Source organism: Johnsonella ignava ATCC 51276 (genome assembly GCF_000235445.1).
GTDB lineage: Bacteria > Bacillota > Clostridia > Lachnospirales > Lachnospiraceae > Johnsonella > Johnsonella ignava.
The window spans coordinates 57,672-115,342 of sequence record NZ_JH378831.1; the positions used below are offsets into that span (position 1 = coordinate 57,672).

Genomic DNA, 57,671 nt, shown 5'->3' on the forward strand with positions numbered 1-57,671 from the left:
TCACTCTTGGATTTTCTTTAAATACCGCCATAGCGGAGCTTACAGCACCCAGTACCACTATTTTTATAGGATTTGAATGTTCTATTCTGCCAAGTATCTCGGTAAGACTTCCCTGTGCTGCGAGCATTCCGTTTTCAATAACTGCTATATCGGTGCATATCTCTGAAAGTTCTGACAGCAGATGTGAGCTTATAAGAACTGTCTTCCCACTTTTTTTAAGTTCCTTTACAAGCCTTTTAAATTCAAAGCTGTTTCGTGGATCCAATCCGCTTGTAGGTTCGTCCATTATAAGAAATTCAGGATCATGTATAAGTGCTCTTGCCAGTGAAAGCCTCTGCTGCATACCTCTTGAGAGAGTATCTGCAATAAATTCTACCTTATCTTCAAGACCTACCTGTTCAAGAAGCTTTAAATTTCTATTTTCCGCTTTTATACCGCTTATACCGAAACCTGCAGCAAAAAATTCCATATATTCATTTACACTCATATTAAAATATGAACCGCAATTATCAGGTACATAACCTATCATTTCCTTGACTTTAAGCGGTTTTTTTCTGGCATCAGTACCGTTTATTATAATCTGACCGTCATCCATATGACTTAAACCCATTATAAGCCTTATAGCGGTAGTTTTTCCGGCTCCATTCGGTCCTACAAGCCCATATACCTGCCCCTTTTTTATATTCATATCAAGACCTGCAAGTGCGGTATGTTTTCCGTATTTTTTCTTTAAACCTATTACTTTAAGCATAATTTACCTCTTTAAATAATACCTGTTTAGGTATAAAGCCTGCATGGCATAAAGCAGCATAGCTCATATTTTTATTTTTCACCTTCATTTTCTTTATCACTTCCTATAACTGAAATCATAGGAAGTGATATGTTTGAATCGGAATTTTTATCTCTATATACATACCTTATCCTCATAGCTTTTGGAGGAGAGAGATAGTCATTAAGTTCATCAATACTATATGTTCTCATCTCCTTCTTATCATAGCTTGCTTTTAAATAATTATAAAAGTAGATATCACCCTCAAATACCTCTATATTGTTGTCAAGTTTTAAAAATTCAGGTGATATATTCTCAAAATTAATTTCTTTTATATCAAGGTCATCGCCAAGCTGATATTCAAGTACCAAGGGTTCCAGAGGATAAAAAGCGTTTGTATTTGCGAAAAATATACCTCCAAGAACCGTAGGAGTCTTTATAAGCACCTGCCTGTATACCAGATTATCCTTTTTATTGTCTGTTGTAAGTCTGCTTACAAGGAGTGATATACCGAGATTTTCCACCTCCTTACCTATGATTATATCATTATCGGGCTTATTTCTGCTAAAACCTATAACTTTCGCATCAGGTGAATATCCTGATTGATGAAAGTACATATAAAATTCAATAAGTCCTGCTTTTCCGATTGCATCCATATAAAAACGATCTGTTTTTTTATATTCAGAAGTATCTTTTTCTACGCTATCGTCTTTTGCGGGTGTGCTTTCTTTATATGAGGCAATACTTTGGGTACTACTTTGGATTTCAGGAAAATTCTCAGCTCCGGTTATAAGCCTTGATACGGTTTTTAAATTTGTAAGCGGTATATTATAAACCTTAAGGTCATCAAGAGCTATGGTTTGCCCCGGTTCCATATCGCCAAGAAGTACAAGTTTTCCATAAAGTATGACTGCAGCACTATATATTTTTTCATTATAATTATTTGTAACATAACCATACAGTTCATCTTTGAAAAGATTTATCTCACCTGAAAATCCTATTAAATCATCATTTAAATAAGTCCTTTCAAGCTTAAAAAACTGTGAATAAAACGCACCCGGAGAATATACATCTATCCTTGTCTTATCATCATAAAATCCAAGCCCTACATCAACGCTGTCATTTTCACTAAACGGTTTACTACTCTTAAAATTAAAGTCTTCTCCTGAAATCGTACGCACTGAATACTGCTTTGATATATCAACAGTATAGTCTTTATTGTACGGATTCCTGAAATTGACATAAGTCTGCTCCGAAACGCTGTCTTCATCAACATCAAGTATACTTGCATAATTATAAAATACTCCCCTGAACCTTGTCCTTATACTGCACATATAGATGATAATCGCAAAGCATACTGATATTATGCCTACAACTCTTATATAAAGTGTCTGAAGATTTCTTTTCTTTAAAAATAAAAATATTCCGGGACCTATGATTATTATGTACAGTATTATAAGGAACATAAACAGGTAAATATTGGGTATCTTGTCTGCTCTTTCGTTATTTATTATTGACTGTATGTCCGAATATAATCCATAATCCTGAAGATAAACTCCTCCTTCAAGTGCCTCCATCCTTGCATTGCCCAATATCTTTGACAACAGTCCGCTTATATATGAAGTATGTTTATTAGCATAATCCGATACCGCTTCATCTGCAAAATCATAGGAAGCTACAGCTATTACACCATTTTCTTTATTTACAGCACTTAATAAAGGACCTTCATCTCCAGGTATAAGCTCACTGCCTCCATGCAGCTGAAATGATACACATTCTGTTTCTATGCTGCCTCCTCCAGGCTCATCAATACCGAGCCCTTCACCTAAATCGACTTCAGTAAGCCTTGAAGCTTCATACATATCATCAAGAAGCTCAGGTGCATATCTTCCAAGTGTATCATTTGCCCGACTGCCGGTCCCAAGCAGCATAATGCCGCCTTTTTTTATCCAGTCCATAAGTGCCATTGACTGCATATTATTTAAATCTCTTATTCTGAAATCACTTATCACTATCATGTCAAGCTGTGAAAGTCCTGCCGAATCCTCAGGAAAATCATATTGATCAAGTACTACCGATTTTGTAGATATTACACCGTAATTTATAAATACACTGTCAAAATAACTCAGTTTTTCAGGATTATCGCTTAAAATTCCTATTAAAAGATTATCGGAGCCTGATGAAGTATCAAGTTCGATCTCCTTTTTTATTATAACCTGTTCACCGTCATCATAAAGGCTTACAAATATGCGATCAATATCATATCCTATTGGGACATAATAGGTTTTTTCATACTCATTTTCAAATTCAAGCGGATAATTATATTCATATACATCTCCATTAGGAGCTTTTGTCTTAATTGATACTCTACCCTTAAAATGATCGCTTTTAACTCTGTAATTAATATGAACCGGCAGATATCTGCCGGTTCTTGCACTATTTCCATATCCATAGCTTATCTCTATGTCGGCATCTTTATCAGACTCTGGAACATTTTCAAAATTATCTCTTATCACAGAAGGCAAAACAGTTTTTATACCTGTGTTTTCGCCTGCAAATGAAGCATAACCGGTTTTTATTATCAATACTGTTGCTAATACAAGTGAGGCTGCAAAAGAAGCAGCGACTATTTTTTTAATTTCAGACATTTGTAAAATTTTCCTTATTAATATCTAATTCCGTTTTAAGTTTAACTATAAATGCAGTACCGTTTAAATCACTTTTTACTTCAATAAAGGTTCCATGCATCTGTGCAATATTTTGTGCAATTGCAAGGCCAAGCCCAGTGCCGCCTGTTTCAGATGATCTTGAATGTTCAAGTCTGTAAAATTTTTCAAATATAAGAGCAAGTTCTTTTTTAGGTATCACTTTGCCATAATTTATAACTGAGACTGATGCATAATCATGATATACTTCTATCTTTACATCTATTTTTTTGCCGTCAACACCATATTTTATAGCATTGCCTATAAGATTTTCAAAAAGTCTTGCAAGCAGATTTGCATCAGCATCTATGAACTTACTGCTTTTATTTGTTGTAAGAGAAAACGCAAGCCCCTTTTCCATAAAATTAGGGTAAAACTCCTCCATAAGCTGACTTATCAGCTTTACAAGATCTATTTTTTCAACCTTCATAGCAATTTTTCCATAATTAAGTTTTGTAAATCCGAAAAGATCTTCTATAAGCTTTTCAAGTTTTTTTGACTTTGTATATGCTATCTTAGTATAATTTATTCTGGTTTCATCATCAATTTTATTATTTTTTGACAGGAGTTCAAGATAGCCTATTATTGAAGTAAGCGGTGTCCTTAAGTCATGGGCTACATTTGTAATAAGCTCATTTTTAGTCTTTTCAGACTCTCTTTCCCTCTCCATCAGGTTTTTTATATCACTTACCATTGTATTCAAAGTTTGAGCCATATCCGAAAATTCATCATCTCCTTCGACCTCAAGACTTGTATTTAAATCACCGGAGGCTACACTTTTCATGGCACGGGATATGTCTTCTATATATCCAAATGATTTTCTTTGCAACATCCAGAATACAAATGTAAACATACCTATACCGAAAAGTACAAATAAAAGAACTGTTATAGTCTCAAATCTTAAAAACGAAACCACAATCTCATTTTCAGAATTATAAAATTTCGGAAGTTCAAGCAGAGTAAATACATTATTTACAATAAAATATTCTAAAAGGCAGCTTATTATAAGTGCATAAATAACATTTATGAGTACACGTGTATGAAATTTTTTATAATTGGTGCTTTTTATACCGTCATTCATGACCTTCACCACTTTTTTTATTCAGGTTGTTACTTTTCAATCTTATATCCTACTCCCCATACTGTAGTTATAATTTTATCTGTTCGCTCATCTTCCTTCATCTTACCTCTAAGCCTTCTTATATGAACCATTACTGTATTATTGGCTTCATAAACTTTCTCATTCCATACCTGTTCAAATATATCATCTGTTGAGTATACCTTACCTGCATTGCTTGCAAGAAGGTAGAGTATCTCAAACTCTATCGGAGTAAGTTTTATCTCCTCATCATATATAGTTACTTTATGATTATCTTTATTTATAACAAGACCTCTTATACTTATCTCATTCTGCTGTTTTACTGCCGTGCTGTTTGGATTAAACTGAGTGTAACGCCTAAGCTGTGATTTGACTCTTGCAGTAAGTTCAAGCGGGTTAAACGGCTTTGTTACATAATCATCAGCTCCGGTACCAAGTCCCATTATTTTATCAAGATCCGAGCTTTTTGCGGAAAGCATTATGATAGGTATATTTTTTGTCTCCCTTATCTTTTTGCACATATCAAGCCCGTTCATACCCGGCATCATTATATCCAAAAGTGCGAGATGTATATCCTCTTTCTCCATTATATCAAGTCCGTCATTTGCATTTGACGCCTTAAATACACGATAACCGTCGCTTACAAGATGTATCTCAACAAGATCGGCTATTTCCTTTTCATCATCTACTACAAGTACATTAGTCTGTGGCATAAAAACTCCTCTCAATTACAAAGGGACATAAAAGCCCCTGCTTTTATATTATAATCTCTGATATTTATAACATATTTTCTGTCAATTTAATTTAATATTATCTTACATTAAAGATATTAAACCTTAAATCTATAGCCAACACCCCATATTGTTTCAATATACTGGGGTTTTGATGAATCAAATTCTATCTTTTCTCTTATTTTTTTTATATGTACCGTTACAGTTGCTATATCACCTACTGAATCAAGGTCCCATATATGTTTAAATATATCCTCTTTTGTAAAAACATGGTTAGGGTTTGAAGCAAGAAAAAGAAGTATGTCAAATTCCTTGGCGGTAAATGCTGTTTCTTTTTTATTAACCCAGACTTTTCTGCTGCTTTTATCTATCTTAAGTCCCCGTATCTCTATTATATCATTTGTATGCAGTGCATTTCCGAGTATCCTCTGATACCTGGACATATGAGCCTTAACCCTTGCTACAAGCTCACTTGGCGAAAAGGGTTTTGTTATATAATCATCTGCACCAAGTCCAAGCCCCCTGATCTTATCTATATCTTCCTTCCTTGCACTTACTAAAATCACAGGTGTATCTTTAACCTTTCGGATTTTTCTGCATATTTCAAATCCGTCGCTTCCAGGAAGCATTATATCAAGTATTATAAGATCATAATTATTTTCTACCGCAAGCCTTTCTCCGGCATCACCATTATTGCAAAGCTCAACCTCAAATCCCGATATCTCAAGATAATCTCTTTCAAGCTCCGCTATACTCTCTTCATCTTCAACTATAAGTATTTTTTTCAATGATATCCACCTCATCTAAATCTGTAATGCAATAATATGGTCTGTAAAGATAATCAGTCTTACAGCATTCCCTGATTTTTCTTTTTTGATTCATGGTATTTCCTAAGAAGAATTATAATATCAGTCCCTCTGCCTACACTGCTTTCCGCTCTTATAAAACCGCCATGTGCCTCTACTATTTTTTTTACTATTGACAACCCTATGCCGCTTCCTCCAGTTGAGGAATTTCTTGAATAGTCGCCTCTGTAAAACCTGTCAAATATATACGGAAGATCACTTTGAGCTATACCTCTGCCGTTATCAGTTATGTCAATCTTTACAAAATCCCCGTCATCAGCAAGCTTTATACTTATCATTCCATTACTTTTATCTAAATATTTCACTGAATTTCCTATTATATTATTGACTACCCTTTTCATCTGTTCTACATCTGCTACTACAACTGTGTCCTTTTTTATACCGCTTTCAAAAACAAATCCTATACCGGCAGCCTCCATATCAAGCCCTACCTGTGAAGCACAGTCCTGAAAAAAGTCCATTATATTTACCTCCTGGTAATTATAAGGAATTTTATTTGTATCTATCTTTGTATAAAATGTAAGCTCATCTATGAGTCTGTCCATATCATTTGCTTTATTATAAATTGTTCTTATATATTTATCAAGTTTTTCCGGAGATGAAGCAACTCCGTCCATAATTCCTTCAACATATCCCTTGATTGCCGTAATAGGGGTTTTTAAATCATGTGATATATTACTTATAAGCTCTTTATTATCCTTATCCGTCTGCAACTTTTCTTCTTCATTTTCTTTAAGGCGTATTCGCATCTCCTCAAAATCCATACATAACTGACCTATCTCATCATGCTCTTCAAAATCAAGGGTAAAATCAAGATTTCCTTCTTTTATCTTCCTTGTTGCTTCCTGAAGTTTTTCAAGCGGCTTCAGTATAGAACTGTACACCCATATTATCATCAAAAAAGCGACACATATAAGTATAGCAACTGCTGTTATCAAAATATCAAGCATCTTCTGACTATTATTCTTAAATATGCTTGCAAACAGCAAAATTGCCGCTATAAGGCTTATTCCTGTAAATATAGATATAAGAGCGGTTTTTAATTTCATATATAATCCTTTCTGCTATATTTTATATGTGGTTTGAGAAAGATGGCAACTCTTTAAGTAAAATAAATTAAATTAATAAATATAGCTGCCGCAAAACAAATGTAGCATACATTTGTTTTAACGACAGCCATGATTGATAGTCAGACTATATTTTTTATAAATTAAATATTTCGCCATCTAACATTACTGCTATCTAAATGTTTCAGTCCTTACAAATCATCAGATGCTGTCAAAATATAATTGCTAAGAAAGCAATTGTGCAGCTCTTTTAATCTCTTCAACTTTATCAAGCTCTTCCCATGGAAGCTTTATATCCGTCCTTCCAAAATGTCCGTATGCCGCTGTTTGTTTATATATAGGTCTTCTAAGGTCAAGCATTTTTATAATTCCTGCAGGTCTTAAGTCAAAGTGCTCTCTTACAATCCTGCATAATTCATCATCTCTTATTTTACCTGTACCAAATGTATTTACAGAAATTGAAGTCGGATGTGCAACTCCTATTGCGTATGAAAGCTGTATTTCACATTTTGAAGCAAGCCCTGACGCCACTATATTTTTTGCTGCATACCTTGCAGCATAGGCAGCGGAGCGATCGACTTTCGTACAGTCCTTGCCCGAAAATGCCCCGCCGCCATGACGTGCAAAACCGCCGTAGGTATCAACTATTATTTTCCTGCCTGTGAGCCCTGAATCACCGTGAGGACCTCCTATTACAAACCTTCCGGTAGGATTTACATAAAACCGGGTGTTGTCATCTACCATATGTTTAGGCAGAACCTTATCAAATATAAATTTTTTAATATCTCTCTCAAGCTCTTCATGTGTTACATTTTCATCATGCTGTGCAGACAAAACTACTGTATCAATCCTTACAGGTTTGTTATCTTCATCATACTCAACAGTAACCTGAACCTTACCGTCAGGTCTTAAATACTTAAGAGTTCCATCCTTTCTTATATCACTGAGCCTTTTTGCAAGTTTATGTGAAAGTGATATCGGGTAGGGCATATATTCCTCAGTCTCATCAGTAGCATAGCCAAACATCATACCCTGATCGCCCGCCCCTATATTCAGATCATCTTTTTCTGTACCCAGCTTAGCCTCAAGTGATTTATCCACACCCATAGCTATATCAGGCGACTGCTCATCAAGAGAAACTATAACTCCGCAGGTATCGGCATCAAATCCATATTTTGCCCTGTTATATCCTATCTCCCTCACAGTATCCCTTACTATTTTTTGTATATCAACATAGGCTTTTGTAGTTACTTCGCCCATGACCATTACAAATCCTGTAGTCGCACAAGTCTCACATGCAACCCTGCTTAGAGGGTCAAGCTCAAGAAGTGCATCAAGTACGGCATCTGATATCTGGTCGCACATCTTGTCAGGATGTCCTTCAGTAACAGACTCAGATGTAAATAATCTTTTTTCAGACATATATTCCTCCATATCATATACAGGTCTAAAACCTGAAATATATATTATTTTATAAAAGTCTTTATAAGACCGAGTTAGATTATACCATACTATAATATATTAATAAATACTATATATGCCGGAATAAGATTGGGATATTTTCACTTTAAACATCAAAAATGCAGTTATTCTCTCATAAATCTGCTTAAAAACTCCTTTGTTACAAAACTTTTAGGATTGTAAAATATTTCTGAAACACTGCCCTCCTCCTCTATAACACCATCTGCCATAAATACAACATGGCTTGAAACATCTCTTGCAAAAGCCATCTCATGAGTAACTATAATCATTGTAAGCCCTTCTTTTGCAAGTCTTTTCATAACATCAAGCACTTCACCGACCATCTGCGGATCAAGTGCGGAAGTCGGCTCATCAAAAAGTAAAAGTACAGGCTCCATGGAAAGGGCTCTCGCTATTGCAACCCTCTGCTTTTGTCCTCCTGAAAGTTGTCTTGGTTTTGCATTTATATAAGGCAGCATACCGACTTTTTCAAGGTAATATAAAGCTTTCTTGCGAGCTTCCTCGGCAGACTTTTTAAGAACCTTTGTCTGACCGACGGTACAGTTTTCAATTACATTCATATTGTTAAAAAGATTAAAATTTTGAAACACCATACCGACCTGCGCCCTATATGCGGCAGGATCTCCGTTTTTATCCATTATATCCCTGTCTTTAAACAGTATACTCCCGGTAGTAGGTGTCTCAAGCAGATTTATACACCTTAAAAGTGTGGACTTGCCTGAACCGGATGCTCCTATAATACAGGTAACATCGCCTTTTTTTACGGTAAAATCAATATCCTTAAGTACCGCATTTTTTCCGAAAGTCTTACTTAGATGGCTTATTTTAAGAAGTACATCTCTGTTTTCCATTATTTATCCTCCTTATTATTCTTAGGATCCGGAAATCGCACCATACCGCTTGTATAAGCAAGAGTATCGGTTGTAGCAAGATCGTAGCTGTCAGGTCCATCCATCCTGTTTTCAAAGACTCTTAAAATTCTTGAACATGTAAAAGTAAGTATAAAATAAATAACCATGGTGATTGTAAAAGCTTCAAAATAAGTATAGTAAGTACCTGCAACTCCCTTGCTTGCAAAAAACAGCTCTACTATGCCTATAATTGAAAGCACGCAGGTATCCTTTATATTAATTATAAGGTTATTGCCTATCTGCGGCATTATATTTCTAAGCGCCTGTGGGAGTATAACATAAATCATAGTCTGTACATGTGTCATGCCTATGGCTTTTGCACCTTCCTCCTGTCCCGGATCTATCGACAAAACACCTCCTCTTACAGTTTCTGCCATATAAGCACCTGTATTAATAGAAACTATAAAGTATGCTGCAAACATCATTGACATATTTATATTAAAAAGTGCAGATGAACCATAATATATAAACATTGCCTGAACCATCATAGGAGTTCCACGAAAAATCTCAACATATGCATTTAATAAAAAGCTTACTATTGAATAAAGAATCCTTTTTACAAGACTGTCATTTTTAGAAACCGGTATGGTTTGTACCACGCCTACAGCAAAGCCTATAATACATCCAAATATAGTGCCTACTAAAGCTATATTCATAGTCTGCAGGGCACCGTTAAAAAAACTCATCCCATATCTCGACAACAGGTAAATAATCCGTCCAAAAAAATCCTGGGGCATATGTTCACAATCCCTTCTTGTAATATTATTAATAATGGTGCATAGCATCAACCATGCACCAATTTAAATTTTAAATACTTATATTTATTGATTTAAACACCAAGAGGCTGTACCTTTATTGCCTCATCCATCATCTTTTCAAATTCAGTTTTATCCATCTTGTCAAGTACTGAATTAATTGAATCTTTAAGCTCAGTATTTCCCTTTTTAAGTGAAATTCCTATATTCACCTCTTCTTCAGAAACCTTATAGTCATTCTCAGCATCTCCTTCAAAATCAAGCAGTTTGAAATCAGGATGAGCTACAAGTGCAGCCTTCGCAGTAGGCATATCTGTAATCACCGCATCACATTTTCCGCTATCAAGTGCTACAAGTGCGGCAGGTGATGAATCCTGTGCCGTAAGTATATTAGCATCAGGGATCTGTTTTGCACATATATCATACCATATAGTATTTTGTTGTGCTGTTACTGAAGCACCCTTAAGATCTGCAAGACTTTTTGCATCTGCAAATTTACCGTCTTTTTTTACAAGTGTAACAACTGAAGCATAATAATAAGGACTTGTAAAATCTACACTCTTTAATCTCTCTGAAGTAATTGACTGACCTGCTATAACGCAATCAACCTGACCTGACTGTACCGCCGGTACAAGTGCATCCCAATCCAGCCTTGTTATCTCAATCTCGTATCCAAGCTCTTTACCTATATGCTTAGCCATCATTACATCATATCCGTAAGCATATTCATTCTGTCCGTTTGATATTTTAATAGCACCGTTTGAATTATCCGGCTGACTCCAGTTATAAGGTGCATAACTGCATTCCATTGCAACTTTAAGCACTTTAGTACCTGAAGCCTGTGATGATTCCCCGGTACTTTCTTTTCCGGTCTGTCCACACGCTCCTATCATTAACATAATTCCCGCAATCCCTGCTACCGCAACTAGGTTTAAAATTTTTTTCATCTTTAATCTCCTCTTTTTATAAATATTGATGTAGGTGTCAAAAGTATTTGACACCTATTTATAAAGAAAAAACAGCCTTGAATAAAAGCCGTTTTTCCATAATACTCATTATACAATTAATTTTATAAAGCAGCAATGCCTTTTACACAAAGAAATTCTATTTATACTGTAAATATCACAGAAACAATATAACTAGCTTCCATATTTAAATCCGAATTTCAACTCTGCTCTGTGTTCTGCCTCCCGACTTCCTATAAAAGCCATTTCAATTCTTGCGCCAAGACTTCTCAATTTTTCATCAAATCTTTCATACCCTCTCTGTATAAAGTGGATATCCCAAATTGTACTGTAACCTTTCGCCTTAAGTGCCGCAAGCACAAGTGCCGCACCTGCTCTAAGATCAGGTGCAAAAAGCCCTGCTCCCGTAATCGAATCAACACCTGATATAAAAGCCGCATCACCCCTTACTTTTATATCAACGCCCATTTTCATAAGCTCGTCAATATACAAAAATCTGTTTTCAAAAATCTTTTCTTCAACCACACTTGCTCCTGAAGCAACCGAAAGAAGTGTAGTAAACTGTGGCTGCATATCAGTAGGAAATCCCGGATATGGCATAGTTGTGATGTCAGATGCCAAAAGTTTCTTTCCTGCTCTAACCCTTATATAGTCATCTCTTGTAATAATATCACAGCCCATCTCAATAAGCTTTTGAGAAACCGGTTCCATGTGCTTCGGTATAACATTTGTAACTGTTATATCTCCGCCCGTTATAGCAGAAGCACACATAAATGTACCTGTTTCTATCTGATCAGGGATCACTGTATATTCACTGCCATGAAGCTTTTCAACACCGTTGATTCTTATCTCATCGGTTCCGGCACCTCTTACATCCGCTCCCATTGAATTCAGAAAATTAGCTATATCAACCACATGCGGCTCTTTTGCAACATTTCTGAGCACAGTCCTTCCTTCAGCCAATACAGCGGCAAGCATAGTATTTATCGTAGCACCTACTGATACTGTATCAAATGATATAGTATTTCCTATCAGAGCTATAGCATGAGCCTTAAGTATGCCGTTTGAAATCTCAGTTTTTGCCTGAAGCCCTTTAAAGCCTTTCAGATGCTGGTCTATTGGACGTGTACCTATACAGCATCCACCCGGTAATCTGACCTCTGCACTTTGAAATCTGCCTAAAAGAGCACCTATAAGATAATAAGAGGCTCTCATCTTTGACAGACTCGCATCATTTGCAACTACTGAATATATGTCTTTAGCATTTATCCTTACACTGTGTCTGCTAACTCTATGAACTCCAACCCCTAAGGAAGCAATCTCCTCAAGCATAATGTTTATATCCGAAACATCCGGAATATTATCAATAAAAACCGATTCTTCTGTCATAATGGCGGCAGCCAAAATGCCAAGTGCGGCATTTTTAGAGCCACTGACTGCAACTGTTCCACTTAAGGGATATCCCCCTTTAATTGAATAGCAATGCATATTCAAAATCTCCTTCTGGATTTTTTTTGGGTTTATTAAGAGTGATTATAACATAATATTAATAAAACGTAAAGAATTATGTAAAACTTTTCTAATATTTTTTTATCAAATAGCCGCAGATTACAAATACAGCTCTCTAAAAGCCTGATATACAGGATATCTAATGCCTCCATTATATCATAATATTTTTAGCATATCAAATTTATACCGCTATTTATATACAAATAAGCTTAAGCTATGGACAAGAAACATTACCAATACTATAATAACACACAGAACAGGCAGGAATCCTGCTGTAATAATTGTGTTTATTATTGAAAGGATTAATAATGGATTTTATTAAAAACAATTTTAAAGGAATATTTCTATGTCTTGCCATAGCCGCTCCATCATGGCTTATAGGCAAAAGTTATCCTGTAGTTGGAGGTGCTGTAACGGCAATGGCGGCAGGCATGATAATATCCGCATTTAATGCAGTAGACCCACAGACAGGTAATGGTGTAAAATTCGTATCAAAAAAAGTTCTGCAATGGGCTGTTATATTACTCGGCTTCGGTCTTAATCTAAATGTAATTTTTAAAACAGGAATGCAATCTCTGCCTATAATAGTATGCACTATAGGTATATCACTTATAACTGCATTTCTGCTGCATAAATTTCTAAAAATTGAAGCAAATACCGCAACTCTTATAGGCGTAGGTTCTTCAATATGCGGCGGTTCCGCCATAGCGGCAGCTGCACCTGTAATCGATGCCGATGACCGTGAGGTTGCACAGGCAATATCAGTTATATTCTTTTTTAATGTAATAGCAGCCGTACTCTTTCCTATTCTCGGCAAAAGTATAGGTCTTAATCATACAAATGGCGAAGCATTCGGTATATTCGCAGGCACCGCAGTAAATGATACATCATCAGTTACTGCAGCCGCTTCAACATGGGACAGTATGTGGTCGCTGGGTACTGCTACTCTTGACAAGGCTGTAATAGTAAAGCTTACAAGAACTCTTGCGATTATACCTATAGTAATTGCCCTTACTTATATAAGGCTTAAGAAAATCACTAAAGCACGGGAAGAAGAGACAAAAGAACATGCAGATATAGACCTTAAAAAGATATTTCCAGTTTTTATACTTTATTTTATGGCTGCCTCGCTAATCACCACCCTTGCCCCATGGATTGGTATCCCGAAAGAATTTTTTACTCCTTTTAAAGAGCTGAGCAAGTTCCTTATAGTTATGGCAATGGCTGCAATAGGGCTGAATTCCGATATAGTAAAGCTCATTAAAACAGGAGGAAAGTCAATTATACTTGGTATGGGCTGCTGGAGTGCCATAACGGCTGTAAGCCTTATAATGCAAAAAATAATGGGGCTGTGGTAATAAAAAGCCCCATTATTTTTATGTTTTTATTCCCAGAAGCATGAAAAATCATTATAGCTGCCGTTAAACATAATCTCAGCCTGATTTAAAGGAATTTTTTTAGTATCACCGGCATTTATATCATATACATATACACTGTTTCTGTCATATCCGTAAATTAAAAGCGGTGCACCGCCATCTGAATATCCAAGTACATAAAGGTTTTTGTTTAAAAAATAAAAACTCTGTCTTAAACTTATACCCATAAGCGAAGTAAGCGTATCGTCCATACGTGCCTGCATAAAATCCTCAGCCCTGGTAGCCGGAACCTTAAGCATCTTGTAACCCAATACAGCCGCTCTTGCATAAAATATATTTCCTCGAATATTTACCCTGCCCATGCCCGCATATGCCACCTGTATAGCCCGGTCGGGATTTTCATGGCTTGACACCATATCTCCATGAACATAGGCATTATATCTGTATTCCTGTTCATTCTGGTCTATATCAATATTTTTTGTGGTTTCATAACTTATATTCTCCGGAACCTCAAGTTTTTTTATCTTTTCTCCATTTACAAAATCCGATTCAGTAAAAAACACCCTGCCCTTATCTTCAGAACTGTAATAACCTATGCCTTTTATATCATCTGAAACAATATCGGTATTGCTTACTATCGTATCATCTGCTATAAAATTAAAACTCGTATCCCCGTTTTTATTTAAAAGCTTAAGATGTACCCTTCCGCCTTCAACTCTTACATCACTTATAAAATTTCCTACTCTCTCATAATGTTCCTGGACTTCAAGTAAATCATTTATTATCTCAATCGCATTATAGGGAGTAACTGTCTTTTTATCATTTATAATCCATGAAATATTTTCATCAGATATAGCCAGTACAAGGTCTGAATCTATAAAGCCCTTTGTACTTAAAAGTTTGCCCTGTTCGGCTTTTATCTCCTGTTTAGTACCTGTATCAAAATTCATAAAATTAATTATGCCTGAACCGTCCCTATCCTGTTTTACCTGCCACGCAAACCTGCTTTCAAGCGGACTTATACTGTAACAACCGTCCCTCAGTCCTTCAGCAACAACAATTGAACTGCCTCCCTCAGGATCTATCGAATATACTACAGATCCTATCTTCATATAAAGATTATTATTTCCTCCAAGATATGCAAGTGTAAGCACATCTTCTCTTATCTCTCCATATGTTTTATTAACCGGGATAAAGAAATTTTCAACTATTATATTTTTCTGAGGGTCATATCTGTTATAAATTATGCCTGTTTCACCCTCATGTTTTCCCCTGTTTATATAGCCATAAACCAGAAAGTCAACACTGCCGTTATCTCCGGTTTTTAATATTTTAATGTCATTTCTGTCATAGGCGCTCCTAAGACCTGAGTCTACACCGCTCCTAAATGAATAAAGCTTAACAGCAGACGGATTAATTACAGTTTTTGTGCCGCTTTCATCAGCAGTCCCTCTGTCTATAAGTATAAGATCACGGTTTGATACAAATGCTCTGAATCTTTCATCAGGACTTGAAAGCCCTGAGATTTTACCTGCTCCATTTATACCAAGCTCTATCTTTTCTGCATTAAATAGCTGTGTATCACCTAAAAACACCTCACTCATAGTTCTGGTATAGTCCATCATATAAAGACGTTCAGGACCTACACGCATTATAAAGCTTTCACTTATTTCATAAAGCTCTGCCTGCTTATTGTCATTTTTACTCCCTGCACTAAATGTAATCTTAAGTTCTCCCATATATCCGTCATAAGAACACAGCCGTATGTCTTTAACCCCTATAGGCCTTAGATTAAGCTTTCTGTAAGTCAACTGTTCATAGCTGCTTTTTAAATTCACAAGGCCCAGATTTGTATTATCACCGGTATCATCCGACTCAAGATAAGTAGCATTTTCCCTTGCAGCATCGTAATCAAAATTTCTATCGGAAAATGATGCGGCAAGTTCCACCATTTTTATAAGCTCCTCCTGCTGACATTTCATAATTGCAGTATAGTAATGTACATCACCTTTATTTTCAGTTACAAGAGTAAGATCAAGCCGGTACTGCCTCCATTCACTTAAATAATTTCCTATAGGCAGTTCAAAATCAATTCCGTTTTCATTTTCAGAATTTTCAAAATCATTTATACTTCCTCTGTCAATAAGCTCCGAAAGATCTGCACTCCTAATCTCATATTTTATACCTGTTATTGTTATAGAACCATCTCTTATAAAGAGTTTAAGCCTGCTGTCTTCAGGTACGCTTGTAAGCGTATCATAAGCAACATCCGGTCCCGGATCATTTAAAAAGCCCCTCATACAGTTCATATGCCTTTGAGCCATCTCAACCCATACTACCGGCAAAGACGGTTCTTCTATACTTGTATATACAGGTCCCCCTTTAGTGCCTTTTTGCACAAGCATTATAAAATAGCTTACTAAAGCCACAATAAATACTATACCCAGTATAACAAATTTATTTTTTAATAAGTTTAAAAACTTCATAAAAGCTCCTTAAATGCCTGAATACTGATATATAATTTATTTCTATACTATATATATAAAGCTCCTATACCATCAGAGTATAGGAGTTTTATATATAAAAACCGTAAAAATAAATTTAGGTTCTGCTATTTTTCAGGCTTTTCAACCTCAACTACGGCATCCTTTCTCATGGGTATGCGGCAGTTTTTATTGTTTCCAAATTCGACTATAATCATATCTTCGGTTATATCAATTATAATACCGTAAAAGCCTGCTGTAGTACATACTGAATCTCCTATCTCAAGACTTGAAAGCAATTCTTTTTTTCTTTCCTGTTCTTTTTTCTGAGGTCTATAAGACATAAAGTACATTAATGCTCCGAAGCCTACAATATAAACTATAAGTATACCTATATTGACTCCACCGTTAGCAGCTGCAGTTAACAGCATATTAAAATCCTCCTGAAATATTTATTTATCATTCTATGACAGTTTTGTAAATTTATATTTTATCCTGTCTGTCATACATGCTTTTAAGCTTAACCCTCTTATACTCCTTAAAATCTCCATATCTTATCGCATCCCTAATCTCAGACATCATTTTATTATAAAAATACAGATTATGCAATACACAAAGGCGCATACCAAGCATCTCACCTGCTTTAAGCAGATGTCTTATATACGCTCTTGAATGTGCACGGCATGCCATGCAGCCACAACCGTCTTCTATAGGAGCTTCATCAAGCTCATATTTTTTATTAAATAAATTAAGCTTGCCTGAATCAGTATAAACATGTCCATGTCTGCCATTTCTGCTTGGATAAACACAGTCAAAAAAATCAATTCCTCGCTCTACTGCCTCAAGTATATTTGCAGGCGTACCGACTCCCATAAGATATGTGGGCTTATCATAGGGCAGATACGGAACCACCGCATCAAGTATATTATACATCTCTTCATGGCTTTCACCGACTGCAAGTCCTCCTATCGCATAGCCATCAAGATTCATCTGAGATATCTCTTTTGCATGCCTTATCCTTATATCTTCAAATATACCGCCTTGATTTATACCAAAAAGCAATTGATTTTTATTAATTGTATTTTCCAGTTTATTAAGGCAGTCTATCTTATCTTTACAGCGTACAAGCCATCTGCTTGTACGCTGTACCGACTGCTCTATATATTCCCTTTCTGAAAGAGCTCCCGGACATTCATCAAATGCCATGGCTATGGTTGAAGCAAGATTTGACTGTATCTGCATACTTTCTTCAGGACCCATAAATATCTTCCTGCCGTCAATATGTGAGTTAAAATATACTCCCTCTTCCTTAATCTTTCTTAGTCCTGCAAGTGAAAATACCTGAAAACCTCCCGAATCGGTAAGTATAGGTCTGTCCCAATTCATAAACCTGTGGAGACCGCCAAGTTTTTTTACTATTTCATCACCCGGACGTACATGGAGATGATAGGTGTTTGAAAGCTGAACCTGAGTTTTTATATCTCTTAAATCTTCTGTAGAAACAGCACCTTTTATAGCAGCAACAGTACCTACATTCATAAATACAGGAGTTTCCACCTCTCCATGTACAGTTTTCATATGTGCCGACTTTGCATTTCCCTGCTTTGCAATCACTTTATAAATCATATATTATTGTTTATACTAGTCCTTTATTAAAATCTATACTATATTTATTAAAAACCATAGCATTTTTTAAAATCAGAATTTAGATTATACTTCTTACTTCTTCTTTTTCTTCTTTTTGCCTTTATTAAAATTCCCTGAAGCCTTTTGGGCAGTTTTCTTTTGTTCAGAATCTTCTTTAACTGAAGTTTCTTTAACTAAGGTTTTCTCAAGAGAGTCTTCATTGGCAGTGCCGTTTTCGTCATTCGCCATATCGGTATCATCATTATATGAAATATCAGTATCTTTGTTGCTGGTTGACGAATCCTTCGCATTTACAACTTTATCAAGATATAACTTATCTATATCAGGTTTATTGCCTGTGCCATCCGAAATATCGTTATCTATATCTCTATTATCAGCTTTAGCCTTGGATTTTTTGCCTGATTTTGATTTTCCGCTACTGCTATTGCTGCTCAAACTCTGATTTTCAGAAACTGATTTTACAGATGTGCCAGCCCCTGTTTTATTTGTATATTCAATCATTATATACCAGAATGCACCTGCCAGACAGACTGATGAGTATGTTCCGCAGACTATACCTACCATAATCGGTAGTGCAAACTCTCTTATTGAGGATACACCCAAAAGATAAAGTATAAATATAGTAATAAAAGTTGTCAGTGAAGAATTTATACTTCTTGAAAGAGTCTGTGTAACACTTAAATTTACTATTTCTTTTCTATCAAGCTTTCTTGAGAAACTTTTAAGATTTTCCCTTATTCTGTCAAAAATAACTATAGTAGCATTAATAGAATAACCCACTATGGTCAATATACAGGCTATAAAGGTTGAACCCAGACTCCATTTTGCCACTGCATAAAATGTGATTACAACAAGCACATCATGCATAAGAGCGGCAACGGAACTTAATGCAAACCTTATGTCGCTGAATCTGAACCATATATATATAAGCATAAGCAGTGTTGCTACAAGAGTTGCTACTATTGCATCCTTTTTCATTTCATTACTTACGGTGGCAGAAATACTCTCGGCGGTTATTTTATCAGTATCTACATTAAAATTAGACTTAAGTGCTTCATTAAGCTGCTCTCTCTCTTCAACATTAAGCGTCCTTGTCTTAATTATAACCTCAGTTGAATCTTTCACTTTCTGAGTCTGTATATCCGCATCATTTGTTACGGAACTTACTACCGGAACTACTTTGCTTGATATGTCTTCAAGCGACATATCTTCATTAAAAGTAACATTTGTTGATGTGCCGCCTTTAAAATCTATACTATAATTAAACTTCTTTCCGGTAGCGGCATCATTCATAAACATAGCAATAAAACCTACTGCTATAACAAATGCCGAAACTGCTATAAATATATATTTTTTTGAAAGAAAATCAATTATCTTTGCATCTTTTTTGCTTCCGTAATATTTTGCATTAGATGCACCGATATTATAAAAGCCATCCATTACACTTCTGGTTACAAATATAGCAGTAAACATTGAGAGTATAATTCCAAGTCCAAGTGTTGAGGCAAAGCCCTTCACAGTTCCTGTTCCCATAACAAAAAGAACTGCTGCTGCTATAAGTGTTGTTATATTGCCGTCTATTATAGCTGAAAGAGCCTTATTATAGCCGGATTTAATAGAAGCATCAACTGCCTTCCCGCTTCCTATCTCCTCTTTTATCCTTGCAAATATAACCACATTGGCATCAACTGCCATGCCTATAGACAGTATAATACCTGCAATTCCGGGTAATGTAAGAGTTATCTCAAAAGCCGCAAGAAGGCATATAATAACTTCAACATAAATTGCAAGTGCTATAACTGCGGCACATCCCGGCAAAAGATATCCTGCAATCATAAAAAGTGCTACTGCTGCAAATCCTATTGCCGCAGCTTTTAAGCTTGTTGCTATCGCATCCTGTCCAAGCTTTGCACCTACCACATTACTTCTAAGTTCCTCAAGTTCAAGTGAAAGTGAACCTATACGTATAGTTGAAGCAAGATTTTCAGCCTCTTCATGATTTTCCATACCGTCTATGGTACATTTACCATCTGTTATTGCAGCCCTTACAACAGGAGATGAGACCACGCTGCCGTCATATACTATACTTATCCTCTGGTTTAAAAACTTCGCAGTTGCATCTGCAAATGCCTTTTTCCCTTCATCTTTAAAAGATAATTCAACCAGATATTTTCTCTGCCCCGTATTCTGGTCAACAGTTGATGCCGCCTGTGCGGCTTCAACCATATCTCCGGTTAAAATCACAGTATTGTCAGGACCTACAAAGCTTAAAGAGCCGGGTTTTCCCAATTGCTCAAGTATAGCATTTGCATTTGACACCCCCGGTATATCTATATTAATCCTGTTTTTTCCTTCCCTGTACACCTCGGCTTCAGTTGATACCGTCTGCACTCTCTTTTGCAGTTTGTATATAGTATCATTCATATCGCCATCACTGGGATTTTCCTCAACTGCCTGATAAGTTATACTTACACCGCCCGCAAGATCAAGTCCAAGCTTAATCTGTCCCATGCTCATATATGACAGATAAGCAAATGCCGCAAGTGCTGCAAATACAACTAACAACTTTAAAAAGCCTTTTCTTTTATTGCTTCTCATATAATATATTTCTCCTTTTTAATCGGCTAAAGCCGCTTTTATCATAATAGCACATTCAATACGTTTTTTCTGAAGTTCACACCCAAGATCGTAGGTATCAGTCAGTGAACCGTGGAAACTATATGAATTTGCAGCACAGCCTCCGCTGCAGTAAAACCTTGCGAAGCACTCCCTGCATTTAGGTTTTGCATATACATTACACATTTTAAACTCATCGCTTATATCCTGCCTTATAAGCCCCCTGTCAACATCTCCCAGCAAAAATTCTTCTCTCCCTACAAACTGGTGGCATGGATAGAAGTCTCCCCACGGGGTAACTGCAAGATATTCAGTACCTGCCCCGCAACCTGAAAGCTTTTTAGCTACACAGGGACCATGTGTCAAATCTATATTAAAATGAAAGAAATTAAATCCCTTCCCCTCTTTTTTTCTCTTTAAATATTCCTTAGCCAGATTGTCATATTCTTCCATAATCCTGGGTAAATCATCAGGCTTTATAGTATAGCTCTCATTTTCATCTCCTACAACAGGCTCCATGCTTGTCTGTTTAAATCCAAGTTCTGCAAAATGCAGGACATCATTTGAAAAATCAAGATTATTTCTTGTATAGGTTCCCCTTATAAAATAATCCTTTGTACCTCTGCTTTTTACAAATTTCTTGTACTTAGGCACTATTATATCATAGCTTCCGCTTCTAACCCCCGCCCTTTGGCCTCTTGCCGGGCGCATAGCATCATTAATTTCCTTTCGTCCGTCAAGACTTAATACCACATTACTCATCTCACGGTTGCAAAAATCTATAACCTCATCATTTATAAGCACTCCATTTGTAGTAAGCGTAAACCTGAATTTTTTATCATTATCTTCTTCAAGCGAACGTCCATATGCCACAAGTTTCTTTACAACATGCCAGTTCATAAGCGGTTCTCCGCCAAAAAAATCCACTTCAAGATTGCGTCTTTTGCCTGAATTTGCCACAAGAAAATCAAGAGCCTTTTTACCAACTTCATAGCTCATCAGAGCTCTTCTCCCGTGATATTCTCCTTCATCTGCAAAGCAATACCTGCATGCCAGATTGCAGTCATGTGCCACATGCAGGCACAATGCTTTTACAACCGTCTTTCTTGCTTTAAAATCTTTTATATACAACTCATAAATATCCTTTGTAAAAAGTTCCTCCATATTTATAAGTTCCTGTATATCGCTTAATGCCTCATATATATCCTCAGCATCGTATCCCATTGCTTTAAGTCCTGCACCTATTTCAGTCCTTATATTATCACTTATTTCAACAGGCTTTTCTATCTCTCCTATAAGGGGCTCAGCTAAAGCAACAGCATCATACATAAGTTTATCTGTTACATGCACTGAACCTGAATTTACATCAAGTATTATATAATATCCGTTATTTATATACTGGTGAATCAATTTCTACCTCTCCATTACAACACAACAACCCCTACAATCATCAAATATGACCGTAGGGGATATGCTTGTTAAAACACCTTACTTATCTATTTGCATTCTCACAGGTCTGATTTCCTACAGTACAGGAAGTCTTGCAGGCAGACTGACATGAGGTCTGGCATTCTCCACAGCCGCCCCTTTTCATACTTTCCTTAAGCGGCTTGTCATTTAATGTTTTTACATGTTTCATTATCTATTACCTCCCTTCCCCAGAGTGTATTTTTCGTTGGGATTGTAGCATATTTCATATGTTTTTACAAGCTGATTTATAAAATCCGTCCAATTAAGATAATAATTAATTACAAATTTAAATCCTGCTTATTTAAATCTCTATACTTCTCTTATGTCAAATATCTGTCAAAACGCTTTACATTTAAAGTTTTTTTTGATACAATATCTTTAATTCCTATCAATATGGTATAGATTAAAGAATGGAGAACTGTTTTATGAAAATTTCGACCAAAGGACGTTACGCCTTACGGATGATGATAGAATTTGGGCTTAACTCCACAAATACTACAAAAATAAACCAGGTTGCAAAGAATCAGCAAATTTCAGAAAAATATCTTGAACAAATAGCCTCAACCCTTATAAAAGGAAAATTTATAAAAAGCATAAGAGGAGCACAGGGAGGATATATACTTGCAAAAGATCCGAAAGAATATACTGTAGGTGATATACTTCGCCTCACTGAAGGCAGCCTGGCACCTGTGTATTGCCTTGAATCAAATTCTGAACCATGTTGGCAAAATAATGCCTGTGTTTCAAAGAAAGTATTTAAATCAATTGAAGATGCCATAAATAACGTAGTTGACAATATAACACTTTATGACCTGATTGAAGAAGAAAAACTTATACGCAGTACAAATTTAAAAGATAGTAATCCTAATAATCTCGATATTCCCAAAAATCCAATTTCAGATCATAATACAATTTCAGAAGATATAAATAAATCTGACAGTGCTATGACTAAAATATAAAAAACATAAAAATGCCCTCCTTACCGGTTTCTCCGGTAAGGAGGGTAAATATAGTTTTAAAACTTGCTTTTTTTATGTTTTTTATTAATCAGCTGCAAACACTGCTGCAAAACCTTTTTTATCTTGCAATCCTCAAAACCGCATTCAATATTAAATAGCTTAAGGTACTGTAGACATTTAATTTTACACTTTTATTGATTTTATAAAAGCCGCTACTGTGATGAATCATCTCCATCAATTGAAACATTGCCTGCCACCGCATCATCATATTCAAATATCGCAAGACTTAAATCAAGCTCTGCCGACTTAAGTTCCGCCTTTTTCTGAGTAAAAGTAAGTCCTTCACCTATATACTGCACCTGTGATATAGTACCTACTTTAAGCTTTGTATCAGCAGCATTCCTATTTAACTGTGCTCCCTCATATGCAACCTTAGCAGCTTCATAAGCTGTTTTTGCCGAAAGCACCTTGTTATAAAGTTCATGAAGTTTTACTTTAAGCTTATCCTCCTGCTCCTGTACTGTAAGCACTTTTGCATTATAGCTTCCAAGCGATTTTTTGCTTTTTGTATTTCTTCCTTCTATAAGTATATAATTATTGCCTATCGCCTTCACTATGTCAGTATCAGGATTCATCTGGTCAATATGTGAAATATCCGGCTGTGGTATATCTCCTATCACAGGCATGGCATCAGGCTGCCATCCACAAAACATTATAAGGTTTCGCCTAAGCTGCTCCTTAGTTGCAGAAAGCTTAGTAAGCTGTGCCTGTGCGGACTCAACCTCAGACTGGGCTTTTTTATAATCTGCATTTATAGAAATACCTGCCTTAAACATGGCCTCACTGGCTGCCATAAGACTTTTATTAAGCTTTACAAGTTCATTTAATGTTTCTTCCTGAGTTTCTATATTTTTATAAGAAATCATAACATTTTTTACTGCACTTGACATCTGATGCCTTGCTTTATTAATCGATTTATTGCCTTCGCTTATAGGTTTTGCAAGACTTTCTCTGCTTTTATTCATATTTTTTATCATAGCATTAAAAGCTGAGATCTGAGCTTTATACATATAATAACTTTCCAAATCATTGCTTTCCTTAGCCAGGTCGGCAAGTTCATCCATAGTCATCCTTGCAGCCCTTAGCTCATTTATATTTGTAAGTATATCATATGAAGCTTTATTATAATTATCAACTGCAAAGGAAACACTCGGATTAAAATTTTTAACAAGTTCATCTATTTCATCATAGTTTAAATTATTATCCATGAGAGCCGCCCATGCTTCTTCACTATAACCGTTTAATTGTGCCTGTGTCTTTTGTGTTTCAGCCGGTTCCCTTGCACTTTCTATGTAAGCATAGACTCTCTGCGGCACATACATGGAAAGTATAGGAGTTAATGCTGTAATAAGTATTACAACACTGACACTTTTCTTAAAATATTTTACATTAATCATAACATACTCCTATGAAGTCGCCTTTGCAAGTCCGTTTATTGTCCATTCATAAGCTGAAATTGCTGTCTGGAGGGCATAAACTGACTGTTTATATGCAATCTCGGCATTTATCGTATCATTTTCCTGCTTTTTTAAATCTATAAGACTTATTGCGCCAAGTGAGTATCTTTTCTTTGCTGTTTCAAGATTTGATTTTTGCAGCTGAGAATTTGTATTTGCGTAAGTATAAGCATCCCTTGCAGTAATTACATTCTGGTATGCTTCAGTAACTGAAGAAGCTATATTTGACTTATTACTTGATATTGCATTATTCTGTGTATCTTTCTGTGTCTGTGATGAAGCATTGGCAAGCTTTCTCTCATTTACCTTTAAGGTATAATTGTTGGCAAGCGCTTTCTCAAGATCAGCGGTAGGATTCATGGCATCAATCCTGCTTAAGTCAAGTTCAGGAATTTCACCAAACTCAGGTTCTGCATTATATGCCCAACCGCAGCTTATAATAAGCTTCTGTTTTACCGTGTTTACTGCAGATTGTGCATCAGTTTCCGCCTGTTCACCCTTTATAAGTGCTTCCTGTGCATCAAGTACCTCCACCTGTGTTGCGGCACCTGCAGCAAGCTTTGCTTTTACAGTTTCAAGCTTAGACTTTGCAAATTCCTTATCAGCCTTTGCCTTTTCAACTGTAAGCTGTTTGCTGAAATAACTTAAAAAATTGTTCTGTGCAAGCTGTACAAGCTGCATTTCCGTATTTTCATAATTAAGCCTGTAAATCTCAGCATCCTCAAGCGTATCATCAGCACTTTTTAAAAGGTTGTCAGCCTGCACCTTTGACTGCTGAGCGGTCGCACGCTGTGAAGCATAGCTTGGACTGTCCGGATCTCCCTCATCTATATCCTTTAATATATCTTCTGCCATCTTCTTATAGGCATCTGATACTTCAGAGTTTTTAATTCCGTAATCTTTTTTAAATCTAAAAAATTTAATCTGATTATCCTGTACGGTAGGGTTATATTCCTTTATAAGTCCCGCTATTTCACCATATTCAAGCTTATTATCCCTTAATTTTTGCCATTCTTCATCAGTCCTTGCAAATGGCGGGCTTACAGCATAGGCTATATTTGCAGCAGCTGCAGCTGTTGTAAATATAAATGCAAAAGCTGCAACAAGTTTATACTTTTTCAAAATAATACCTCCTTTATTGTATAATTATCACCCTATATCCCATTTCCTGAATACACAGGAATATCTCTCAAACTTTATATGTCCCATGTGTAATGTTACAACTATTATTTTTATATGTAAATAAACTAAACCTTAAAAAAACTTTACACTTCTTTTATACATTCCTAAAGATATTATTTAGGGAAAAATATTTCTGATTAAATCATAGTTTCCTTAGATTTTTTAAGTTCTATACCCTTATTTTCTATACTTTTTCGTATCCCAAGCATCTTAGAGTCGGTTGAAGCTATTACATCAGCACATTCTTTAAGCTGTCTGCCTATTTCACTTGAATAATCGAATACACTTTTATATTTAAGCTGATGTTCAAGACTTGCCCAAAAATCCATAGCCATAGTGCGTATCTGCACTTCAACCCTCATAGACTGTTTTTTATCTGAAAAAAATACCGGGATTTCTATAATCATATGATACGATCTATATCCGTTTTCTTTAGGATTTTTTATATAATCCTTTATAGCTACAACCTTTATATCATCCTGTCTTACAAGCATATCTGCAACTTCATATATATCATCAAGAAATGAGCATATTACACGAATTCCTGCTACATCGTCAAGATTATTTATCATAGACTCAAGTGTGATTTGAAATCCTTTTCTGTTTAATTTTTCCACTATGCTCATAGGCTTTTTTACTCTTGATTTTATAAGCTCTATAGGATTTCTTTTATTTCTTACCGACAACTCATCATTTAATACTTCAAGTTTAGTCTTTACTTCTCTTATGGCACATGTATACATCATCATTATTTCCTGAAACTGCTGTGCAAAATTAACCATGTCTTCAGGAACCTGCACAAGATCAGGAACCTGCACTATCGAGCTGTCAAGTTCACTATTAGGATTGTTATTAATCTGCATACCTTCTCCTTTTATGATCATTCGGCAAAAGCCGACACCTATATCCTGAAACCGTTAGGCGACATATAATTTATTTATCTTTAAGAATATCTATAATACGCCTTGCCGGTTCATCAAACCACGGTGCTTCAAAAAACTCTATCTCACCGCTGTCAACCGCCTTTGCAACCTCAGGTGTTATGGGAAGCTTTGCCAGAACATTTAATCCGTGCTTGGCTGCAACCGTTTCAATATGACTCTCTCCATATATATAATGTTTTGTATTACAGTTGCCACATACAAAATAACTCATATTTTCAATTATTCCAAGCACCGGTATATTCATCTTTTCAGCCATATTAAGAGCCTTTTCAACTATCATTGCTACCAGCTCCTGCGGACTTGTTACAATGATTATGCCGTCAACCGGCAGAGACTGAAACACTGTAAGCGGCACATCTCCCGTTCCCGGAGGCATATCAACATACATAAAATCAATATCATCCCATACCGTCTCACCCCAAAACTGCTTTACAACTCCCGCTATTATAGGTCCTCTCCATATTACCGGGTCTCTATCATTTTCAAGTATAAGATTTGTGCTTATAATATCTATACCTGTAGCAGTTGTCATGGGTATCATCAGTTTATCCTGATTCACACCTACTCTTCCTGAAAGTCCAAATGCCTTGGGAATTGAAGGACCTGTTATATCTGCATCAAGTATAGCGGTTTTATAACCTGCATTACGGGTCTTTACAGCCATCATTGATGTTACCAATGATTTTCCAACTCCTCCCTTACCGCTCACTATACCTATAACTTTCTTTACGGAGCTTCCGGCACTGAGCTTTGCTCTGAAGTCCACAGGTGCAGAATTTCCCGCTGCCTTCGAGCAGCCACTGCAACCTGTCTTATTTTGTTCGCTCATATTATAAAATCTCCTTTAATTTTACTTTAACTGTTTTGTTTTACAATATTATGATGCAGGGGACAAAAGATAATAAATTCCCTTACAAGCAGGCTTGCATCGAATTTTTATACTTTTGACACTTGTATCATATTATATATTTTAAATATAAAAATATAATGAATTTGTTTAAAAAAACTGTCTAAGGTAATAAACCTTTTGACAGTCTTATTATAGCTTATATCAGTAAGGATAGCAATGCTTATGTCAGTTATATCTAAGTCATTGAACACACCTTATACAGTTGATACGGCTCTAAAATATTAATCTTTAAATCTACTGAGTATACTGAGATTATATTAAAATATATAAAATTTAATTGAAATTAAATCCATGTGATAATTAATAAAATATATTGTTTATAATTAAAATTTATTTAATCCGCTTTATCTCTCGGTATTTTTTGCTTTATTTATGGCTTCAAGTTTTTTTACAGAACGCATCCTTGTCTTAATATAAGTCATTGCAGGTTCAAGCATAAAAAATACCAGGGTATTTACAGGAAGCATAATCATATTTTTTATAAAGCGACTGGATATAAGAACTGTAAATTTACCATAGCCCATATATTCCATAAGTGCAGTATTTATAAAAAGATTGCACAGAACCATTACTATGATATTTGCAACCAGAACTCTCTTAATCGTAAGCTTCTTATTGTAGAATGCAACTCCGTATATAAACCCGGCAAGCATCTCATTAATTGTAAATCCTATAAAAAATGTTCCTGATGACGGATTCATCATATATCCGACTATATCCATAACAAATGCTGTTCCGATACTTACAGCCGGACCCAGCAGATAACCTATGCAGCGCTTTGCCACACTGCCAAGACCAAGTTTCATATACCTGGGCAATATAGGCAACATACCGGTAACCGTAGTTATAACTATGCCAAGTGCACATAACATACCGGCAAGCACAAGATTTTCAAGTACAAAAAATCTTGAAGCGGATTCCTTAAAATTTTCTTTAAATTCGTCAAACATATAAAAATACCTCCTTTCGCAGATGATACAAGCCCTCTTATAAATCACTTTATGTACAAACATAAAATTGATACCTGCATAATTTTAATATTTATACAACAAAGCCCTATATAAAACCGCCTGTTTACAATCGTATCACGACAGAAGGTATTACTGAACTGCCTTACAGCGGGATGCGACTTAGACACCGCGTCGTTTGACTTCGTTTGCCTGACAACTCCCTGTCCAGACAACACTTAACGCGTCCTCGTCTACTCTGCATTTAATTATTTTCCTAAAAATAGTAACATAAATTACAGCACAATACAAGTATAAAATACCATTTATAAAAATATCCTGCTAAATTTATAATCAGTTTTCATTTCTGCATACACCGCTTTTTATAGCTGCTTTCTTTACCGCAGATGCCACATCATAAGCAACATTTTTATCAAGTGCGGAAGGTATTATATAATCTGCTCTTAATTTTTTATCATCTATAGTCCCGGCTATGGCATAAGCTGCTGCAAGCTTCATCTCCTTATTTATACTTTTTGCACCAACATCAAGTGCACCTCTAAATATACCAGGAAAAGCAAGAACATTATTTATCTGATTCGGCATATCGCTTCTGCCTGTACCTACTACTGCCGCTCCTGCCTTAATCGCCCTTTCATAGCTTATTTCAGGATTTGGATTTGCCATTGCAAATATTACCGGAGACGGCGCCATACTTCCAATCATTCTTTCCGAAAGTACATCTGCCACTGAAACACCTATAAATACATCTGATTCTTTTAAAGCATCTTCAAGATTTCCGTCAAGGCCTCTTTTATTTGTAATCTTACACAGCAGTCTTTTATGTTCTGTAAGCCCGGTTCTTTTTTCAGATATTATTCCCCCTTCATCACATGCAGTTATATCATTTACACCTGCATCAATCAGCATCCTGATTATTGCAGTTCCGGCACTCCCCGGACCGTTAAGTACAACTCTGATTTTTGCTATATCCTTTTTTACAAATTTAAGTGCATTTATAAGAGCCGCCAGCACAACTATTGCAGTACCGTGCTGGTCATCATGAAACACAGGTATGTCAAGCTTTTCATCCAGAATTTTTTCTATATAAAAACATTTAGGTGAGGCTATATCTTCAAGATTTATTCCGCCAAAACATGGTGCTATATTCTCGACAATTTTTATAATCTCATCAGGATTTTTTGTATCAAGACATATTGGAAATGCATCAACATCCGCAAATTCTTTAAATAATACTGCCTTACCTTCCATCACGGGTATTGCCGCAAGTGCTCCTATGTCTCCAAGCCCAAGTACAGCACTGCCATCTGAAACTACTGCTACAAGATTTGATTTTGCAGTATATCTCCATACCGCACTTTTATCTTTATATATCTCCACACATGGAGCTGCTACTCCGGGAGTATATGCAGTACTTAAATCCTGCCCGGTCTTTATATGAATTTTCGAGTCAACTGCCAATTTTCCTTTATTAGCCTCATGCAGCTTTAAAGCTTCCGTGCCAAAATCCATCTTTATTTTCCCTCTTTCTATAATTTTATATGCGGTTTACAGGCAAAAGCTCATAGCTTATATAAACCTCATCACCGGCTTCATAATGTCTGCCGTTATTTAATATCACCGATCTGATTATTCCGTCAGGAGTATCAAATATGATTTCAATAAAAGCTCCTAAAAAATTTATTTCTTTTATTAATGCGGCTCTAACTGTTTTTTTATTAGTTTCAGAGTTAAAACTTTCTTCTATTTCCTGTTTTATTATATCATCAGCACTATTTTTCTTATGAGTTATATTGTGCTTTTTATCTTTATAATAATGTCCATTTTCTGAAATATACTTTTTCTTTTCACTTTTGCACTGTTTAATTCCTATTATTTCAACCATTTCAGGACGTACATAATACTCTCCGAATATATTTGATTTTCCTATAAATTCAAGCACTTTTTTGTTTTCAGGTTTTTCATACAATGCTTCAGGTGTCGAATTTTGTATTATCCTTCCTTTGTCAAGCAATACAACTCTGTCAGCCATACCGAAAGCTTCTTCCTGGTCATGGGTTACAAATATCATGCTAACATTAAATTTTTTCTGAAGATTTATAATCTCTCTTCGCATATCAACACGCAGCTTGGCATCAAGATTTCCCAGAGGCTCATCAAGAAGAAGCAGACCGGGACGTACTATAAGACTTCTTGCAAGTGCAACTCTCTGCTGCTGTCCGCCTGAAATATTTGCAACATATTTCTTTTCATAGCCTTTAAGCCCTACCGTTTCAAGCATATCCGTTCCCATTTTCTGCCGGCTTTTTCTGCTTATCTTTGCACCGCTGTTATCTCTTTTAAATTTAAGACCATATATTACATTATCAAGCACATTCATATGAGGAAAAAGTGCATATGACTGAAATACTGTAGATATATTCCGCTCTTCAGGCGGCAGTGTACTTATCTCTCTACCGTCAAGAACTATGCTTCCGCCATCAATATCACAAAAACCTCCCACAGCCTTAAGTACAGTACTTTTACCGCTGCCTGAGGCTCCTAAAATACACAAGAGCTCACCCTTTTTAAGTTCCAGATTTATCTCAGAAAGAACTGTTCTTCCATCATAGCTTTTTCTTAAATCTCTTATGCTTAAAAATGGTTCAGTCATATATACACTGTCTTTTGCGCTTTCTATATTCATAAATATTAAATTGAATTCCTTTTTATTTTTGACTTTTTAATATAAACAGTTACACAGGCTTGTTTATATTAACTTATAAGCACTACATGCCGTTTTAACACAGCTCTATATAATACAATTGTCATATTTGCAGCAGGATTTATGATGAATGTGATGTAATAAACATGTAACTGCCATTTATCACTATACATATAATTATAATCCAAAGTGCAAGCACTGAACCTATATTATATTTTCCGCTCTGTATAACATCAAACATGACAAGTGTAAGCACCTTATGCCCGGGATGTATAAGAAATATTATAGAGCCTATTGTAGTCATGGTTGAAGTAAATGCATTTATAAATGAAAGTCCCAGCTGTCTGCGGCTTAAAGGCAATATAACATCAAGTATTTCATTGTGCCTGCCGCCGCCAAGATCTCTTACTGCATTTACAGCCTCAATATTAATACCCTCCATAGCCGCATTGCCTATCTTTGTGGAAAACGGCAGCTGTTTAAATATTACATTTAATACTACTATTGCCGCAGTTCCTGTTATCATAAGAGGAGGTTGTCTAAAAGCCAGCAGATATCCCAGACCGAAAAAAGTTCCAGGTATTACATATGGAAGTGTAGCTGCCAAATCAATCCAGAAAAAAAACTTTATTTTCCTTATCTGCATATAATATCCTATTAAAAGCCCCATAATACTACCACAAGATGCCGCTATAACACTGTAAATTATACTTCTTAGTGTAGTCTGATTTATATAAGGCAAAGTTTCTTCTATATTTTCAAGCGTAATTACAAGACTTCCTTTTTTCATTCTGGTAAATGCTGAAAATATTATAGATATATATTGCATACTTATCCATAATAAAAAAAATAGTGCAATAGCTTTTATACAATTATACACTATTCCTTTTCCTACAATTTTTGAATTTGATGTCTCAATACCATGTGATGTTATACCAAGATTTTTCAAATTTTTATGGTATGGTACAAAAACAGCTGCCGCCGGCAATATTAACAGCAGATTTACAGCTGCCGCCCTTGGCAGGTTTCCCTGTGCTATAACCGCCAGATAGCTTTCAAGTGCAAGCACATTGTACTTTCCTCCTATAATTGCAGGAGTTCCAAAATCAGATATACTTCTTAAAAATGTAAGAAGTGCAGAAGCCTTTATTCCCGGCAGCATATTCGGCAATATAATATCACATATTATATCATTCGTCTTTGCACCAAGACTTTTGGCACTGTCAATCATATATCCCGGAATAGATTTTAATACACCGTAAAGCAAAAGCGAACATAGGGAAAAATCACTTAATGCCTGCATAAGTACTATACCTGTAAGCCCGTAGGGCTGTACTGAAAGATGTAAAAGCCTGTAGCTTATAAGACCCCTTCTGCCGAAAAGATTTATATAGCTTAGTGCAGTTACAAAAGGAGGGCTTATCATAGTGATACCCAGAATCATAAGCCAAAATTTCTGTAATCTTTCAGAGCATATAAAGATATACACAGAAACACATATGCCGGCAGTAAGTGTCAATGCCGTTGTCAATATGCCCAGCCTTAAAGAGTTGAATAAAAGTGTTTTATTATCAAAAAGACTTTTTATATATCTCAGGTCAAATTTATTTTCATAATAAAATGCCTCTGCAAGTATATTAAAAAACGGCACCATAATAAATATAACAATCCCTGTCGCAAGTATTGACATTATTATTATATCTATAATCTGATACCGTTTTTTATGTTTCATAAATATTCCCGCCTTTTATTTACATGTATCACATATAAATCAATCTATCATTTTTAAGATTGTGAGTTGATTTAATTATGCAGAAACTATTTTTCTACCTTATCCTTTGCTATCTCTTTAAATTTCTCCAGAACCTTTTCTCTTGAGCTTCCGAATGTACTTAAATCCTGTTTTATAAGCTTGTCTTTAGGAAGTCCGAGAGATAATCCTTTTACACCCGGTTTTACTATCTGAGCAGTATCTTTACCGTCAAGCTCCGCTATAAGTTCCTGTGCTTCTTTTGTAAGCATAAAGTCAATAAATGCCTTTGCCGCCTCCAAATTATCACTTCCTTTAAATATAGCAGTACCTTCAGGAACCCATGGCAATGCATCTTCAGGATATACTACACTTAATTTATTATCTTCGGCAGCATCAAAAGCAGACTCGTCAACAGGTATTATACCTATACCGAACTCTCCGGCAGTAGTTTTTTCCTGCGGATCTTTACCTCTTTTTCCGTAAAAAGCTATATTTGAATTAAGCTTTTCAATATATTCCCAGCCTTTTTCTTCACCATAAAAATCTAAAAGCCCTTTTATTACTGCGTAATTTGTTCCTGAAATTGAAGGATCGCTCATTATTATCTCGCCCTTATATTTTTCATCTTCAAGATCCTTCCATGTCTTAGGTACGGCAAGTCCCTTTTCTTCAAGGACCGAATCATTAACTAAAAATCCCGCTACAGTAATTCCCTTTGCAACCCATGCGCCATCAGCATCTTTATACTGGTCGGGTATATCCCCGGCATTTGGTGATTTATAAAGTTCAAGCATACCGTCAGCCTTTGCTGCCATAAATGCATCAAGGCCTCCTCCAAACCATACATCAGCCATAGGCTTTCCTTCAGCTTTTGCCCTTGAAAGCACTTCACCGCTTGACATAGACAAAAATTCAACATCAGCACCTGTTTGCTTTTTAAATTCATCAAAAAGTTTTACATACTTATCACTTGTAGCAACTACCTTTAAGGTTGTTCCACTCAAATCTTTTGCCGCCTTGTCTCCTGAGCTTCCTGAATCATTTTTTTCAGAAACTTTTCCGGACTCATCTTTGGAAATGCTGTCAGAACTTTGTTGCACATCCTTTGAGGCTCCGGAACCGTCAGATGATGAACTTGAAGCCGTATTTTGCGAAGAACATGCACAAAGCACAAGACCTGCAAACATGATACCTGCAAATACCTTAAAAAAATTTTTCATAATATAATCCTCCCATAAAATTTTATATACCATATATTTGAATATATGACATAGTATTTTTACTGTATTCTGTGTGTAAAATTTAATACAGTACAGATTATAATACCATACTTTATCATTATATGCACTATGAAAATTTTTTTTGTAATTTGTTTAAAAATAAAAAGTGCCGCCTCAGAAAGAAGTTAATCCTGTCTGAAACAGCACTTCATATAATCCCAAAATGTCGTTCTTACATTATGACGCCTAGCAGGGCTAGGTGGGTGTCCTCAATGTGTTTTCTGCCATCCACTTTATAAGAGGCTCGACATCCAATCACAAAATGCTTGGACCCCGTAGGTCAAAGTGTAGGTTCAAAATTGGTAAGGTTGTCGCACACCCCAGGTATTATATCGTTATTTTTATGAGTAACAACATACAATTTCTTACTCGGCTTGATTATAACTCTAATTTTAACAAATATCAAGGCTTTTTTGTAAACTTTATTACATTTCCGTCCTCTTCACCGCATGTAGCTCATATAGCCATAAGGGATTTTCATCTGACCGGTATATCAAGACAGTAACATCAAAACAGTAACATTTTCCATACAAAAACATTCAACTTTTATATACATTGTAAAAAGTCTTCAGTTTCTTGCGTATTTTTTAAAAAATATACTTCCCTTAAAATAATTATTACTTTCGAAATATTCTTGAAGTTTTTTTGAATTGATAATATATACAAGCCATATCAAATCCCATATTATCAGTGCTATAGCAAGCTCAGGTTTACGATAGAATATCCCCATACTTAAAAAACGGGAAATACCTACCCATATAATCTTTTTTTCAAAATACCTGAGAAAATTATCATTTTTAAAAACCAATGCCCAAATTACATTGCTGCAATAATAAATTTCTATGGTTTTAGATATAAAATACGGAAAGCCTGTATATACCATTAGAATTATCCCACCAATACTTTCATTAAATATATCCGCACCATAAAAAAATATAAAATAAAAGGACTAAAACCTATGCTGATTAATATAATAACAACTATATTATACAGTATAAATATCCAAAGCAATTTTATATCTGATAATTTACTTTCTTTAATTTTTTTAAAAAAACTACTGTCATATGTTATATTTTTTTGTTTTTCTTCCATTAAAAAATTACACCCCTCAAGCTATCCATTTGATAATAATACCAATGATCCATTATTTTTTCTGTATAGTATTCCTTTTCCATTTTGTCGGTGTAACCGTCCCCGCTTGCTATAAGCCGATCTTCATTATCACTTTGCCAGGCTCTGGGTTTATCATTCTCATTATAATAAAATCCGTGTTCTACGGCAATAGTAAAACGTCTCGCTAATACAAATTCTATATATGTATTTTCATTGTCTTCTACATGTATAAGCAATGTATCTATTTTATAATTATAAAACATTTCATCTAATAACTTGTTCTTATATTTTTTATAATACTCATCCGACTCTCTATATCTATCCATAGAGCTTACACTATTAAAAAGGTCTTTGTTATTTATAAGTGCATTTAATTTTTCTTTGTCTTTTATAACATGTTGAATAACATCTTCTTTAGTTTTTATATGATATCTGCCGCTTTCATATATATTGTATCTAATCAGCTGTATTATTAAACAAAACACAAAAAACAGCAGTATTGCACGACCTATATTTAATTTTTTTAATTTCTGATACATTGACTTTATATTATTAGCCTTTCTATAAATTTATTTAAGCAATAGACAAACATCTATCATGTGAAGCGTGATTTGCTGTACTATCGCTTTTATTATTCCAGTATACCACGTTTTAATATTCAATTCTTTATTGAGTTTTTATTTTTGCTTCACGAATGATTTTCCCATCTTTTTCATATAATATTCTCCCCAGCATATTACCGCCCTCTAAATCTTCAACACTATAGAAAAAAAGTGATACTTCCATACCGTCATCCAAAACATATACAGGACGAATATACCCGTAACCTTCCCATTTGTCAGGTTCTCCCAATATAAGTGCTATTTCACTAGCCGGCTTCCCAAGTAATGATTCAAATTTATATCTTGTTCCAGAATTAACTTCATACATATCATGTCTTTTACATAAAAATATTAACATACATAATAATACAATAAATAAACTTAATGATAATATTTTTATATTCTTTCCTTTCAGATATTTATTTTTTGCTGATATAATAAAATCCCAAGTCATATTTATACCCTCTTTTCTTTTAAGCATCAAAAGGCGCTGCCATTACCCCCCCTGCAGGGAAGCAGGGCATAAAAAAACAGCACTATTAAATGCCATTAAAAATGACATAAAAAGTGCTGTGATTCTATTTAAAAAAGCAAAGTTCAACCTGTGCCTGTACAGGTGATTCTTTTTGTACTTTAACACGTTAATTAAAATAGCTTCCTTACCTGTTTTTTCCATCATGTATTCCCTCCTTCTATATAACATGACATGTGTTTTCCCGGCTGTTTTTAATGCCGGTTCAGGTTACGCTTAGACTAACTGGTTTTAACTTGATAGCTGTAAAACTGTGCAAATCATAAAAATATATTAAAATCTATCAGCTATGTATATAGACTTATGGAGTTATGGATTTATGGATTTATGGATTTATGGGCTTATCTAAACATTCATCAACTTATACAGACTTATATCAATATATCTAATTATCTAAATTCACATAAATATATAAATATCCGACTGTTTTGATGAACTGTTAATCCATAAATTTTAGCTGATATTCTTAATATTTTTTTAAGAGTATCACAGAATTTTTACAATGTCAATAGTATTTATAATAATATTAACAATAAAATTTATATTTAAAGCAATATTTCCTATTATAATGTAAGATGCGGATTATCTCCTCAACCAGCCGGAATTTTTAGACAGAGGAATTCAAATTAAAATCCGCTTAATTAAGTAAAAAATCACTCATCACCCTATTGCTTAAATCAATTCCCCTTGGTGTAAGCCTTATATTTGAACCGTCATTTACAAGAAGTCCCAGATCTTTATTTCTCTGTATAGCTTCACCAAATACATTGTAAATATTATAATCAAACCTTGACAGAAATTCCGCCCCTGAGACTCCCTTCATCATCCTCAGTCCTAAAAACATAAATTCACTCATCTCATCCTCAAGTGTAAGTTCCTGTATATCTTGATAAAGCGGTGTAATATCATTTTTAAAATCTATCTTCATATATTTTTTTATATCTTTTTCAACATGAAAACGTCTTTTAAATACATAGCTTGAAGCACCAAGACCCATACCCAGATATTCAGCTCCTGTCCAGTACCCTGTATTATGTATACTCTGAAATCCGGCTCTTGCATAATTACTTATTTCATATCTTTCATACCCGAATCTCTGCAAAAAATCCGCAGTCATCTTATACATTTTTCTCTCATCTGATTCACTTGGCAAGAGTTTCTTTCCCTCCTCTTTAGTATAAATCTCTGCAAATTCGGTTCCCTCCTCTATTATAAGCGAGTATGCGGAAATATGCTCAGGCTTTAACCTAACAACATTTTTTAGCGTAGACTTCCAGCTTTCAAGAGTCTGATACGGAAGTCCGCTCATAAGGTCAATATTTACATTATGAAATCCTGCCTCTCTTACCAACTGGTAGCTTTCAAGAAATTTTTCATATGTATGTATCCTTCCAAGATTTTCAAGTTCTTTATCAACGGTTGACTGTAACCCTAAGCTTATCCTATTTATACCTGACTGTTTAAAATATTCAAGTTTTTGAGCATCCAGCGTTCCCGGATTACATTCTATGCTTATCTCGGCAGAAGCTTCAACAACAAAATTTTCATAAACAGCACTCATCAGATTTGATATATATACACCCGGTAGTATTGACGGAGTACCTCCACCTATAAATACGGTATTGATTTGATAATCAGTATAATTTCCTCCCTGTGCCCTTATCTCATCAACAAGCTTATCTACATAAGCCCTGTATGTGCCGCTGTCTGCCGAAGCTGAAAGAAAATCACAATATCTGCATTTGCTTTCACAAAACGGTATATGTATATATAATTCAAGTTTTTTCTTTTTATCCATAAATCTTATAAAATCCTTAAAATATTAATGTGGCAATATAATTAAAATATAGCCTTAAACCGGCTGTACGGAAGATATAGATATATTATTGTATACATAATATTACAAAACTATATATCCGCCGAATACCCTTATATATGCAGTATTATATACTCCGGCTTCTATTCATCATCTAGTTTAAGCACACTCATAAATGCCTTTTGAGGTATTTCAACACTGCCTATCTGACGCATACGTTTTTTACCTTCCTTCTGTTTTTCAAGAAGCTTCCTCTTTCTTGATATATCACCTCCATAGCATTTGGCAAGCACATCTTTACGAACTGCCTTTACAGTTTCTCTGGCAATTACTTTACCTCCTATAGCAGCCTGTATAGGAATTTCAAATAAATGCCTGGGTATCTCATCCTTAAGCTTTTCACACATCTTTCTGCCTCTTTCATAAGCCGAATCGGCATGAACTATAAAAGACAGTGCATCTACTTCCTCTTTATTAATCAATATATCAAGTTTTTGAAGTTTTGAAGGCTGATATCCTTTTATTTCATAATCAAGTGAGGCATATCCTCTTGAACGGCTTTTTAACGCATCAAAAAAGTCGTATATTATTTCATTTAACGGCAAATCATATTTTAATAAAGCACGATTTTCTTCTATATACTCCATACTTATATATATGCCTCGCCTTTCCTGACACAAATTCATTATTGAACCTACAAATTCCTTTGTAAGCATAATTTCAGCCGAAACTACAGGTTCTTCCATGTGCTCTATCTCAGTAGGTTCAGGCAGGTTTGACGGATTTGTAAGCTCTATCACGCTGCCGTCGGTTTTATAGACCTTGTAAACAACTCCGGGAGCCGTTGTAACAAGATCAAGTTTATATTCCCTCTCAAGTCTTTCCTGTATTATCTCAAGATGTAGCAGACCTAAAAAACCACACCTGAAACCGAAACCCAGTGCAAGTGAGGTCTCAGGCTCATAAAATAACGAAGCATCATTAAGCTGAAGTTTTTCAAGCGCATCTCTTAAATCATTATACTTTGCACCATCAGCAGGATAAAGACCGCAATAAACCATAGGAGTTACTTTTTTATATCCGGGGAGTGCTTTTTCACATGGATTGTCCGCATCAGTTATAGTATCACCGACTCTTGTATCCTTAACATTTTTTATACTTGCAGTTATATATCCTACCATTCCTGGAGACAGTTCATCACATTGTATAAACCTGCCGGCTCCAAAATATCCGACTTCTACCACTTCATAATAAGCCTTTGTAGCCATCATAAGAATATTACTGCCTTTCTTTACAGTACCTTCCCTTATTCGCACAAAAACTATAACTCCCCTGTATGAATCATAAAGTGAATCAAATATAAGTGCCTGCAGCGGATTATCTCTATTTCCCTTAGGAGCAGGAACCTTTTTAACTATCGCCTCAAGAACATCCTCTATGTTTATACCCATCTTTGCCGATATTCTGGGGGCATCAGAGGCTTCTATACCTATAATATCTTCTATCTCGGCAATTACATGCTCTGGGTCCGCACTAGGAAGGTCCACTTTGTTTATAACTGGTATTACTTCAAGATTATTATCAATTGCAAGATATACATTTGCAAGTGTCTGTGCCTCTATTCCCTGTGCTGCATCAACCACAAGTACCGCTCCATCACATGCTGCAAGAGAGCGTGATACCTCATAATTAAAATCTACATGCCCCGGGGTATCAATAAGATTAAATATATATTCATTCCCATCCCTTGCCGTATAAACAGTCCTTACCGCCTGACTCTTTATAGTAATGCCTCTCTCTCTCTCAAGCTCCATATTATCAAGAACTTGAGACTGCATCTCTCTATTTGTTAAAAGTCCCGTCATCTCTATAATTCTGTCGGCAAGCGTTGACTTACCATGATCTATGTGTGCTATTATACTAAAATTTCGGATTCTATCCTGTTCAAACATGTGAAATCTCCTTGGCTTAATTTTTATATTATCTTTTTCTCAGCCGACATACATTATAACATAAAATAGTATAAAAGCCTAAATTATTCATAAAGTGAATACAGAGGTAGAAGTAAGACATTAAATACTACTAATATAATATAGCTGCATATAAGAGCATACAAATGTCTAAAAATATATACGATAATAAAATAACACCTCCAATTTAATATACATTATTATAAAAATATTTTATAATAGTCAAAATCAGCAGTTATTTTTATAATTACATACTGTTATACTGCATACTATTATACTGCTGTTTTTTTAATTTTTATAATCTTTATATTTTTAGGGAAGGAGCTTATATGAGTAAAAATCTATGCGGAAAAAGTTTATTGACTCTGCTTGATTTAAGCAGTGATGATATTAGATATCTGCTTGAACTGGCAGTCAACTTCAAAAATCTTAAAAGAACAAAAACTCCACATCGCTATCTTGAAGGAAAAAATATTGTCCTTATATTTGAAAAAACTTCTACAAGAACCCGATGTTCATTTGAAGTTGCCGGTATGGATCTTGGACTTGGCGTTACATATCTTGAGTCTTCAGGTTCTCAGATTGGAAAAAAAGAAAGTATAAAGGATACCGCAAGAGTATTAGGTAGAATATATGATGGTATAGAATACCGGGGATATGAACAAAAAACAGTTGAAATCCTTGCACAATATTCAGGAATTCCTGTATGGAATGGATTGACAGATCGCTTTCATCCTACACAAATGCTCGCAGATCTCATGACCATAGAGGAAAAGTTCGGACATTTAAAAAATTTAAATCTTACTTTTATGGGTGATGCGAGGAATAATATAGGTAATTCACTTATGATTGCCTGTGCAAAAACGGGAATCAACTTTATTGCCTGTGCTCCTAAAAAATTATGGCCTGAGGAAGATCTTATAAAACAGGCATACGAAATTGCTAAAAAAAGCGGCTGCAGTATAAATTTTACTGAAGATGTAAAAAAAGCTGCTTCAGGCTCTGATATAATATATACAGATATATGGGTATCTATGGGAGAACCTCAAAATATATGGGAAGAAAAAATCAATTTACTCAAACCTTATCAGGTTAATGCGGATGTAATGTCAAAAGCAAAAAAGGATGCCGTCTTTATGCACTGTCTTCCAGCTTTTCATGATTTAAATACCGCAATAGCATCTGAAATATATAGAAAATTCGGTCTAAAAGAGATGGAAGTCTCAGATGAAGTATTTGAAAGCAGCCAGTCCATAGTCTTTGATGAGGCTGAAAACAGGATGCATACTGTCAAAGCGGTGATTTATTCTACATTATGTTAAAAAACATTATCAACATACCTGTATAAATAACTCATTGACAAACTCTGCATTATATCCTAAAATAGTAGCCGTGTTTGTACCGGATTGTTCTATATCAGTACTCCGGTCATGTATTTAAGTCAGGATTCGTGCCTATCTGCCCGACCTGCATAAATATAACGCTACAATATACAGTAATTGCCGTATAGAAAATTTTAAAACACAATACGCTGTTATACAGCTTTACGTTTTACATTTTCCACACTTTCCCGATATACGACAGATTCCTGTATCAGCTTATATATTTACACCGTCTTAAAACGGCAAGGATTTTAATTAATATTTTGGAGGTATAAATTGGCTAACATTAAGTCTGCTAAAAAAAGAATCAAAGTTAACGAAATGAGGGCTGCAAGAAATAAAGCCATCAGGTCAAAAGTAAAAACTGCTATAAAGAAAGTTGATGCCGCAGTGCTTTCCGGAGACAAAGATACTGCAAGAAAGGTATTTAACGAAGCTGAAGTTATAATAGGACAGGCAGCAGGCAAAGGAGTATATCATAAAAATAATTCTGCAAGAAAAATTTCAAGGCTTGCTAAGGCAGTAAATTCATTAGGTTAGGTTCTGCCTATTAACCGGAACATAAAAAATCAATCAGGAGGCTAATCATAAATGATTAGCCTCCTGATTGATTTTATTAAACATATTTATCAGCGCTTTATAACATCAACTACAACAAGTTCAGGTCTGTTAAATATCCTGGGTATATTGGGTGGAGACTCAAGACTGAGCCCTCTGCTTATAACCATGACTCCTCTTTCAAACTTATGTACTCCTGCCGTATATTTCGGAAGTATACCCTGGTCAGGTGCAAAAATACCCTGCCCTATAATAGGTATTCTCCACTGACCTCCATGTGCATGCCCACAAAATACTATATCATGCGGGACTGTATTATAGTCATCATATCTTTCAGGGCGGTGTGCCATAAAGAGGGTTAAATTTGTATCATCGGTATTCTGTAAAGTTTTAAGCTCTGCTTTATATCTTCTTTTTCCGGCATCAGGATCATCAATGCCTATTATCTTTACATCATTTCCATTTAAATTGATGGTATCTTCTTCACCTTCAAGTATCTTTACTCCGTACTGCCTTATTCTTTCTTTTATATCATCAATATCTCCGGTCCATGCCTCATGATTCCCTGAAACGTAGTATGTTTTATGCTTTTTTGCAATACCCTCAACAATCTTATACCCTCGTTCACGTGGAAGCCAGTCGTCTATGATATCTCCGCTTAAAAGCACTACATCCGGATTCTGTTTATCAATAAGATCCAAAAGCTCATGCTGACCTTCTTTATAATAGCTGCTGTGTGTATCTGTAACCAAAACTATTCTTACAGGATTTTCTACTTTATCTGATTTTATCTTATATACAGTAACCTGTAATCTCATACTGCATGCAATAAAATAAAACCATAAAACTAAAAGCAATATCACTATAAGCCGTCTTCTTTTACTGCTTGCACTCCTAAAATAAGTTTTTGCAATGCATTTTTTTATTAAAAGCACTTTTATATCCTCCTTAACACATTTTTGTACATGCCTTTAAATATGCATTGTTATTATAAAATCATAGTCCGTTACTGTAAAGTGATTTTTTCTAAAATCTTTAATTTCCTTATTTTGCCTTAATATTAATATCAGCGATTATCATTATCATCCTTTTTTGAATCACTGCCTGTATCAATGCTTTTAGCTTTTTTCACAAGGAGCTTAAATTCATCCTTGCTGTCATCACTTTCTTTAATATTTCCTATAAGTTCAAGCACATTATCATAACTTGAGCTTCCTGCATATTCAGATCTTCTTAAAAGCATCCCAAACTCGGCAACTCCTGAAGCAAACGACATATTATCGGACATCCTGTCATTTACCGAATCTTTTTTAATCGGATATTCAAGAAGTGAGCTTGTATCCTCATCAGGCTTTTTATATCTTATATTAACAGTTAAAAGTTCATCACTTACACTGCTTTTTGAAGAATCTTTTTTCTTATCTCCATATTTCAAATCCTTTCCTACTTCCATAGGTGAATCTATAGGGACTATCTCATATAATACGGTTACCGTATGACCTGAACCTATCTCTCCTCCGTCCTTTTTATCATTGTCAAAGTCTTCAGATTCCATAACACGATTTTCATATCCTATAAGTCTATATCCTTTTATATTTTCAGGATTAAATTCAACCTGAAATTTAGTATCCTTTGCAACTACATGGCATGTACCTCCAAGCTCGGACACAAGCACCTTTCTTGCCTCATATATTGAATCAATATATGAGTAGTTGCCGTTTCCATTATCAGCAAGTGCCTGCATCTTATTATCCTTTATATTTCCTTCTCCAAATCCAAGCACTGAAAGGAATATACCGCTCTCCTTTTTTTTACTTATAAGCCTTGTCAGTTCTCCCTCACTTGTGATGCCTACATTCAGATCGCCGTCAGTTGCAAGTATAACCCTGTTATTCCCGCCTTCTATAAAATTCTTTTCTGCTATATCATAGGCGGTTTCAATACCTTTTGAACCTGCCGTAGAGCCTCCGGCATTAAGATCTTCTATAGCCGCATTTATAATATCCTTATCTTTTCCGTCAGCCCCTTTAAGCACAACCTTATCACCTGAGGCATATGTTACTATCGATATCTTATCACCCTTTTTTAGCTGATTTGTCAAAAGCAAAAACGCCTTTTTAACAAGCGGAAGCTTATCCGGAGCATCCATAGATCCTGATACATCAATTAAAAATACAAGATTTGAAGGCTTTGCCTCAGACATATCAACTTCCTCAGCACGCAGACCTATAAGCATAAGCTGTGTATCTTTGTTCCACGGACAGTCGGAAATCTCGGTAGTAACCGAAAAAGGTTCTTCTTTTTTTGGCTGCGGGTAATCATAATTAAAATAATTCAGCATCTCCTCTATCCTAACGGCATCGGGTTCAGGCAAAACTCCTTCATTTATTTTTTTTCTCATAAGTGAATATGATGCGGTATCCACATCAGCTGCAAAAGTTGACAGTGGATTTGAAATCGTTGATGTAAAGCCGCTTTCTTTGATAACTGAATATTCTTCAGTATTATAATCTTCCGAAGGAGCATAATAGGGATTTGCCAAACCTACATTCATCTCCGGCTTTGCTGCTTCTTTATCTGTCTTTTTTGTATTTTTTCTCTCTCCGGAACCGTCCTCTTTCGTCTCCATGCCTTTACTATTCGTACCTGAGTCTTGGCTGCTCAAGGTAGTATCATCCGCTTTTTTTGAAGCACAGCCTGCAACTGTCGATAAACAAAGACATACTAAAAGAAGCAATGCACTTACTTTTTTAAATAAATAGCTCATACAATTTTTTTTAAGTTCTTTTTTCATAATTTCTCTCCTCATATAACAATTTATAGACAATAAAATTGTCTTCGCAAAATATTTTCAAAACATTTTACGGCATATATATGCATCTATTATTATACAATAAATTTTCTTAAAAAAATCAGATATATTAAAAACTAAAAATGATTTAAAAATGAATTAAACAATTTTTCATAAAAAATAAATATTATAATTTAAAATATATCCTCTAAAATATTATTGTACTGCAATCATAAGTTCTACTGCAAGCCTGTCAGGTATATCTCCGGTTTTCATACTTTCCTCAATCTCAATACATCTTTTTAGATATTTTTCAAGCTCTGCCGTTTCAAACCCCTTTGCCTGCTTTTTAAGTTTTAATACCAGAAACTGAGGTATCTGAAATACTTTTGCGACTTTATCTATATCGCCGCCCTCATTAAGAGCCTCTTTTATTATTAAAAGCCAGTTAAATTGTCTCACAATCAGGGGAAATATTTTCCTGGGTTCTTCTTTAAGTGCAAGCAGGTCTTTATAAAGACCCATCGTCTCATTTATACGTTTTGAAGCCAGTGCTTCAATCATCTTAAAAACCCTTCCTTCTATATTTATCGTAACTATATTTTCTATATCACTGCGTTTTATCACCTCTTCATCTCCTATATAGGCTGTCAGTTTTTCAAGTTCATTTTTTATTCTTTCCATATCACTGCCTGTATAATTTAAAAATAAGTCCATATCTGAGACTGTAATTTTTTTTCCGTTTTTTGCAAGTATTCCTGCTGCCCATTTTTTCAATGAAACTGCATCAAGACTGTTAAGCTCTGCAATATAGCCTGCATCCGCTGCTTTTTTATAAAGTCTGCCTCTCTTATCAACTTCCCTGTCAATAAAAACTACTACACTGCTCTGCGGAATTTTTGTAATAAATTCAACCAGTTTATCCGGTGAAGACTTAAACCAACCGGTATCTTCCGCAATTATACATCTTTTATCTGCCATAAATGGAACTGTATTAACTGCATCTATAAATCTGTCGATATCAGTATGTTTACCCTCAAAATATTCATAATTAAACTCATTATCACCTGACAATGTCTTTTTAAATGTCTCTTTATAGCTTTTTAATAAATAATTTTCATCTCCATAAAGCAGATAAAGGCTTTTAAAATTTCCTGATTGTATATCTGAATTTAAATTTTTCAAAACCATACCTTTCATCTATTATTATAATTTTCAATTTATTACATTGTTTATATAATATCGGTCAAATAACTTTTCCGTCATTATATCACCTATATCATATATATCAAATCATTTTGCAGCTTCAATCCGCCTGTCTAATCATCAGCGTATTTTAAAAATGTTGAAATATCAGCCCTGTTTTTATAGATTCTAACTTCAATCTCTCCGCACAGGGCTGTTTCGTATGTTCTTACATTGTACTTTTTAAGTATATAAACAACCTCTTTATGAGGATGCCCATATCTGTTTCCTGCTCCATATGAAAGTATTCCTACCTGCGGATTTAGAAGGTTTATAAACTCCTCTCCCGAAGCGGTAAATGAACCGTGATGCCCTACTTTAAGCAAAGTAATATTATTTATCATATCACAGATTTTCTCATCTGACATTATCTTTTCTTCCGACAGCTTTCCGGCATCTCCGGTAAATAATGCTTTAAATGAGCCTTCATTATATAAAAGCACTATACTCTGCTCATTTGTATCTGAAATACCGCAGTCGGTCTGTGGTGATATGCATAAAAATCCACCTACCCTGTCTCCTCTTGAAATATATGAAATTTCAATCTTTCTTCCGGCTGCCGCCTGTCTTATACGATCATATTTCGGATCATTTAATGCCGGATACGGCAGATATATATGCTCTATACTTATCTCGTTATCTTCTTCAAGCAGATAAAGTATGCCGCTTGTATGATCTATATCGGCATGCGTTATAAATACCCTTTCAATACTTTTAACTGCCATGCATTGTAAAAAAGGTTTAAGTGTATATTTTCCAAATTCTTTATTAGTGGTACTCCCTGAATCTATCAATATATCCTCTTTACCGATCTTTATATAGATCCCGTCCCCCTGACCTACATCAATAAAATGTATCTCAGTATGAAATGACGGTATTTTAAATAATATTGCAGGAAGAATTATTATAAGACCTGTAAATAATATAAATCGGATTTTTATACCGCTTTCTTTAAGCTTAATCCTTATTTTATCATATAAGCGGATTATAAATATACTTTCATATCTTATAATATACGGGATTTTATTTTTAAAAGGTATATTTTCTTTATTTTTTTTAATCCTGTCCGGGATTTTATACAGAATTATATAAAGCCAGCAGCAAAACAGTATATAATATATTACTATCTGAAAAACTGACGGTCTGCCTGTAAGTACACTGCAGCACGGAAGCTTTGAAAACCAGGTACAGAGCTTTGTATAAAATAATATTATACATTCAGGTATATATCTTATAATTAAAGCTAAAGGTTTACATACTATATATACAATCAGAGCTGTTAATGAAGTACATAAAAATATACTCATAAGAGGTATTGCGATAAGATTTATTATAAATCCGTATAATGGAAATGAATAGAAAAAATATGTGATTAAGGGAAGTGTGGAAAGTTGTATAAGGATGCCAAAAACCAAAGCGTAAAGAAATTTATTTTTTATATTATATTTTTTTATCACCGGAGTTGAAACCATACCTATTGAAAACACTGCTGAAAATGACAGTAAAAAGCCTGCCTGAAAAAGGCTGTAAGGAGAGTACATAAGTATACAGAATCCGGCTATACCCGCCGCTGAATCAAGGTCATAGGTTCTTCCCAGTATCTCAGCTATAAACGCCGTAAGCATCATAATCACCGCTCTTACTACGCTTAAAGGACTGCCTGTAAGCATACTGTATACTACAAGTATAGTTCCTGCCGTAGCGGCACAGGTTATAAACTTAAGTTTTATTTTTTTTCTTAAAAACATATAGACCGCCATGCCGAATATACCTACATGAAGTCCGCTTACCGCAAGCAGATGTGCTATGCCGTTTTTTTGGTACAGTCTATACCTGTCCTCATCAAGCAAACTTTTGTCTCCAAATACAGCAGCCGCACAAAATCCGGATGTATCCTTGTTAAACACTTCAGACAGTCTATTTACACAAAATCTTCTTACTGAATATGTATACTGTAAAATCCTGTTATAACCGCTGTCAATAATTTCCATCCTGTCTGCCGTTAGAATAAACCTTATACCTAATGCTCTGTAATACATGTATGAGTCAAATTCTCCGGGATTTGAAGCATGCTGTATATATTTTACTTTTCCCGTTACTCTTATTTTATTTCCTATCTTTAAATCTTTAGCATCATAGACATCGGCATGTATTATAATACAGCCCATTGTAATCTTTAATTTATCGCCCTTTAAATCTATGTTGTCAATTGTACCGTTTATAACAAACGAACCGGCATAAGAACTTTTATTTTTTACATGGTCTTCAATATGTTTAACATATTCTCCGTTTAAATATATATAATTTTCAATATTTATCCTTAAGACGGAAAATATAAATACCACGGAAAGTATTATAATAAAATTTGAGTTATATTTTAATTTAAAATAATTCAGAAATTTAAATTTATATATACTATGTATTGACGAATTTGCATTATATTTTTTATAGCATAAAAAATATATCAAAAACAGCAGCAGTATAATACACACTGCACCCCCGGCAATTGCCGATTTTAAACCGCACAGCTCTCCAAGCACGCATACGGCTAAAATAAACACCCAGGGTCTTTTCATTTTTATAATTTCCTTTATATTTTATTTGTATTATTTATCTGACTGATTTATACCTTAAAATTATTTTTTAAATTTATATTTTAAATCCGTTCTTTTAGTTTATTTGATTGATTCCTTTAATCCTCACTGTTTTTTATATAGTCAAGATTCATTTCAAATGCCGTATTTAAATTTACAGTATCTCTAAGAACAACATCCTGCCTGCCGTTTACGGTTATCTGCACCCTGTTTACATTAGGCAGTTCACAAAGAGTATTTACTATTGAATATATACTTACATAAACATCTTCTCCCGGTATTATTTCCAAAAATCCCGAGTCAAAATTTACATAACATATATTGTCATTTACTGAAACTCCAAGCAGCTTTGTGTTTTCAGGAACTGTCGACTTAAGCCCTGACATCTTGGTTCCCTGCATAAGCTGTTCAAGCACAAGCCTTTCAACAGCAGTATTTGAATTATATCTGACTCCCCTTTTCAAAGGTACAAGCTTTTTTCCATCCTCATCTGAAAAATATAAAAGTATCTCTATTTCTTCATATGAATTTATATCCGAGATACCTTCTACAAAATCATTAGCCGATATAAGCCCTATCGGATTGCCGTTTGTGTCGGTCATCTGCCTTTCACCGGAATTAATACTTATAAAGTCTATGCCCTCTATCTGAGTAAGCGTTTTTGTAAGTGCAGCTCTGCAAAGTATCTCCCTTGAAGGTTTCATAAGTGCATAATTTGAATCAAAATCAAGGTAGAGCACATTTCCTTCAAGTCTGCAGCCCTTATAGGTAACCTTATTATCAAGTATACGTCCCGCTTCAACATCTCTGGGAACATCTATAAGTCTACCCATAAGCTCCTGTGCAAGTGCAGCTGCTTCTGTTTGGGCAGGAGTATATACTGCCGGAGCAAGTGCATAAGACGAGGTATTAAAATAATATATATAATACTGTCCCGGAGCAAGTTCTGACGTTTTTTTCTGAATATTGCATGAAGATATAAAAATTAAAGGCAGTACAAACATTGTAAAAATGCAGATTAAAGCAAAATGTTTTTTTTGAAAATCACCATTTAATATCATTTTATATAATTAAGCGGTATTCTTACAGTAAATACCGTGCCTTCCCCCTCCCCATCGCTTACTTTTATTATACCTTTATGTCTCATAATTATTCCTTTTGTAATTGAAAGCCCAAGTCCGGTGCCGCCTGTTTCTCTTGATCTTGCCTTATCTATGCGGTAAAACCTTTCAAATATACTTTCCCTGAATTCTTCATCTATACCTACACCTGAGTCTATTACCTTTATATAAAAAAATTTATGATCAGCATCAAGTGTAACTCTGACCCAGCCTCCCTCTTTATTATACTTTATTGCATTTTCAACAAGATTGTTAAGCGCAAGTGAGAGCTTTGTCTCATCAACCTCAGCCTTTACCTCCCTTGCGGTTTCAAGTATTATATCTATCCTTCTAAGTGCAGCGATAGGCTTAAGCCTTTTAAGAGTCTGTTTTATAAGCAGATTTATATCAGTCTGTTCAATATTTAGTCTTACTGCCATTTTATCAAGCCTTACAAGTGCAAGCAGATCATCTATTATCTTTGATTCACGATCAACCTCACCTGATATATCATTCATAAATTCCTTATACAATTCTATAGGAGCTTCCTCCATCGACATAATAGAATCTGCAAGTACACGCATTGAAGTAATCGGAGTTTTAAGTTCATGAGAAACATTTGCTACAAAATCTTCTCTGGACTGATCGACCGCTTTAAGTTTTGCAAGGGTTGAATTAATAGTTGAAGAAATCTCCTTTGTTATAGTATAGGTATTTTCATTTACTTTATCATCAAGATCACCCGCGGAAATCCTTGCAAGCGACTTGCCGAGCCTTACAAACGGTCTTACGATAATATTTACTATGATTATAGATACCATCAGAAATATAGGTATGGCAGCACTAAACAATGCATCGGTTTTTGACCTTGTATCTTTTAAAATATTCGTAATGCTTTCAGTTGAAGCCGTTACAAGCATAACACCGTCAATTTTATTTTCTTCAGTAGGTGAATATATAGGGAAAGTCTGCACTATAAAATTTTTTTCACTATTATATTTATTTGAACTTTCTCCGTCAAAACATTTTATAATCTCCTCTGCCACATTAATTTTGCCTGCTGCAAGATTAAATGTGTCCTTTACTATCCTGAAATCACTGTTTGTAACAACTATCCTCCCATTATATATTCTTGCAAAATCGTCTATTTCATTGTCAACAGCTTCATTTTTTTCTTTTTCTTCATTATTGAGGTACAGACTTTTACTTATCTTATTTGCAAGAATAAGACCGTTTCCTTGAAGTTCTATGCGCCTTGCATCCACCGCACTCTGTATAAAAGTACCTGTAAGCAGCAGCATTTGTGCTATCGCAGGTACTATGGTTATTATCATAAAAATGAAAATCAAAAGAAGTCTTAGATGTATAGGCGGAAATTTAAATTTTTTATCTGCATTTTCTTTCATTAGTTTTTATACTTTTACTAATTTCTATATTTTTAACTGATTGATTTTTTAAAAATTTTATCTTACATTTAAAGTACTGTGGGGATTTTATATTTGATGTCTTTTTGCAGCTGCAAGTGCAAGTGTACCGGGACCTACATGTGTACAAATTGAAAGTGAAAGCTCCTGTATCTTTATATCCATATTTTCAGGTTTAATACTGAAAAATTCATATACCTCATCTCTGAATTTCACAGCAGCATCATATTCATTGGCATGTGCTATATAAATATCTGTTTTTTCAATATCAACATCTGAAAATCTTTCAGCAAGATCTTTTTCCAGTGCATTAAGCATCACATTTTTAGCCTGTTTCATAGTTCTAACCTTAGCAAATGCATCAAGCTTATCACCTTGTATAGTCAGTACAGGCTTTATTTTTAAAAGAGTACCCAGCGCCGCAGCGGCAGGTGTGATCCTGCCCCCTTTTTTAAGATATTTAAGAGTCTCCACAGTAAGGTAAATCACTGAATCGGATGCTTCTTTCTCAAGAATTTGAGTAATTGCAATAGGATCCGTACCGTTATCCGCAAGCCTTTTAGCCTCAAGAACCGAAGCATACTGAGTAACTGAAATCCTTTTATTATCAACAACATAAACTCTTGATTTATATTTATCTCCATCTGCAAGCATCCATGCGGTTTCATATGTTCCGGAAAGCCCTGAAGACATAGGTATATATACAAGGGTATCATTCTCCTTTAATATTTCATCCCAGAAATCACATAGCTGACCTGGAGAAGGCTGTGAAGTCCGTATATCCTCACCTGCCTCCATAGCGGCAAAAAAATCTCTGCTACTTAAATTCACTCCTTCAAGAAAATCTTTTTCTGATATCGAAAAAGGCATCGGAAGCAGGTAAATTCCCAGTTTAATGCACTCCTCTTTATTAAGTCCGCTGTTTGTATCTGTCGCAACTGCAGTTTTCACGCTGTTTTTAGCCTCTCTTCTTATTTTTTCCAAATGTATACACAGTCTTATTTAAAAATTTTTAAAGATTCTTATTTTAAGAATCTGTCTTTTTATATTAAAAGTCTATCTATGAGGTCTTATACATCATTTTTCATGCCCACTCCAGCAGTAAGTACAAAGTCTACATTCAGGCAATCCGATAGATTTAATTAAATCATCAAGTCTTTGATATCTAAGTGTAGTAAAATTCTGTTGTTTTCTTATTTTCTCAACCATCTCTCTGTAATTTCTGCTGTCAGGGTTCGCATAATCACACAAAAGTTCATCAGATACATCATCACCTTCACGTTCCCTTATAATACGCCTGGCAATAAGATCATAAGCTGAGGTCGAACGTGAGAAGTTCAGATATTTACATGGAAACATAACAGGAGGGCATGCAGGTCTTACATGAACATCTCTTGCACCGCTATGATACAAAAAATCCGTTGTTTCCCTAAGCTGAGTTCCTCTCACTATCGAATCGTCAATTAAAAGGAGATTTTTACCTCTTATAAGAGCCTCAACAGGTATCAGCTTCATCCTTGCCACAAGTTTTCTCTGGTCCTGCCTTGTAGGCATAAATGACCTGGGCCATGTAGGAGTATATTTTATAAACGGTCTTGCAAAAGATATCCCCGACTCATTTGCATATCCAATTGCATGTGCAGTTCCTGAATCGGGAACACCTGCAACTATGTCGGCAGAAACATCATCTCTGCCTGCAAGCAGACTTCCTGATATATAACGCATCTGTTCAACATTTCTGCCCTCATACGTGGCAGTCGGATAACCGTAATATACCCATAAAAATGCACATATACTCATATATTCACAGGGCAAAGCTATATCTTTTATACCGTCGGGATTTATAAATACGACCTCGGAGGGTCCAAGCTCACGGCAAAAAGTATACCCGAGATTTAAATAGGCATAACTTTCAAAGGTTACACAATATGCAGTATCTTTTCTGCCTATTATAAGCGGAGTCCTGCCGTTTTTATCTCTTGCGGCATATATACCTTGTGAAGTCATTATAAGCATGCTCATGGAGCCTTCTATAACCTCCTTTGCATACTCTATCCCCTCCTCTATGCTCGGTTTTCTGTTTATAAGAGCCGCTACAAGCTCTGTTTCATTTATACTGCCTCCGCTTTGTTCGAGAAAATATGTCATCCCCTCCTTATAAAGCCGTTTGACTATATTGTCTTTATTTGATATCTTACCTACTGTAGTCAGCGCAAAGCTTCCAAGATGCGACTGTATAAGAAGCGGCTGAGGGTCTTTATCAGATATACAGCCTATCCCCAGATTTCCATGCATATCTTCGACATCATATTCAAATTTAGTCCTGAAAGGGGAATTTTCTATATTATGTATAACTCTGTTAAAGCTTTTGCCATCACATACAGTCATCCCCCCTCTCTTTGTTCCGAGATGCGAATGATAGTCAACACCAAAAAAAAGATCCATAACACAGCTGTCCTTAGCCGCTACACCAAATATACCTCCCATTATATTGCATTACCTCAACTTATACTTACTAATTACCTGAAAAATAATTTGATATTACTTAAATAATAATTTAACTCTGTCAACAATGTTTTCAACACTGAATCCGAAATGCTTAAAAAGTTTATCCTGAGGAGCACTTGCACCGAAACTGTTCATAGCTATAACCTCCCCGTCAATTCCGGTATATCTTTCCCATCCAAATGACGAAAGTGCTTCAACCGCAATCCTTTTTCTTACAGAATTTGGAAGTATTTTTTCCTTATAAGCCTCATCCTGGGCATCAAATATATCGCTGCAAGGCATACTCACAACTCTGGCATCTATATTTTCTTCGTATAATTTTTCTGCTGCAAGCATCACAAGGTTTACCTCTGAACCTGAAGCCATTAATATAACATCAGGAGTTTCTTTTACCGAGTTCTTAATTATATAAGCACCCTTAAGTGCATCCTTTGAACTTCCCTTAAGCTGTACAAGATTTTGTCTGCTAAGTATTACAGCGGTCGGCGTACGCTTTGATGTTACTGCACTGTACCATGCTGCCGCAGTTTCAGTTGCATCAGCAGGTCTGAAAGCATTAAAATTTGGCATTGCACGAAGCATTGCAAGCTGCTCAACAGGCTCATGTGTCGGTCCGTCCTCACCCACACCTATTGAATCATGTGTAAAAATATATATAGACGGTATACCCATAAGTGATGCAAGCCTAAGCATGGGTTTTGTATAGTCTGAAAATACAAAAAATGTTGCACAATAAGGTCTTAAACCGCCGTGTAGCAATATTCCGTTTGTCTCTCCTGCCATGGCAAGTTCTCTCACTCCAAAATGAATATTTCTCCCTGTATAATTTCCTGCAAGGAAATCTCCCTCGCCGTTCATATATGATTTATTTGAAGGAGCCAGATCCGCCGAACCTCCTATAAGATTAGGCATTATATCTTTAAGCCTGTTCAGTATTGTCCCGGATATATTTCTTGTTGCCTGCGGTTTATCCTCATATTGCCAGAACTCATTTGCATCAAGCATTTTTGTATCCGCATCTGAATAAAATGCATCCCAAAGCCTGCGTTTATCCGGATATTTTTCAGAATATTTCTTAAATAATTCATTCCAGTTTTTTTCGTCTTCGGCTTTTTTCAGTCCTATATTTTTATAATGTAAATAAATTTCATCAGGCACTTCAAAGCTTTCTTTTATATCCCAGCCAAGATTTTTTCGCAGATCATTTACGTTTTCCAAACCAAGAGGCTCTCCGTGGGCACTTGCTTTTCCCTGTTTCTGGCTGCATCCGAAACCTATAACGGTATTTATCTTTATAAATGAAGGACGTGTTTTATCGGCTTTTGCCGCTTTTAATGCTTCTGCAAGTTCATCAAGATCATTGCCGTCTTTTACTTCAAATGTTCCGAATCCAAACGCTTCCATACGCTTCATAACATTTTCAGTAAAAGCAAGATCAGTTGAGCCTTCTATTGTTATATTATTCGAATCATAAAGAACTATAAGTTTATGAAGCCTGAGTGTTCCTGCATGTGAAAATGCCTCAGAGCTGATACCCTCCATAAGGCAGCCGTCGCCTCCAAGTACATATGTAAAATGATCAACAACCTCAAAGTCTTTTTCATTAAATACCGCAGACAAATGTGCTTCTGCCATTGCCATACCGACTGCCATTGCCATGCCTGCACCAAGCGGTCCTGTCGTGGCTTCTACGCCTATCGTATGTCCATATTCAGGATGTCCCGGAGTAGATGAGTTTAACTGTCTGAAATTTTTTAGATCTTTAATTGAAAGATTTCCATAGCCGAAAAGATGAAGCAATGAGTATAAAAGCATTGAACCATGCCCGCCTGAAAGTACAAATCTGTCCCGATCCTGCCAGCCGGGATTTTGCGGATTATGCTTCATATGATTTGCCCATAATTCATAGGCTATAGGAGCTGCACCTAGCGGAAATCCCGGATGACCGGAATTTGCATTCTGCACCGCATCTGCTGATAGTATCCTTATGGCGTTTACAGCTTTATTCTCAATGTTCATTTTTATCCTCCGTTATGTTAGATGTATTATAATAATATGCCTGCCTGTACAGACTGTATAAAATCAATAATATAATTGATTTATACTTTATATTTCATTGTCGCTGATATACTATGATATCATAAATAACAAGTTTTGTGTTCATTATTTTTGATTTTTATTACAATCTTAATATAAAATCAATTCCATATAATTTAGAATTTTATAGATTTAAATTTATAATTTTATATAAAAAGAATATAACCGGTAAGGTTGCTCAGGCCTTATCGGTTATATTCAAAAGTAAGAGGAAATTTCAATATGTGTAACACTGTGTATATCTTAAATCCGGACTGTATCCGGACAAAAGACCATATTTATTTTAAGCACCTTTTTACTGTTCTTTGCGTTGAATAATATCCAGGTGGTTAAAATCGCAATTAATTAAAGTTTAGCAAGCTCAGCACCTGCTGCCTTAAGTTTAGCCTCCGCCTCAGCATCAGGTGAGTTGTTTGCTATAACACCTTCTCCTGTAACAAGGCTTGCTCCCTTTGCAGTCATTCTATCCTGCCAGATTCTCATCCATTCTCCGTCGCCCCAGTCATATGAACCGAAAAGAAGAAGGGATTTTCCTGAAACTTTTCCTTCAATTGAAGCTACAAAAGGCTCAACCTCTGCATCTTCAAGTTCCTCGGCACCCATAGCAGGGCAACCGATAGCGAATCCCGGAAGCTTAAGAAGTTCATCTGCATTTGCATCGGAAACCTGTATAAGTTCCGCCTTTGCTCCTGCTTCCTCAACTCCTTTTGCAATCATTTTTGCCATAGCCTCGGTATTACCCGTCTGACTCCAGTAAACAATACTAACTTTCTCCATTTTGTTATTCTCCTTCTAGTTTGATTTACCTTGGAAAGCCTAAGCTTCCCTTATTTAAAAAGGTGCTTTAATATATAGCAATGCCAGAACCAATATTATTTAATAATGGCATTTATATTAATTTAAGACTTATACCGCAATCTCATATAACGTCCTGCCTGCAAGCCACTCATCAACAGCCTCTTCCTTTACTCTGTCAAAGATCTCAAATATCTTCAGGTTTGCTTCTAAGTCATCATAAACTTTCCAATATCCGCTAAACAGGAAATTTTTGCCACCGTTTTTTACGAAACCCTGTATATCGCACAGGGGATAGCACAGAAATAACCCTATCTCATGGGGAAATTCACCGTCCCTGTTGTAAAAGTCCGACATCCTTTTCCTCAGCCTGGAAAACAAATTTTCCAATCTCTCACCCTCATAACCGTACCTCCTTAAAAGTACAGCCGCCCCATCAGAACCAAGGTAATCAAGCAGCCCGTCTTTCCTGTATA

The 57,671-nt window shown here is 35.3% G+C and carries 47 protein-coding genes, 1 other RNA gene and 1 riboswitch (2 of these 49 cut by a window edge); of the genes, 4 read left to right on the top strand and 44 right to left on the bottom strand.

Annotated elements, in window-relative coordinates:
- The 11 genes from HMPREF9333_RS04735 to murA all read right to left on the bottom strand — a co-directional run.
- A protein-coding gene (locus HMPREF9333_RS04735) for an ABC transporter ATP-binding protein (protein WP_005540219.1) crosses the window boundary here: on the bottom strand, nucleotides 1–751 show its 5' portion. It extends 200 nt beyond the left edge of the window; the window shows 751 of its 951 coding nt (coding positions 1–751); the start codon lies at nucleotides 749–751; the stop codon falls past the left edge of the window.
- A 71-nt stretch (nucleotides 752–822) separates the two neighbouring features.
- A complete protein-coding gene (locus tag HMPREF9333_RS04740; RefSeq protein WP_005540220.1) occupies nucleotides 823–3,417 on the bottom strand; it encodes a hypothetical protein in 2,595 nt (864 codons plus the stop codon).
- Complete coding sequence (locus HMPREF9333_RS04745; protein ID WP_005540221.1) at nucleotides 3,410–4,555, bottom strand: sensor histidine kinase; 1,146 nt, start codon at nucleotides 4,553–4,555, stop codon at nucleotides 3,410–3,412. The genes HMPREF9333_RS04740 and HMPREF9333_RS04745 overlap by 8 nt, the downstream gene beginning before the upstream one ends.
- Nucleotides 4,556–4,584: 29 nt before the next feature.
- On the bottom strand, nucleotides 4,585–5,286 hold the full coding sequence (locus HMPREF9333_RS04750; RefSeq protein ID WP_005540222.1) for a response regulator transcription factor: 702 nt from the start codon (nucleotides 5,284–5,286) through the stop codon (nucleotides 4,585–4,587).
- Between the two features lie 116 nt (nucleotides 5,287–5,402).
- Nucleotides 5,403–6,092, bottom strand: a complete 690-nt coding sequence (locus HMPREF9333_RS04755; RefSeq protein WP_005540223.1) for a response regulator transcription factor — start codon at nucleotides 6,090–6,092, stop codon at nucleotides 5,403–5,405.
- 59 nt (nucleotides 6,093–6,151) lie between these two features.
- Entirely contained in the window at nucleotides 6,152–7,219 is a 1,068-nt protein-coding gene (locus HMPREF9333_RS04760) for a sensor histidine kinase (protein WP_005540224.1), read from the bottom strand.
- 243 nt (nucleotides 7,220–7,462) lie between these two features.
- On the bottom strand, nucleotides 7,463–8,659 hold the full coding sequence (metK, locus tag HMPREF9333_RS04765; protein WP_040882299.1) for a methionine adenosyltransferase: 1,197 nt from the start codon (nucleotides 8,657–8,659) through the stop codon (nucleotides 7,463–7,465).
- A gap of 164 nt (nucleotides 8,660–8,823) precedes the next feature.
- Nucleotides 8,824–9,570 carry an amino acid ABC transporter ATP-binding protein gene (locus tag HMPREF9333_RS04770; protein WP_005540227.1) on the bottom strand — a complete coding sequence of 249 codons (747 nt, stop codon included), beginning with the start codon at nucleotides 9,568–9,570 and terminating at the stop codon, nucleotides 8,824–8,826.
- A complete protein-coding gene (locus tag HMPREF9333_RS04775; RefSeq protein WP_040882301.1) occupies nucleotides 9,570–10,367 on the bottom strand; it encodes an amino acid ABC transporter permease in 798 nt (265 codons plus the stop codon). The genes HMPREF9333_RS04770 and HMPREF9333_RS04775 overlap by 1 nt, the downstream gene beginning before the upstream one ends.
- Before the next feature lie 92 nt (nucleotides 10,368–10,459).
- On the bottom strand, nucleotides 10,460–11,332 hold the full coding sequence (locus HMPREF9333_RS04780; protein WP_040882302.1) for a transporter substrate-binding domain-containing protein: 873 nt from the start codon (nucleotides 11,330–11,332) through the stop codon (nucleotides 10,460–10,462).
- 192 nt (nucleotides 11,333–11,524) lie between these two features.
- Complete coding sequence (gene murA / locus HMPREF9333_RS04785) at nucleotides 11,525–12,838, bottom strand: UDP-N-acetylglucosamine 1-carboxyvinyltransferase (protein WP_005540232.1); 1,314 nt, start codon at nucleotides 12,836–12,838, stop codon at nucleotides 11,525–11,527.
- A gap of 329 nt (nucleotides 12,839–13,167) precedes the next feature.
- Here murA and HMPREF9333_RS04795 point away from each other — a divergent pair, with 329 nt between their 5' ends.
- Nucleotides 13,168–14,217, top strand: coding sequence for a YeiH family protein (locus tag HMPREF9333_RS04795; protein ID WP_005540233.1), 1,050 nt, complete (start codon nucleotides 13,168–13,170; stop codon nucleotides 14,215–14,217).
- Between the two features lie 26 nt (nucleotides 14,218–14,243).
- Here the strand turns inward: HMPREF9333_RS04795 and HMPREF9333_RS04800 are convergent, their stop codons facing one another.
- The 6 genes from HMPREF9333_RS04800 to scfA form a co-directional block, all read right to left on the bottom strand.
- Complete coding sequence (locus HMPREF9333_RS04800; RefSeq protein ID WP_005540235.1) at nucleotides 14,244–16,721, bottom strand: hypothetical protein; 2,478 nt, start codon at nucleotides 16,719–16,721, stop codon at nucleotides 14,244–14,246.
- Between the two features lie 125 nt (nucleotides 16,722–16,846).
- On the bottom strand, nucleotides 16,847–17,149 hold the full coding sequence (yajC, locus tag HMPREF9333_RS04805; protein WP_005540237.1) for a preprotein translocase subunit YajC: 303 nt from the start codon (nucleotides 17,147–17,149) through the stop codon (nucleotides 16,847–16,849).
- A 52-nt stretch (nucleotides 17,150–17,201) separates the two neighbouring features.
- Nucleotides 17,202–18,344 carry a tRNA guanosine(34) transglycosylase Tgt gene (tgt, locus tag HMPREF9333_RS04810; protein WP_005540239.1) on the bottom strand — a complete coding sequence of 381 codons (1,143 nt, stop codon included), beginning with the start codon at nucleotides 18,342–18,344 and terminating at the stop codon, nucleotides 17,202–17,204.
- Between the two features lie 93 nt (nucleotides 18,345–18,437).
- A complete protein-coding gene (locus HMPREF9333_RS04815; RefSeq protein WP_005540241.1) occupies nucleotides 18,438–20,963 on the bottom strand; it encodes a protein translocase subunit SecDF in 2,526 nt (841 codons plus the stop codon).
- A gap of 18 nt (nucleotides 20,964–20,981) precedes the next feature.
- Nucleotides 20,982–22,391: a thioether cross-link-forming SCIFF peptide maturase gene (gene scfB / locus HMPREF9333_RS04820; protein WP_005540243.1), complete on the bottom strand. Its 1,410-nt coding sequence runs from the start codon at nucleotides 22,389–22,391 to the stop codon at nucleotides 20,982–20,984.
- A gap of 82 nt (nucleotides 22,392–22,473) precedes the next feature.
- The gene (gene scfA, locus HMPREF9333_RS04825; RefSeq protein WP_005540245.1) at nucleotides 22,474–22,620 is read right to left on the bottom strand and encodes a six-cysteine ranthipeptide SCIFF; all 147 of its coding nucleotides are present in this window, start codon (nucleotides 22,618–22,620) and stop codon (nucleotides 22,474–22,476) included.
- 256 nt (nucleotides 22,621–22,876) lie between these two features.
- On the opposite strand from scfA, the gene HMPREF9333_RS04830 reads away from it, so the two are divergent.
- The gene (locus HMPREF9333_RS04830; RefSeq protein WP_083816580.1) at nucleotides 22,877–23,410 is read left to right on the top strand and encodes an RrF2 family transcriptional regulator; all 534 of its coding nucleotides are present in this window, start codon (nucleotides 22,877–22,879) and stop codon (nucleotides 23,408–23,410) included.
- Nucleotides 23,411–23,622: 212 nt separating this feature from the next.
- Here the strand turns inward: HMPREF9333_RS04830 and HMPREF9333_RS04835 are convergent, their stop codons facing one another.
- The 16 genes from HMPREF9333_RS04835 to lepA all read right to left on the bottom strand — a co-directional run bounded on the left by HMPREF9333_RS04835 (nucleotide 23,623) and on the right by lepA (nucleotide 40,683).
- Nucleotides 23,623–24,867 (bottom strand): TolC family protein, encoded by a 1,245-nt coding sequence (locus tag HMPREF9333_RS04835; RefSeq protein ID WP_005540247.1) that lies wholly within the window; start codon nucleotides 24,865–24,867, stop codon nucleotides 23,623–23,625.
- 9 nt (nucleotides 24,868–24,876) lie between these two features.
- On the bottom strand, nucleotides 24,877–26,049 hold the full coding sequence (locus HMPREF9333_RS04840) for a TolC family protein (protein ID WP_005540248.1): 1,173 nt from the start codon (nucleotides 26,047–26,049) through the stop codon (nucleotides 24,877–24,879).
- Between the two features lie 197 nt (nucleotides 26,050–26,246).
- Nucleotides 26,247–26,972: a GTP pyrophosphokinase gene (locus HMPREF9333_RS04845; protein ID WP_005540249.1), complete on the bottom strand. Its 726-nt coding sequence runs from the start codon at nucleotides 26,970–26,972 to the stop codon at nucleotides 26,247–26,249.
- A gap of 70 nt (nucleotides 26,973–27,042) precedes the next feature.
- Nucleotides 27,043–27,882, bottom strand: a complete 840-nt coding sequence (locus HMPREF9333_RS04850; protein WP_005540250.1) for an Mrp/NBP35 family ATP-binding protein — start codon at nucleotides 27,880–27,882, stop codon at nucleotides 27,043–27,045.
- 425 nt (nucleotides 27,883–28,307) lie between these two features.
- On the bottom strand, nucleotides 28,308–28,913 hold the full coding sequence (locus tag HMPREF9333_RS04855; RefSeq protein ID WP_005540251.1) for a folate family ECF transporter S component: 606 nt from the start codon (nucleotides 28,911–28,913) through the stop codon (nucleotides 28,308–28,310).
- A 164-nt stretch (nucleotides 28,914–29,077) separates the two neighbouring features.
- A riboswitch (THF riboswitch) is annotated at nucleotides 29,078–29,174 on the bottom strand.
- Nucleotides 29,175–29,264: 90 nt separating this feature from the next.
- Entirely contained in the window at nucleotides 29,265–30,443 is a 1,179-nt protein-coding gene (locus tag HMPREF9333_RS04860) for an NAD(P)-dependent malic enzyme (protein ID WP_005540252.1), read from the bottom strand.
- 25 nt (nucleotides 30,444–30,468) lie between these two features.
- A complete protein-coding gene (locus HMPREF9333_RS04865; protein ID WP_005540253.1) occupies nucleotides 30,469–31,617 on the bottom strand; it encodes an ABC transporter ATP-binding protein in 1,149 nt (382 codons plus the stop codon).
- Between the two features lie 139 nt (nucleotides 31,618–31,756).
- The gene (locus HMPREF9333_RS04870) at nucleotides 31,757–33,367 is read right to left on the bottom strand and encodes an ABC transporter permease (RefSeq protein WP_005540254.1); all 1,611 of its coding nucleotides are present in this window, start codon (nucleotides 33,365–33,367) and stop codon (nucleotides 31,757–31,759) included.
- Nucleotides 33,368–33,453: 86 nt separating this feature from the next.
- Nucleotides 33,454–34,608, bottom strand: a complete 1,155-nt coding sequence (locus HMPREF9333_RS04875; protein ID WP_005540255.1) for an ABC transporter substrate-binding protein — start codon at nucleotides 34,606–34,608, stop codon at nucleotides 33,454–33,456.
- A gap of 211 nt (nucleotides 34,609–34,819) precedes the next feature.
- Nucleotides 34,820–34,998: non-coding RNA, 6S RNA (gene ssrS / locus HMPREF9333_RS12530), on the bottom strand.
- Nucleotides 34,999–35,236: 238 nt separating this feature from the next.
- Entirely contained in the window at nucleotides 35,237–35,551 is a 315-nt protein-coding gene (locus HMPREF9333_RS04880) for a hypothetical protein (RefSeq protein WP_005540256.1), read from the bottom strand.
- 208 nt (nucleotides 35,552–35,759) lie between these two features.
- Nucleotides 35,760–36,320: a hypothetical protein gene (locus tag HMPREF9333_RS04890; protein ID WP_005540259.1), complete on the bottom strand. Its 561-nt coding sequence runs from the start codon at nucleotides 36,318–36,320 to the stop codon at nucleotides 35,760–35,762.
- Nucleotides 36,321–36,447: 127 nt separating this feature from the next.
- A complete protein-coding gene (locus HMPREF9333_RS04895) occupies nucleotides 36,448–36,837 on the bottom strand; it encodes a hypothetical protein (RefSeq protein ID WP_156797277.1) in 390 nt (129 codons plus the stop codon).
- A gap of 42 nt (nucleotides 36,838–36,879) precedes the next feature.
- Nucleotides 36,880–37,062 (bottom strand): hypothetical protein, encoded by a 183-nt coding sequence (locus HMPREF9333_RS04900; RefSeq protein ID WP_040882305.1) that lies wholly within the window; start codon nucleotides 37,060–37,062, stop codon nucleotides 36,880–36,882.
- A gap of 490 nt (nucleotides 37,063–37,552) precedes the next feature.
- Entirely contained in the window at nucleotides 37,553–38,713 is a 1,161-nt protein-coding gene (gene hemW, locus HMPREF9333_RS04905) for a radical SAM family heme chaperone HemW (RefSeq protein WP_005540263.1), read from the bottom strand.
- Nucleotides 38,714–38,874: 161 nt separating this feature from the next.
- Nucleotides 38,875–40,683 carry a translation elongation factor 4 gene (lepA, locus tag HMPREF9333_RS04910; RefSeq protein WP_005540266.1) on the bottom strand — a complete coding sequence of 603 codons (1,809 nt, stop codon included), beginning with the start codon at nucleotides 40,681–40,683 and terminating at the stop codon, nucleotides 38,875–38,877.
- A 347-nt stretch (nucleotides 40,684–41,030) separates the two neighbouring features.
- Between lepA and argF the strand changes: the two genes are divergently transcribed.
- Nucleotides 41,031–42,023 carry an ornithine carbamoyltransferase gene (gene argF, locus HMPREF9333_RS04915; RefSeq protein WP_005540268.1) on the top strand — a complete coding sequence of 331 codons (993 nt, stop codon included), beginning with the start codon at nucleotides 41,031–41,033 and terminating at the stop codon, nucleotides 42,021–42,023.
- A 336-nt stretch (nucleotides 42,024–42,359) separates the two neighbouring features.
- The gene (gene rpsT, locus HMPREF9333_RS04920; RefSeq protein WP_005540270.1) at nucleotides 42,360–42,623 is read left to right on the top strand and encodes a 30S ribosomal protein S20; all 264 of its coding nucleotides are present in this window, start codon (nucleotides 42,360–42,362) and stop codon (nucleotides 42,621–42,623) included.
- An 89-nt stretch (nucleotides 42,624–42,712) separates the two neighbouring features.
- Here rpsT and HMPREF9333_RS04925 read toward each other — a convergent pair whose 3' ends face one another.
- The 11 genes from HMPREF9333_RS04925 to HMPREF9333_RS04975 all read right to left on the bottom strand — a co-directional run.
- Nucleotides 42,713–43,576, bottom strand: a complete 864-nt coding sequence (locus HMPREF9333_RS04925) for a metallophosphoesterase (protein WP_005540271.1) — start codon at nucleotides 43,574–43,576, stop codon at nucleotides 42,713–42,715.
- A 131-nt stretch (nucleotides 43,577–43,707) separates the two neighbouring features.
- Nucleotides 43,708–45,435 (bottom strand): vWA domain-containing protein, encoded by a 1,728-nt coding sequence (locus tag HMPREF9333_RS04930; RefSeq protein ID WP_005540273.1) that lies wholly within the window; start codon nucleotides 45,433–45,435, stop codon nucleotides 43,708–43,710.
- 213 nt (nucleotides 45,436–45,648) lie between these two features.
- Nucleotides 45,649–46,617, bottom strand: coding sequence for a DNA polymerase III subunit delta (gene holA / locus HMPREF9333_RS04935; protein WP_040882307.1), 969 nt, complete (start codon nucleotides 46,615–46,617; stop codon nucleotides 45,649–45,651).
- Nucleotides 46,618–46,751: 134 nt separating this feature from the next.
- Nucleotides 46,752–49,253, bottom strand: coding sequence for a DNA internalization-related competence protein ComEC/Rec2 (locus HMPREF9333_RS12190; RefSeq protein ID WP_050798104.1), 2,502 nt, complete (start codon nucleotides 49,251–49,253; stop codon nucleotides 46,752–46,754).
- A 116-nt stretch (nucleotides 49,254–49,369) separates the two neighbouring features.
- Nucleotides 49,370–50,275, bottom strand: coding sequence for a GerMN domain-containing protein (locus HMPREF9333_RS04945; RefSeq protein WP_005540279.1), 906 nt, complete (start codon nucleotides 50,273–50,275; stop codon nucleotides 49,370–49,372).
- Between the two features lie 53 nt (nucleotides 50,276–50,328).
- Complete coding sequence (locus HMPREF9333_RS04950; protein ID WP_005540281.1) at nucleotides 50,329–51,777, bottom strand: sensor histidine kinase; 1,449 nt, start codon at nucleotides 51,775–51,777, stop codon at nucleotides 50,329–50,331.
- A gap of 87 nt (nucleotides 51,778–51,864) precedes the next feature.
- Nucleotides 51,865–52,746 carry a DegV family protein gene (locus HMPREF9333_RS04955; RefSeq protein ID WP_005540282.1) on the bottom strand — a complete coding sequence of 294 codons (882 nt, stop codon included), beginning with the start codon at nucleotides 52,744–52,746 and terminating at the stop codon, nucleotides 51,865–51,867.
- Between the two features lie 126 nt (nucleotides 52,747–52,872).
- Nucleotides 52,873–54,282: an amidophosphoribosyltransferase gene (locus HMPREF9333_RS04960; protein WP_005540284.1), complete on the bottom strand. Its 1,410-nt coding sequence runs from the start codon at nucleotides 54,280–54,282 to the stop codon at nucleotides 52,873–52,875.
- A 54-nt stretch (nucleotides 54,283–54,336) separates the two neighbouring features.
- Nucleotides 54,337–56,322 carry a transketolase gene (gene tkt / locus HMPREF9333_RS04965; protein WP_005540286.1) on the bottom strand — a complete coding sequence of 662 codons (1,986 nt, stop codon included), beginning with the start codon at nucleotides 56,320–56,322 and terminating at the stop codon, nucleotides 54,337–54,339.
- A gap of 423 nt (nucleotides 56,323–56,745) precedes the next feature.
- Nucleotides 56,746–57,177 (bottom strand): flavodoxin, encoded by a 432-nt coding sequence (locus HMPREF9333_RS04970; protein ID WP_005540288.1) that lies wholly within the window; start codon nucleotides 57,175–57,177, stop codon nucleotides 56,746–56,748.
- Nucleotides 57,178–57,306: 129 nt separating this feature from the next.
- Nucleotides 57,307–57,671, bottom strand: the 3' portion of a protein-coding gene (locus HMPREF9333_RS04975) for a DUF3793 family protein (RefSeq protein WP_005540289.1). It continues 232 nt past the right edge of the window; 365 of the gene's 597 nt are visible here — the last part of the coding sequence; the start codon falls outside the window, past its right edge — the gene reads right to left on this strand; the stop codon is at nucleotides 57,307–57,309.

Excerpts from the sequence above, each read along its gene's own strand:
- HMPREF9333_RS04740 (WP_005540220.1), bottom strand. The coding sequence starts at position 3,417 with ATGTCTGAAATTAAAAAAATAGTCGCTGCTTCTTTTGCAGCCTCACTT.
- HMPREF9333_RS04745 (WP_005540221.1), bottom strand. The coding sequence starts at position 4,555 with ATGAATGACGGTATAAAAAGCACCAATTATAAAAAATTTCATACACGT.
- HMPREF9333_RS04750 (WP_005540222.1), bottom strand. The coding sequence starts at position 5,286 with ATGCCACAGACTAATGTACTTGTAGTAGATGATGAAAAGGAAATAGCC.
- HMPREF9333_RS04760 (WP_005540224.1), bottom strand. The coding sequence starts at position 7,219 with ATGAAATTAAAAACCGCTCTTATATCTATATTTACAGGAATAAGCCTT.
- metK (WP_040882299.1), bottom strand. The coding sequence starts at position 8,659 with ATGTCTGAAAAAAGATTATTTACATCTGAGTCTGTTACTGAAGGACAT.
- HMPREF9333_RS04770 (WP_005540227.1), bottom strand. The coding sequence starts at position 9,570 with ATGGAAAACAGAGATGTACTTCTTAAAATAAGCCATCTAAGTAAGACT.
- HMPREF9333_RS04775 (WP_040882301.1), bottom strand. The coding sequence starts at position 10,367 with ATGCCCCAGGATTTTTTTGGACGGATTATTTACCTGTTGTCGAGATAT.
- HMPREF9333_RS04780 (WP_040882302.1), bottom strand. The coding sequence starts at position 11,332 with ATGAAAAAAATTTTAAACCTAGTTGCGGTAGCAGGGATTGCGGGAATT.
- murA (WP_005540232.1), bottom strand. The coding sequence starts at position 12,838 with ATGCATTGCTATTCAATTAAAGGGGGATATCCCTTAAGTGGAACAGTT.
- HMPREF9333_RS04795 (WP_005540233.1), top strand. The coding sequence starts at position 13,168 with ATGGATTTTATTAAAAACAATTTTAAAGGAATATTTCTATGTCTTGCC.
- HMPREF9333_RS04800 (WP_005540235.1), bottom strand. The coding sequence starts at position 16,721 with ATGAAGTTTTTAAACTTATTAAAAAATAAATTTGTTATACTGGGTATA.
- yajC (WP_005540237.1), bottom strand. The coding sequence starts at position 17,149 with ATGCTGTTAACTGCAGCTGCTAACGGTGGAGTCAATATAGGTATACTT.
- tgt (WP_005540239.1), bottom strand. The coding sequence starts at position 18,344 with ATGATTTATAAAGTGATTGCAAAGCAGGGAAATGCAAAGTCGGCACAT.
- HMPREF9333_RS04815 (WP_005540241.1), bottom strand. The coding sequence starts at position 20,963 with ATGAGAAGCAATAAAAGAAAAGGCTTTTTAAAGTTGTTAGTTGTATTT.
- scfA (WP_005540245.1), bottom strand. The coding sequence starts at position 22,620 with ATGAAACATGTAAAAACATTAAATGACAAGCCGCTTAAGGAAAGTATG.
- HMPREF9333_RS04830 (WP_083816580.1), top strand. The coding sequence starts at position 22,877 with ATGAAAATTTCGACCAAAGGACGTTACGCCTTACGGATGATGATAGAA.
- HMPREF9333_RS04835 (WP_005540247.1), bottom strand. The coding sequence starts at position 24,867 with ATGATTAATGTAAAATATTTTAAGAAAAGTGTCAGTGTTGTAATACTT.
- HMPREF9333_RS04845 (WP_005540249.1), bottom strand. The coding sequence starts at position 26,972 with ATGCAGATTAATAACAATCCTAATAGTGAACTTGACAGCTCGATAGTG.
- HMPREF9333_RS04850 (WP_005540250.1), bottom strand. The coding sequence starts at position 27,882 with ATGAGCGAACAAAATAAGACAGGTTGCAGTGGCTGCTCGAAGGCAGCG.
- HMPREF9333_RS04855 (WP_005540251.1), bottom strand. The coding sequence starts at position 28,913 with ATGTTTGACGAATTTAAAGAAAATTTTAAGGAATCCGCTTCAAGATTT.
- HMPREF9333_RS04860 (WP_005540252.1), bottom strand. The coding sequence starts at position 30,443 with ATGGATTTTGGCACGGAAGCTTTAAAGCTGCATGAGGCTAATAAAGGA.
- HMPREF9333_RS04865 (WP_005540253.1), bottom strand. The coding sequence starts at position 31,617 with ATGAATATAGAAAGCGCAAAAGACAGTGTATATATGACTGAACCATTT.
- HMPREF9333_RS04870 (WP_005540254.1), bottom strand. The coding sequence starts at position 33,367 with ATGAAACATAAAAAACGGTATCAGATTATAGATATAATAATAATGTCA.
- HMPREF9333_RS04875 (WP_005540255.1), bottom strand. The coding sequence starts at position 34,608 with ATGAAAAATTTTTTTAAGGTATTTGCAGGTATCATGTTTGCAGGTCTT.
- HMPREF9333_RS04880 (WP_005540256.1), bottom strand. The coding sequence starts at position 35,551 with ATGGTATATACAGGCTTTCCGTATTTTATATCTAAAACCATAGAAATT.
- HMPREF9333_RS04890 (WP_005540259.1), bottom strand. The coding sequence starts at position 36,320 with ATGTATCAGAAATTAAAAAAATTAAATATAGGTCGTGCAATACTGCTG.
- HMPREF9333_RS04895 (WP_156797277.1), bottom strand. The coding sequence starts at position 36,837 with ATGACTTGGGATTTTATTATATCAGCAAAAAATAAATATCTGAAAGGA.
- HMPREF9333_RS04900 (WP_040882305.1), bottom strand. The coding sequence starts at position 37,062 with ATGATGGAAAAAACAGGTAAGGAAGCTATTTTAATTAACGTGTTAAAG.
- hemW (WP_005540263.1), bottom strand. The coding sequence starts at position 38,713 with ATGGATAAAAAGAAAAAACTTGAATTATATATACATATACCGTTTTGT.
- lepA (WP_005540266.1), bottom strand. The coding sequence starts at position 40,683 with ATGTTTGAACAGGATAGAATCCGAAATTTTAGTATAATAGCACACATA.
- argF (WP_005540268.1), top strand. The coding sequence starts at position 41,031 with ATGAGTAAAAATCTATGCGGAAAAAGTTTATTGACTCTGCTTGATTTA.
- HMPREF9333_RS04930 (WP_005540273.1), bottom strand. The coding sequence starts at position 45,435 with ATGAAAAAAGAACTTAAAAAAAATTGTATGAGCTATTTATTTAAAAAA.
- HMPREF9333_RS12190 (WP_050798104.1), bottom strand. The coding sequence starts at position 49,253 with ATGAAAAGACCCTGGGTGTTTATTTTAGCCGTATGCGTGCTTGGAGAG.
- HMPREF9333_RS04945 (WP_005540279.1), bottom strand. The coding sequence starts at position 50,275 with ATGTTTGTACTGCCTTTAATTTTTATATCTTCATGCAATATTCAGAAA.
- HMPREF9333_RS04950 (WP_005540281.1), bottom strand. The coding sequence starts at position 51,777 with ATGAAAGAAAATGCAGATAAAAAATTTAAATTTCCGCCTATACATCTA.
- HMPREF9333_RS04960 (WP_005540284.1), bottom strand. The coding sequence starts at position 54,282 with ATGGGAGGTATATTTGGTGTAGCGGCTAAGGACAGCTGTGTTATGGAT.
- tkt (WP_005540286.1), bottom strand. The coding sequence starts at position 56,322 with ATGAACATTGAGAATAAAGCTGTAAACGCCATAAGGATACTATCAGCA.
- HMPREF9333_RS04970 (WP_005540288.1), bottom strand. The coding sequence starts at position 57,177 with ATGGAGAAAGTTAGTATTGTTTACTGGAGTCAGACGGGTAATACCGAG.